Origin of the sequence: Pseudomonas sp. RGM2987, from assembly GCF_022952855.1 — a bacterium.
Taxonomy (GTDB): Bacteria; Pseudomonadota; Gammaproteobacteria; order Pseudomonadales; family Pseudomonadaceae; genus Aquipseudomonas.
Genome location: NZ_JALJDX010000213.1, coordinates 1 through 57,671 on the forward strand (window position 1 = coordinate 1; position 57,671 = coordinate 57,671).

General features: G+C 61.4%; 46 protein-coding genes, 1 pseudogene and 1 riboswitch (1 of these 48 running past the window's edge). Of the genes and pseudogenes, 20 read left to right on the forward strand and 27 right to left on the reverse strand.

What is annotated here, in order from left to right:
* Positions 1-140 precede the first annotated feature (140 nt).
* From RGM2987_RS20150 to ahcY, 4 genes are all read right to left on the reverse strand, one after another.
* Positions 141-2,012, reverse strand: a complete 1,872-nt coding sequence (locus tag RGM2987_RS20150) for a DEAD/DEAH box helicase (RefSeq protein WP_245144586.1) — start codon at positions 2,010-2,012, stop codon at positions 141-143.
* Positions 2,013-2,265: 253 nt separating this feature from the next.
* Complete coding sequence (locus tag RGM2987_RS20155; protein ID WP_245144587.1) at positions 2,266-3,054, reverse strand: transporter substrate-binding domain-containing protein; 789 nt, start codon at positions 3,052-3,054, stop codon at positions 2,266-2,268.
* Between the two features lie 222 nt (positions 3,055-3,276).
* Positions 3,277-4,122 carry a methylenetetrahydrofolate reductase [NAD(P)H] gene (gene metF, locus RGM2987_RS20160; RefSeq protein WP_245144588.1) on the reverse strand — a complete coding sequence of 282 codons (846 nt, stop codon included), beginning with the start codon at positions 4,120-4,122 and terminating at the stop codon, positions 3,277-3,279.
* Positions 4,123-4,280: 158 nt separating this feature from the next.
* Positions 4,281-5,690, reverse strand: a complete 1,410-nt coding sequence (gene ahcY / locus RGM2987_RS20165; protein ID WP_245144589.1) for an adenosylhomocysteinase — start codon at positions 5,688-5,690, stop codon at positions 4,281-4,283.
* A gap of 23 nt (positions 5,691-5,713) precedes the next feature.
* Positions 5,714-5,819: riboswitch (S-adenosyl-L-homocysteine riboswitch) on the reverse strand.
* A gap of 192 nt (positions 5,820-6,011) precedes the next feature.
* On the opposite strand from ahcY, the gene RGM2987_RS20170 reads away from it, so the two are divergent.
* Positions 6,012-6,413 (forward strand): hotdog domain-containing protein, encoded by a 402-nt coding sequence (locus RGM2987_RS20170; protein WP_280640011.1) that lies wholly within the window; start codon positions 6,012-6,014, stop codon positions 6,411-6,413.
* Between the two features lie 322 nt (positions 6,414-6,735).
* Positions 6,736-7,617, forward strand: a complete 882-nt coding sequence (locus tag RGM2987_RS20175; protein WP_245144590.1) for a formate/nitrite transporter family protein — start codon at positions 6,736-6,738, stop codon at positions 7,615-7,617.
* Between the two features lie 26 nt (positions 7,618-7,643).
* On the opposite strand, the gene RGM2987_RS20180 is transcribed toward RGM2987_RS20175, so the two are convergent.
* Both RGM2987_RS20180 and RGM2987_RS20185 read right to left on the reverse strand, forming a co-directional pair.
* Positions 7,644-9,608 (reverse strand): patatin-like phospholipase family protein, encoded by a 1,965-nt coding sequence (locus RGM2987_RS20180; protein WP_245144591.1) that lies wholly within the window; start codon positions 9,606-9,608, stop codon positions 7,644-7,646.
* Positions 9,609-9,853: 245 nt separating this feature from the next.
* The gene (locus RGM2987_RS20185; protein WP_245144592.1) at positions 9,854-11,014 is read right to left on the reverse strand and encodes an MFS transporter; all 1,161 of its coding nucleotides are present in this window, start codon (positions 11,012-11,014) and stop codon (positions 9,854-9,856) included.
* A gap of 333 nt (positions 11,015-11,347) precedes the next feature.
* Between RGM2987_RS20185 and RGM2987_RS20190 the strand changes: the two genes are divergently transcribed.
* On the forward strand, positions 11,348-11,731 hold the full coding sequence (locus RGM2987_RS20190) for an MAPEG family protein (RefSeq protein ID WP_245144593.1): 384 nt from the start codon (positions 11,348-11,350) through the stop codon (positions 11,729-11,731).
* A gap of 166 nt (positions 11,732-11,897) precedes the next feature.
* Here the strand turns inward: RGM2987_RS20190 and RGM2987_RS20195 are convergent, their stop codons facing one another.
* Positions 11,898-13,085 carry an MltA domain-containing protein gene (locus RGM2987_RS20195; RefSeq protein ID WP_245144594.1) on the reverse strand — a complete coding sequence of 396 codons (1,188 nt, stop codon included), beginning with the start codon at positions 13,083-13,085 and terminating at the stop codon, positions 11,898-11,900.
* Positions 13,086-13,212: 127 nt separating this feature from the next.
* Between RGM2987_RS20195 and RGM2987_RS20200 the strand changes: the two genes are divergently transcribed.
* Complete coding sequence (locus RGM2987_RS20200; protein ID WP_245144595.1) at positions 13,213-13,662, forward strand: cytochrome c; 450 nt, start codon at positions 13,213-13,215, stop codon at positions 13,660-13,662.
* 57 nt (positions 13,663-13,719) lie between these two features.
* On the opposite strand, the gene RGM2987_RS20205 is transcribed toward RGM2987_RS20200, so the two are convergent.
* Complete coding sequence (locus tag RGM2987_RS20205; protein ID WP_245144596.1) at positions 13,720-14,115, reverse strand: DUF1090 domain-containing protein; 396 nt, start codon at positions 14,113-14,115, stop codon at positions 13,720-13,722.
* A 90-nt stretch (positions 14,116-14,205) separates the two neighbouring features.
* Positions 14,206-15,879 (reverse strand): NAD-dependent DNA ligase LigB, encoded by a 1,674-nt coding sequence (ligB, locus tag RGM2987_RS20210; protein ID WP_245144597.1) that lies wholly within the window; start codon positions 15,877-15,879, stop codon positions 14,206-14,208.
* Positions 15,880-16,085: 206 nt separating this feature from the next.
* Between ligB and RGM2987_RS20215 the strand changes: the two genes are divergently transcribed.
* A complete protein-coding gene (locus tag RGM2987_RS20215; RefSeq protein ID WP_245144598.1) occupies positions 16,086-16,706 on the forward strand; it encodes a LysE family translocator in 621 nt (206 codons plus the stop codon).
* Between the two features lie 215 nt (positions 16,707-16,921).
* Here RGM2987_RS20215 and metK read toward each other — a convergent pair whose 3' ends face one another.
* Positions 16,922-18,112 carry a methionine adenosyltransferase gene (gene metK, locus RGM2987_RS20220; RefSeq protein WP_245144599.1) on the reverse strand — a complete coding sequence of 397 codons (1,191 nt, stop codon included), beginning with the start codon at positions 18,110-18,112 and terminating at the stop codon, positions 16,922-16,924.
* 19 nt (positions 18,113-18,131) lie between these two features.
* Complete coding sequence (locus RGM2987_RS20225) at positions 18,132-19,127, reverse strand: metalloregulator ArsR/SmtB family transcription factor (protein WP_245144600.1); 996 nt, start codon at positions 19,125-19,127, stop codon at positions 18,132-18,134.
* 271 nt (positions 19,128-19,398) lie between these two features.
* Here RGM2987_RS20225 and tkt point away from each other — a divergent pair, with 271 nt between their 5' ends.
* The 8 genes from tkt to RGM2987_RS20265 all read left to right on the forward strand — a co-directional run bounded on the left by tkt (position 19,399) and on the right by RGM2987_RS20265 (position 27,758).
* Positions 19,399-21,396 (forward strand): transketolase, encoded by a 1,998-nt coding sequence (gene tkt, locus RGM2987_RS20230; RefSeq protein WP_245144601.1) that lies wholly within the window; start codon positions 19,399-19,401, stop codon positions 21,394-21,396.
* Positions 21,397-21,546: 150 nt separating this feature from the next.
* Complete coding sequence (epd, locus tag RGM2987_RS20235) at positions 21,547-22,617, forward strand: erythrose-4-phosphate dehydrogenase (protein WP_245144602.1); 1,071 nt, start codon at positions 21,547-21,549, stop codon at positions 22,615-22,617.
* 24 nt (positions 22,618-22,641) lie between these two features.
* Complete coding sequence (locus RGM2987_RS20240) at positions 22,642-23,805, forward strand: phosphoglycerate kinase (protein WP_245144603.1); 1,164 nt, start codon at positions 22,642-22,644, stop codon at positions 23,803-23,805.
* A 32-nt stretch (positions 23,806-23,837) separates the two neighbouring features.
* Complete coding sequence (locus RGM2987_RS20245) at positions 23,838-24,062, forward strand: hypothetical protein (protein WP_245144604.1); 225 nt, start codon at positions 23,838-23,840, stop codon at positions 24,060-24,062.
* A 57-nt stretch (positions 24,063-24,119) separates the two neighbouring features.
* The gene (locus tag RGM2987_RS20250; RefSeq protein WP_245144605.1) at positions 24,120-24,452 is read left to right on the forward strand and encodes an MliC family protein; all 333 of its coding nucleotides are present in this window, start codon (positions 24,120-24,122) and stop codon (positions 24,450-24,452) included.
* Between the two features lie 266 nt (positions 24,453-24,718).
* A complete protein-coding gene (gene fba, locus RGM2987_RS20255; protein WP_003177554.1) occupies positions 24,719-25,783 on the forward strand; it encodes a class II fructose-bisphosphate aldolase in 1,065 nt (354 codons plus the stop codon).
* A gap of 462 nt (positions 25,784-26,245) precedes the next feature.
* Positions 26,246-26,497 carry a helix-turn-helix transcriptional regulator gene (locus RGM2987_RS20260; RefSeq protein ID WP_245144606.1) on the forward strand — a complete coding sequence of 84 codons (252 nt, stop codon included), beginning with the start codon at positions 26,246-26,248 and terminating at the stop codon, positions 26,495-26,497.
* Positions 26,487-27,758 carry a type II toxin-antitoxin system HipA family toxin gene (locus RGM2987_RS20265; protein ID WP_245144607.1) on the forward strand — a complete coding sequence of 424 codons (1,272 nt, stop codon included), beginning with the start codon at positions 26,487-26,489 and terminating at the stop codon, positions 27,756-27,758. The genes RGM2987_RS20260 and RGM2987_RS20265 overlap by 11 nt, the downstream gene beginning before the upstream one ends.
* Before the next feature lie 91 nt (positions 27,759-27,849).
* Here the strand turns inward: RGM2987_RS20265 and RGM2987_RS20270 are convergent.
* Positions 27,850-28,134: pseudogene (locus RGM2987_RS20270) on the reverse strand (fructose-bisphosphate aldolase).
* Between the two features lie 1,237 nt (positions 28,135-29,371).
* Here RGM2987_RS20270 and RGM2987_RS20275 point away from each other — a divergent pair.
* A complete protein-coding gene (locus RGM2987_RS20275; RefSeq protein ID WP_245144608.1) occupies positions 29,372-30,013 on the forward strand; it encodes a DUF1493 family protein in 642 nt (213 codons plus the stop codon).
* A gap of 111 nt (positions 30,014-30,124) precedes the next feature.
* Here the strand turns inward: RGM2987_RS20275 and RGM2987_RS20280 are convergent, their stop codons facing one another.
* Positions 30,125-30,793: a polysaccharide lyase family 7 protein gene (locus RGM2987_RS20280; protein WP_245144609.1), complete on the reverse strand. Its 669-nt coding sequence runs from the start codon at positions 30,791-30,793 to the stop codon at positions 30,125-30,127.
* A 295-nt stretch (positions 30,794-31,088) separates the two neighbouring features.
* A complete protein-coding gene (locus RGM2987_RS20285; RefSeq protein ID WP_245144610.1) occupies positions 31,089-31,757 on the reverse strand; it encodes a polysaccharide lyase family 7 protein in 669 nt (222 codons plus the stop codon).
* A gap of 324 nt (positions 31,758-32,081) precedes the next feature.
* Between RGM2987_RS20285 and RGM2987_RS20290 the strand changes: the two genes are divergently transcribed.
* The 3 genes from RGM2987_RS20290 to RGM2987_RS20300 are packed head-to-tail and all read left to right on the forward strand — an operon-like array spanning position 32,082 to position 35,051.
* Positions 32,082-34,205: an EAL domain-containing protein gene (locus tag RGM2987_RS20290; RefSeq protein WP_245144611.1), complete on the forward strand. Its 2,124-nt coding sequence runs from the start codon at positions 32,082-32,084 to the stop codon at positions 34,203-34,205.
* Between the two features lie 42 nt (positions 34,206-34,247).
* On the forward strand, positions 34,248-34,751 hold the full coding sequence (locus RGM2987_RS20295; RefSeq protein ID WP_245144612.1) for a M48 family metallopeptidase: 504 nt from the start codon (positions 34,248-34,250) through the stop codon (positions 34,749-34,751).
* Between the two features lie 3 nt (positions 34,752-34,754).
* Positions 34,755-35,051, forward strand: a complete 297-nt coding sequence (locus RGM2987_RS20300) for a winged helix-turn-helix domain-containing protein (RefSeq protein ID WP_245144613.1) — start codon at positions 34,755-34,757, stop codon at positions 35,049-35,051.
* A gap of 125 nt (positions 35,052-35,176) precedes the next feature.
* Here RGM2987_RS20300 and RGM2987_RS20305 read toward each other — a convergent pair whose 3' ends face one another.
* Complete coding sequence (locus RGM2987_RS20305; RefSeq protein ID WP_245144614.1) at positions 35,177-35,629, reverse strand: GNAT family N-acetyltransferase; 453 nt, start codon at positions 35,627-35,629, stop codon at positions 35,177-35,179.
* A 259-nt stretch (positions 35,630-35,888) separates the two neighbouring features.
* Here RGM2987_RS20305 and RGM2987_RS20310 point away from each other — a divergent pair, with 259 nt between their 5' ends.
* The gene (locus tag RGM2987_RS20310; protein ID WP_245144615.1) at positions 35,889-36,626 is read left to right on the forward strand and encodes a transporter substrate-binding domain-containing protein; all 738 of its coding nucleotides are present in this window, start codon (positions 35,889-35,891) and stop codon (positions 36,624-36,626) included.
* Positions 36,627-36,731: 105 nt separating this feature from the next.
* Here the strand turns inward: RGM2987_RS20310 and yccS are convergent, their stop codons facing one another.
* The 12 genes from yccS to RGM2987_RS20370 form a co-directional block, all read right to left on the reverse strand.
* Positions 36,732-38,915, reverse strand: a complete 2,184-nt coding sequence (gene yccS, locus RGM2987_RS20315; protein WP_245144616.1) for a YccS family putative transporter — start codon at positions 38,913-38,915, stop codon at positions 36,732-36,734.
* Positions 38,916-39,149: 234 nt separating this feature from the next.
* Positions 39,150-40,328: an NAD(P)/FAD-dependent oxidoreductase gene (locus RGM2987_RS20320; protein WP_245144617.1), complete on the reverse strand. Its 1,179-nt coding sequence runs from the start codon at positions 40,326-40,328 to the stop codon at positions 39,150-39,152.
* Between the two features lie 194 nt (positions 40,329-40,522).
* The gene (gene dbpA / locus RGM2987_RS20325; protein WP_245144667.1) at positions 40,523-41,860 is read right to left on the reverse strand and encodes an ATP-dependent RNA helicase DbpA; all 1,338 of its coding nucleotides are present in this window, start codon (positions 41,858-41,860) and stop codon (positions 40,523-40,525) included.
* Between the two features lie 344 nt (positions 41,861-42,204).
* A complete protein-coding gene (gene mdtD, locus RGM2987_RS20330) occupies positions 42,205-43,632 on the reverse strand; it encodes a multidrug transporter subunit MdtD (protein WP_245144618.1) in 1,428 nt (475 codons plus the stop codon).
* A gap of 177 nt (positions 43,633-43,809) precedes the next feature.
* On the reverse strand, positions 43,810-45,147 hold the full coding sequence (locus RGM2987_RS20335; RefSeq protein ID WP_245144619.1) for a TldD/PmbA family protein: 1,338 nt from the start codon (positions 45,145-45,147) through the stop codon (positions 43,810-43,812).
* Positions 45,147-46,589, reverse strand: a complete 1,443-nt coding sequence (locus tag RGM2987_RS20340; protein WP_245144620.1) for a TldD/PmbA family protein — start codon at positions 46,587-46,589, stop codon at positions 45,147-45,149. The genes RGM2987_RS20335 and RGM2987_RS20340 overlap by 1 nt, the downstream gene beginning before the upstream one ends.
* A 355-nt stretch (positions 46,590-46,944) precedes the next feature.
* Positions 46,945-48,648, reverse strand: coding sequence for a choline dehydrogenase (gene betA / locus RGM2987_RS20345; protein ID WP_245144621.1), 1,704 nt, complete (start codon positions 48,646-48,648; stop codon positions 46,945-46,947).
* Between the two features lie 213 nt (positions 48,649-48,861).
* Positions 48,862-50,334, reverse strand: coding sequence for a betaine-aldehyde dehydrogenase (gene betB / locus RGM2987_RS20350; protein ID WP_245144622.1), 1,473 nt, complete (start codon positions 50,332-50,334; stop codon positions 48,862-48,864).
* A gap of 80 nt (positions 50,335-50,414) precedes the next feature.
* Positions 50,415-51,035 (reverse strand): transcriptional regulator BetI, encoded by a 621-nt coding sequence (gene betI, locus RGM2987_RS20355; RefSeq protein WP_245144623.1) that lies wholly within the window; start codon positions 51,033-51,035, stop codon positions 50,415-50,417.
* 570 nt (positions 51,036-51,605) lie between these two features.
* Entirely contained in the window at positions 51,606-52,784 is a 1,179-nt protein-coding gene (choV, locus tag RGM2987_RS20360) for a choline ABC transporter ATP-binding protein (RefSeq protein WP_245144624.1), read from the reverse strand.
* A complete protein-coding gene (gene choW / locus RGM2987_RS20365) occupies positions 52,781-53,626 on the reverse strand; it encodes a choline ABC transporter permease subunit (RefSeq protein WP_245144625.1) in 846 nt (281 codons plus the stop codon). The genes choV and choW overlap by 4 nt, the downstream gene beginning before the upstream one ends.
* A gap of 70 nt (positions 53,627-53,696) precedes the next feature.
* On the reverse strand, positions 53,697-54,644 hold the full coding sequence (locus RGM2987_RS20370) for a choline ABC transporter substrate-binding protein (RefSeq protein WP_245144626.1): 948 nt from the start codon (positions 54,642-54,644) through the stop codon (positions 53,697-53,699).
* A 425-nt stretch (positions 54,645-55,069) separates the two neighbouring features.
* Here RGM2987_RS20370 and RGM2987_RS20375 point away from each other — a divergent pair, with 425 nt between their 5' ends.
* Together RGM2987_RS20375 and RGM2987_RS20380 are read left to right on the forward strand one after the other, a co-directional pair.
* Positions 55,070-56,446, forward strand: a complete 1,377-nt coding sequence (locus RGM2987_RS20375; protein WP_245144627.1) for an L-serine ammonia-lyase — start codon at positions 55,070-55,072, stop codon at positions 56,444-56,446.
* A gap of 613 nt (positions 56,447-57,059) precedes the next feature.
* On the forward strand, positions 57,060-57,671 hold the 5' portion of the coding sequence (locus tag RGM2987_RS20380; RefSeq protein ID WP_042731607.1) for a GlxA family transcriptional regulator. Its footprint extends 492 nt past the window's final position; the window shows 612 of its 1,104 coding nt (coding positions 1-612); its start codon is at positions 57,060-57,062; its stop codon lies off the right edge, out of view.

A 57,671-nucleotide genomic window follows, 5' to 3' on the forward strand; every position in this document is an offset into this window, starting at 1 on the left:
ATGCGGTGTGACAGTCGCAGACAATGTTGCCTGACACACCGCATTCGCGAGCAAGCCCGCTCCCACCAGGGATTTGTGGCGATCAAATGAAAATGCCCCTGACCGTGAGATCAGGGGCATTTTTTTGCGGCTTGGAAAACTCAGCGGTTGCGGGTCAGCAGCGCTGGTTTTTCGCCCCGTGGGCGACTTGGCAGTTGGTCCAGCTGCTCAGGCGTCGGGAAGCGATCGGCTTTCGATTCCTTGTGCATGATCTTTGGCTGGTTGCCACGCGGGTTCTGCACGGCGGGTTCCTGGCGAGGCTGGTCATCACCGGCCGGACGACGAGGGCGGTCTTCGCGACGGGCCTGGCCGTCACGCGGCGCGCCGTTGCGTGGGCCGCTGCGCTTGCCCGGAGGGGTGCCAGTGGACGAGCCGTTACTGTTGCGCGGACCGTTCTGGCGCCCCTGTGACTGACCACCGCGCGGAGCACCGGCACCGGCACCGGCACCTGCGCCCTGCGCCGGGGCGCCTGGGCGGCGACCGCGGCCTTGGGCCGGTTTCTGCTGCGGCACATAGTCGACGCGGTTACCGAAGTTATCGACATCGTCGTCCAGGAACTCATCCGGGGCGCGATCGGCTGCGGCGCGTGGGGCTGGACGCTGCTGCTCACGGGCCGGCGTGCCTTCACGGGGCTTTTGCTCGCGAGCCGGGCGTTCGCCACGGCTGTTGCTGGCCGTTTTTTCCTTGCCCTTGTCCTTGCCTTTGTCCTTGCGACCGCCGCCACCGCCGCCGCCATTGGGGCCATCGCCACGCGGGCCACGGGCGTTGCGCGGGTTGCGCACGTCCGGACGCTCACGCACTTCAGGCTTCTCGGCCTCAATGGTGCTGGCATCGAAGCCCATCAGGTTGCCGTCAGGGATCTTCTGCCTGGTCATGCGCTCGATGCTTTTGAGCAGCTTTTCTTCGTCCGGCGCGACCAGCGAGATCGCTTCGCCCGAACGACCGGCCCGACCGGTACGGCCGATACGGTGCACGTAGTCTTCATCGACGTTCGGCAGTTCGAAGTTGACCACGTGTGGCAACTGGTCGATGTCCAGGCCGCGGGCGGCGATGTCAGTGGCAACCAGGATCCGCACTTCGCCGGCCTTGAAGTCGGCCAGGGCCTTGGTGCGCGCGTTCTGGCTCTTGTTGCCGTGGATCGCCACGGCCGGCAGGCCATGCTTGTCCAGGTACTCGGCCAGGCGGTTGGCGCCGTGCTTGGTGCGGGTGAATACCAGCACCTGTTCCCAGGCACCGGTGGTGATCAGGTGCGCCAGCAGGGCGCGCTTGTGGCTGGCCGGCAGGCGGAACACGCGCTGCTCGATGCGCTCGACCGTGGTGTTGGGCGGCGTGACTTCGATGCGTTCCGGGTTGTGCAGCAGCTTGCCGGCCAGGTCGGTGATGTCCTTGGAGAACGTCGCCGAAAACAGCAGGTTCTGGCGTTTGGCAGGCAGGCGGGCGAGGACCTTCTTCACGTCATGGACGAAGCCCATGTCGAGCATGCGGTCGGCTTCGTCCAGCACGAGGATTTCAACATGGGACAAATCGACGCTGCCCTGGCCGGCCAGGTCCAGCAAGCGACCGGGGCAGGCGACCAGCACGTCGACCCCACGGGCCATTGCCTGGACCTGGGGATTCATGCCAACGCCGCCAAAGATGCAGGCGCTGACGAATTTCAGGTCGCGAGCGTAGATCTTGAAGCTCTCGTGGACCTGGGCCGCCAGTTCGCGGGTCGGGGTCAGGACCAGTACGCGCGGTTGGCGCGGGCCATGACGCTGGGATTTGTCCGGGTGACCGTTGGGAAACAACCGCTCCAGGATCGGGAGGGCGAAACCGCCGGTTTTACCAGTACCTGTCTGTGCGGCGACCATCAGGTCGCGACCCTGCAACACGGCGGGAATGGCCCGCTGTTGCACCGGGGTAGGCTCGGTGTAGCCGGCGGCTTCGATGGCGCCGACTAAAGCCTCGGAGAGACCGAGGGAAGCAAAGGACATGAGTAATCCTGTTTTAGTGAGGGCCTGGCCCAATGGGATAGTCTTGCCTGGCGCGAATGACTTCAGTGAAAAAGACGTCATCCCGTCCGGTCCTGCCGGGTCTCAAAGGCTCTTGGGGACACGGCTCGCGCGGGCTGGAAGCTGCGCTGTAGCGGTGTCGGGAGACCGTTTGCAAGACCGGGCGTCCGGGCGTGAGCCTGGCGGGAAGGCGCGAGTATAACAGAGCAAACGCCGTGCGCCGCTTTCCTGCTGCTCAACGGTTTATTTGCGGGACGGCAGGACCGGGGGCTGTGACCTTGGCGACCGGGCCGGCACCATAGCGGGCGCTCAGTTCGGCATAGGCCGGTTCGCGCTTGAAACGCTTGAGTTCGGCGCCGAAACGCTGCACCAACAGATCCATCCCGGCCTTGCGGCGCACCGCCAGGTATTGGCTTTGACGGCTCACCACGACCGGGTTTTCGGTGATCTGGTCGCCCAGTTGCATCTGCTCGAGCACGTATCGGCCGACCCTGCGGTCAGTGATCAGCAGGTCGATCCGGCCCAGTTGCAACTTGCCGAAGTTCGCTTCGTGGGTCGGCGCCGTTTCCCGCTTGAAGTGGCGGGCTTCACTGAAGGCCTGGCTGTAGAGATAGCCGGGCGAGGTGCCGATAGTCAGGCCGCCCAGGTCGTCGAGCGAGCGAAACGGATGGGGGCGGGCATTGGCGTAGAACATCACGAACTCCACGTCCGAGAGCGGTTCGCTGGGGTACAGCAGCATCGCATCGCGCTCGCTGTTCTGGAAAATGTCCAGCGCACCGTCCGCCAGCCCCTGTTCCAGCATCGCCAGGCAACGCTTCCATGGCAGGAACTGCCATTCCACGTCGATGCCCAGGCGCTTGAACACGATAGCCGTGGTTTCGTAGTCCAACCCCAAGGCCTTACCGTTCTCTTCAAAGACGTAGGGCGCCCAGGGTTCGGTGACGATGCGCAACTTTTCGGCCCGGGCAACCATGCTCAGGCACAAGAGAAGAAAGGCGGTCAGTAAGTGGGCAATGACGGGCATGGCCTGAGGTTACGCCCAGAGCCCATCAAATAGCTAGAGCGCTCTGGCCTGTACCTTGGTTGCCTGTTGCAGACCTTTGGCGTGCTGGGTGCAGGCTGGTTCATTGAGCGGCCACGATCGTCCCCGAACGCCATGGCAAAATGAAAAAAGGCCCTGGTTTTCGCCAGGGCCCTTTGTTCGCATCAAGCCATCAAGCCATCAAGCCATCAAGCCATCAAGCCATCAACGCGGCAGCTTGAGGTTGTTCCACACCGCAAGACTCGGCTCGGCCTGGTTGAGGGTATAGAAATGCAGCCCCGGTGCGCCACCTTGCAGCAGGCGTTCACACATCTGCGTGATGACTTCCTCGCCGAAGCTCTGGATGCTGGAGGTGTCGTCGCCATAGGCTTCCAGCTGCTTGCGAATCCAGCGCGGGATTTCTGCGCCGCAGGCGTCGGAAAAGCGCGCCAGCTTGCTGTAGTTGGTGATCGGCATGATCCCCGGGACTACAGGAATGTCGACACCCAGCTTGCGTACGCGCTCGACAAAGTAGAAGTAGCTATCGGCATTGAAGAAGTACTGGGTGATCGCGCTGTTGGCGCCAGCATTGGCCTTGCGGACGAAATTGCGTAGATCATCTTCAAAGTTGCGCGCCTGGGGATGCATCTCCGGGTAAGCCGCTACTTCGATGTGGAAATGCTCGCCGGTTTCTTCACGAATGAAGTCCACCAGGTCGTTGGCATGGCGCAGTTCGCCGCTGGCCATGCCCATGCCGGAGGGCAGGTCACCGCGCAGGGCCACGATCCGCTTGATGCCCGCTGCCTTGTACTGGCTCAGCAGGCTGCGCAGGTCAGCCTTGCTGTCGCCCACGCAGGAAAGGTGCGGGGCGGCGGGGATTTTGACTTCGCTCTCAAGCTGCAAAACGGTGTTGATCGTGCGGTCACGGGTCGAACCGCCGGCCCCATAGGTGCAGGAGAAGAAGTCGGGGTTGTAGCTCGCCAGCTGACGGGCGGTGGCGATCAGTTTTTCATGCCCAGCATCGGTCTTCGTCGGGAAGAACTCGAAGCTGTAGCGACGGTCTTGGGACATGGTCATATCCTTGGAAACTCGTAGGCTTTAAGCCTTGTACATCACAAGGTGGGAGCGGGCTTGCTCGCGAATGCGATGGGCCAGACGACATTAATGTTGAATGAGGCGCCGCATTCGCGAGCAAGCCCGCTCCCACAAGGAGAGCAGGCGGTCGCCGATCAGTAGCGGTAAGCATGCGGCTTGAACGGGCCTTCGACGGTCACGCCGATGTAGTCAGCCTGTTGCTTGGTCAGCTTGGTGACCACGCCGCCGAAACCGCGGACCATTTCCAGGGCCACTTCTTCGTCGAGTTTCTTGGGCAGCACTTCCACGGTCAGGCGCTCGGCTTTCTGGGCCGGCGACAGGTCGGCGTATTTCTGGCCGAACAGGAAGATCTGGGCCAGGACCTGGTTGGCGAACGAACCGTCCATGATGCGGCTCGGGTGGCCGGTGGCGTTGCCCAGGTTTACCAGGCGGCCTTCGGCCAGCAGGATCAGGTAGTCGTCGTTCTGTGGGTCGAAGCTGCCGGCTCCGGTGCGGTGCACCTTGTGGACCTGTGGCTTCACTTCTTCCCATGCCCAGTTCTTGCGCATGAAAGCGGTGTCGATTTCATTGTCGAAGTGGCCAATGTTGCAAACCACGGCGCGCTTCTTCAGGGCCTTGAGCATGTTGGCGTCGCAGACATTGACGTTGCCGGTGGTGGTCACGATCAGGTCGATCTTGCCCAGCAGTGCCTTGTCGATGCTGGCTTCGGTGCCGTCGTTGTTACCGTCGATGAACGGCGAGACCAGCTCGAAACCGTCCATGCAGGCCTGCATGGCGCAGATCGGGTCGACTTCGGAAACCTTGACGATCATGCCTTCCTGGCGCAGGGACTGGGCCGAGCCCTTGCCCACGTCACCGTAGCCGATCACCAGCGCCTGCTTGCCGGACAGCAAGTGGTCGGTGCCGCGCTTGATGGCGTCGTTGAGGCTGTGACGGCAGCCGTACTTGTTGTCGTTCTTGCTCTTGGTCACCGAGTCGTTGACGTTGATCGCCGGGATCTTCAGCTCGCCCTTGGCCAGCATGTCCAGCAGGCGGTGTACGCCGGTGGTGGTCTCTTCGGTCACGCCGTGGACCTTGTCCAGCACGGCCGGGTATTTCTTGTGCAGCAGCTCGGTCAGGTCGCCGCCGTCGTCGAGGATCATGTTGGTGTCCCATGGCTGGCCATCCTTGAGGATGGTCTGCTCCAGGCACCACTCGTACTCTTGCTCGGTCTCGCCTTTCCAGGCGAATACCGGGATACCGGCGGCGGCAATGGCGGCAGCGGCCTGGTCCTGGGTGGAAAAAATGTTGCAGGACGACCAGCGCACTTCGGCACCCAGGGCAACCAGGGTTTCGATCAGCACGGCGGTCTGGATGGTCATGTGGATGCAGCCGAGGATTTTTGCGCCCTTGAGTGGCTGCTCACCGGAATACTTGCGACGCAGACCCATCAGCGCTGGCATTTCGGATTCGGCGATGATGATCTCGCGACGGCCCCAGGCGGCCAGGGACATGTCGGCGACTTTGTAATCGGTAAAATCTGCAGGCGTGATAACAGCGCTCATGAAGAGCCTCCATTCGTAATGTATGCGAATGGGCGCCGTTGTGCGTTTAGTGCCCGTGCAGGTGACCCGTACGAACAACGCCCCATCCGAGCCTGACAGGTCGAGCCTGCTGCAGCGCCCCTCGGACAGGTGGCGGGAACGGTCCAAAGCGAGGACCGGGGTGAAACGGGGGCGATTATAACGGCCTAATCGGATCTTCCAAAAGGGTTTCTGTCGGCAAATCAAAATTGCCGATGATCGTTATAGGGGGCGCGACATAGAGCCGGGCGACCCGGTCTGCCATGATGCGGCTATCCATCGGCCAGACATTGAGGAGTGAACATGAATTTCCACACCCGCAAATGGGTCAAGCCCGAAGACCTCAACCCCAACGGCACGCTGTTCGGTGGCAGCCTGTTGCGTTGGATCGACGAAGAAGCGGCGATCTATGCCATCGTCCAGCTGGGCAACCAGCGCGTTGTCACCAAGTACATCTCGGAGATCAACTTTGTCAGCGCCTCGCGCCAGGGCGACATCATCGAGCTGGGCATCACCGCCACCGAATTTGGCCGCACCTCCATCACCTTGACCTGCGAGGTGCGCAACAAGATCACCCGCAAGAGCATCCTGACCGTGGAAAAAATGGTCTTCGTCAACCTCGGCGAAGACGGGCTGCCTGCGCCCCATGGCCGGACCGAGATCAAGTATGTGAAGGATCAGTTCAAGGACGACATCAGCGAGTAGGATCGGGGGTGCCATCGCAAGCAGGGGCTCCGGACGTGGCGCAAAATGGATGGGCCCCGCAATCCCCTGTGGGAGCGGGCTTGCCCGCGAAAGCAGTGGGTCAGGCAACATATTCGTCAGCTGATACACCGCCTTCGCGAGCAAGCCCGCTCCCACATTTGATTTTGCGGCGCTCATTGAATGCTTGATCGCCGCGAATTCCTTGTAGGAGCGAGCCTGCTCGCGATGAGGCCCAGGGCATGCAACAACATTGCCTCAACCCACTGAACAGCTGCGAACGCCGCGTGTCGTAGATTCATCACGACCTCGCTACGGGCGCTTTATGGACACTGACAAAGACGGCAAGACCCCCGACCTGTCTCCGCAGGAAAAGCACGAAGTCAACCGCAACCAGCCGCCCCGGGCCGCGGTGCTGCATGAAATCATCCGCATCCAGGGTGACCAGGAGCTGGAGCGCAGTATCACCGCGCTCTGGTGGTCGGCCCTGGCAGCGGGATTGACCATGGGCCTTTCGCTGATGGCGATGGGGCTGCTCAACTCCCGGCTGCCGGACCACGAAGGCTTCAAGGTGATCGCTAGTTTCGGCTACTGCGCAGGCTTTCTCGCGGTGATTCTCGCCCGTCAGCAATTATTCACCGAAAACACCCTGACCGCCGTGCTGCCGGTCATGAGCAAACCCACCCTGGGCAATTTCGGCCGCTTGCTGCGGCTATGGAGCGTGGTGTTGGTGGGCAACCTGTGCGGCACCTTGCTGGTGGCCTATGTGATGCTGCACCTGCCGATCTTCGACCAGCGCACCGACCTGGCCTTCTTGGAGATCGGCCGCAAAGTCATGGAGAACGACACCGGCCAGATGTTTGCCAAGGGCATCATTTCCGGCTGGATGATCGCCACGATGGTCTGGATGATCCCGTCCATGGAAAGCGCCAAGATGTGGACCATTATCCTGATCACCTACCTGATGGCACTGGGGGATTTCACCCACATCGTCGTGGGTTCGGCGGAGGTGTCCTACCTGGTGTTCGCCGGGGAGCTGGCCTGGAAGGATTTCTGGCTGGTCTTCGCCGGGCCGACCCTGGCCGGCAACATCGTCGGCGGCAGCTTCATCTTTGCCTTGCTCAGCCACGCACAGATTCGTAGCGAGGAAGGGCCGCCCAAGGCCAGTCGTTCGAGTGAGGATGAGCGGCGTGTTGATTCGCAATAGGCGGGAAGCCGCTTGCAAGCTGCCACTCAGATCGGCGATCGGGTTTTTATCAGCCTTTTTTCCAGTTCATCGATGGTGGTTGAGCTCAACGGAGTCAGGCCGGTGAGGCGTGATTTGTAGTTTGCTATGAGGCGGATGAGCGCCTTGTTGAAGTCCGTTTCGTTCTGCGCCTGCGACAGCTCCCTGAGGGCGCCGGCGATCAGGTCCAGGTTCTTCTGGGGCTGGCCGCCCAGATAACGTGAGGGATAGAGCACATATTCAATGACGTTATCGATACGGGCAGCAAGGTCATGGCGCCGCATCTCCTCAACGGCGCGACTCGTGACCGTGGAAGCGATGTCGGATGCGCCCTCGTCCCAGAGGACTGTCGCCTGCAGGAACTGCATGAAATCCGGGTCGTTGCCGTGATTGAGGCTTTTCGCCAACCACTCCAGTTTGTCAGGTTGGTCCGCAAGGTCATCGAGCGCTGAAACGGCGTGGAGCATTGCCGGGTTTGGCTCAAGCTTGTCGGACATTTGGTTGGCAGCCTTGATCGCCTCCTTCAGGTTCGCCAACGCTTGCCGGGCCTTTTGCCTGAAATGACTCACTTCGGCATAGGTTTCTCTGCCTTCCGGCTCCATTTCCAATTGCGCGAACTGGTCGTTGTTCAACGCCAGCAGGGCGGCTCGCGATGAGGGGAACTGGAAGACCAGTTGTTCGGCGTTGCGTTTGTTCAGATGGTCCACTGTCTTCTTGCGCAACGCTTCCTGGAGCTCGTTTTTGACCTCCTTGCTCATCGGGAAGTTGATTGTCCCGTTGAACGTACCACTGAAATTGCCACTCTTGATCTTCATTGGAACGACAATCGTTTTATCCTTGAGGGGCTTCAGCCGTTCCTCAAGCCGTGCACCGTCCGCTGTAAAAGATCTCCCCAGAATTTTGTCGACCAGGGTCGATAGCCCCGTACCGTGCATTTTCGTTTCACCCGGTTCGGACTCGAATACGAGGATCAACTGTTCCGTGTCCGCGTCCGGAATCGGGCTCATCCTGACAGTGGGGCGGTCGAGACCGTGTATCGGTGTGTTCTGCTTGACGCCGCCGTCGACGAATTTGGTGATTTCATCGATACCGTCGTTGCTACCTTCTTGTCTTCTCAGTTGGAACGGCAGCCCCTGCTGGGTCGGTTTGCTGAATACCACCGGCAGGGCCGCAGAAATGAGCGCCGCCTCGGCAATATCCATTTCGGGGGTAAGCTCCGCACAGAACACCACCCGTTGCGCGCCGTCCTCGTACATGGCAGTGCCGGCGATTTCCAGCGCCTTGATTTGTTTAATCTCCTCGCTCAGCACCTTCAGGTCGCCAAACGTGATGTATTGGTTATTCCGAACGTTGGCGATGGCCCGTTGCGCGTCTTCACAAAGCCCGGTTTGTTGTTCGCAGCAAGCCAAAAGAGCCGCACAAGACTCTTTCCTGATCAGCTCTTTCAGCTTTGTGCCTTCAGAGCCCAGGCGCGGCAGCAAATCACAAAGCAATTGCACGAAGGGGATGGCTTTCATGTTTTTGCCCATCCTTGACCATTCCTGCTGCTCAGCCGCAACGTCGGCCTTTGCGCTATCGAGCAACGAGATAAGGGGGACGTCGTCAGAAATCCTGTCGAAGCCTTCATGGTTCATGCCACTGGCCAGTAAAGCGGCCGAAATGGCCCCGGCTGAGACGCCGCAGATCAGCCGGATAGCTTCCAATACGCCCATGGCTTCGAGTGCGGCGATGGCGCCGGAGTAGGCGGCGCCTTTGACGCCTCCGCCACTCAGGTTCAAACAATGGATTGGCGGGTGATCCATCAGGAGCTTGGCGCTACCGTCGGCATATTCAATGATCGTGATCGACTGTCCTGTTGCGTTGCGTACCAATACGCGCTCATTTTCGGGGGGCGTCGTGCTGGTGATCTCATTCGATGGCTCGGTAGGGTTCGAGCGCTGAGTAATGAAGTGTTGTATCGAAGGTAAAGGCATTCAGGTTCGTTCCTTGGACCCAGGGATAAGGGGGACCGAACTTTAAACAAAACCTGCCGGGATTTTTCCCGATGACTCAATTGGAAAAATAACCGCCGTTTGCCAACGCTTCCCGGCGGATTTCAATCAAAGGGCTCTGGAACGGGGCTTCCAGCAGTCAGGTAAAACAACCTGCGAGTACCGGAATATTTTCCTACTGAACGCGCAGCCCATTCGCTCACGGGTGGGGTGGATTTCTTCGGCCATCAAACAGCCAGCGCTGCCAAGCGTCGCTGCCGGTAGATGTAGAACAACGCCGTCAAGGTCGTCAGGCCGCCGACCAATGCCCCGGTCCACGGCAGGTCCGCCAGATCCGCGCCGCTGGCGACCACCAGGCCGCCGATCCACGCGCCCGCGGCGTTGCCGAGGTTGAATGCGCTCTGGTTCAGGGTCGAGCCGAGGTTCGGCGCCTCAAAGGCCTGGTCGATGATCAGCAATTGCAGGATCGGGCACAGGGCGAAGGCGAAGATGCCCCACAGCACCAGGGTGACCGCCGCTGGAATCACGGATTGACTGGTCTGGCTGAACGCGGCCAGCACCAGCACCACGGCCAGGGTCATGCCCACCAGCGACGGCAACAGGCGCCGGTCGGCCAGGCGTCCGCCGAGGAAACTGCCCGCCGTCAGGCCGACCCCGAACAACAACAGCATGAGCGTGACGCCATGGGGGCTGACGCCGGTGATGTCCTGCAGGATCGGCGCGATGTAGGTGAACACGCTGAACAGGCTGGTGGAGGCCAGCACGCTCATGCCCAGGGCCAGGAGCACTTTGGCCTTGCCCAGGACCTTGAACTCGCTGGCCAGGTTGGCCTTCTCCATGGGAATTTCCCGGGGCAGCCAGACCCATTGGGCGATCGCCGCGATCACACCGATGACCGCTACCGCCCAGAAAGTCGCGCGCCAACCGGCGTATTGGCCCAAGGCTGTGCCCAACGGCACGCCGAGCACGTTCGCCAGGGTCAGACCGGTGAACATCATGGCAATCGCCTGGGCCCGTTTGTTCGGCGCCACCAGCCCGGCCGCCACCACCGAACCGATGCCGAAAAACGCTCCGTGGCACAGCGCGGTAACGACCCGGGCGGCCATCAGCGTGACGTAGTTCGGCGCCAGCGCGCAGAGCACGTTGCCGAGGATGAACATCAAGGTCATGCCCAGCAATGTGGCCTTGCGCGGCATGTTGGCGGTGCCGATGGCGAGGATCGGCGCGCCAAATACCACGCCCAGGGCATAGCCGGTGATCAGCAGCCCAGCCTGGGGAATGCTCACCGCCAGGTCACGGGCGACGTCGGGCAATAGCCCCATGATGACGAATTCAGTCGTGCCGATGCCGAAAGCGGCGACGGCCAAAGCAAGCAAGGCGAGTGGCATGCGCAAGGTCTCTGTCTATAGTCTTGACGCTGATCAGGCATACGCATGCGGGTGCTCCGTTTCAAAGGATACGGGCATCAGCAAGATTGTTGGAATTGGAGTATGCGCAACTGAATGCGGCGTGGTGGCTGGCAGTATAAACAGCTGGCGCTGGATCGCGAATCCATTCATCGTCCTGCCGATGGGTGATTCGGCATGCGTTCTTTGCGAGAACCTTTCGGCCGTACGCGGCTCTTAGCTTGCGGACGGATGCTGCCAGGCATGGGGGTGATGGAGTCCTTGCCCGCGCCATCCAGCCCTATTTCCCCTGAAAACCGAAGAAGGAACTGCGTCATGACGGTTGCCCTGTGGTGTATTTTGATTGCCTTCGTGCTGCCTTATCTGTGCGTCGTCATCGCCAAGGTCGGCGGTAGATTCCGGTTACAGGACAACCACGACCCGCGGGATTTCCTGGAAAGCCTCGATGGTGTCCCCCGGCGTGCCTATGCCGCGCAACTGAACGGCTATGAAATCAACCCGGCCTTCGCCGCCGCAGTCATCGTCGCGCACCTGGCCGGCAACGCTGAGCTTGTGACCATCAATGTGCTGGCGGTGCTGTTCATCACCAGCCGGCTGCTTTACATCATCTGCTACCTGGCGGACTGGGCGATCCTGCGTTCGCTGGTGTGGTTGGTGGGGGTGGGGCTGGTGGCGAGTTTCTTCTTTGTTTCGATCTGAGCCTGGCGGCCAAGTCGTTGGTGCCTGTGCCGGCCTCTTCGTCGGATCGCCTCCCGGAGCAAGCCCGCTCCCACACTGGTCTGCGTTGATCTCGGATTTCGAGTCAACTCCAATTCCATGTGGGAGCGGGCTTGCTCGCGAAAGGGCCCTGTCAGTCGGCGCATCCTTACGGGTTGGCCGTCACCGCATTCGCCACCTGCGGCACTTGCGGCAGCGCCAGGCCTTTGGGCCAGAGCATCCAGATCTGTCCCTGCTGCTTCATGTCTCCGGCCAGTTGCCCCGCGGCCTCGCCGGTGCCCCAGAACAGATCCGCGCGCACTTCACCGGTGATCGCGCCGCCGGTGTCCTGGGCGGCGACGGGTCGGTTCACGGCGCTGCCGTCGGGACGGGTGGTGGACAGCCACAGCAGGCTGCCCAACGGAATCACCTTGCGATCCACCGCCACGCTGTAGCCGGCGGTCAGTGGCACATTCAACGAACCACGCGGGCCTTCGTTGCTGTCGGGATTGCGGTTGAAAAACACGTAGCTGGGGTTGCTGCCCAGCAGCTCCGGAATCCGGTTCGGGTTGGCCCTGGCCCAGGCGCTGATGGTGCCCATGGTCACGTCTTCCTTCGCAAGTTGCCCTTGTTCGACCAGCCAGCGACCGATGGGCCGGTAAGGGTGGCCGTTCTGATCGGCATAGCCAATGCGCAGTTGGCGGCCGTCATCGAGGCGGATGCGTCCCGAGCCCTGGATCTGCAAAAATTGCAGGTTCATCGGATCGGTCAGCCAGGCGATGACCGGTGCTTTCACACCCTTGGTCTCGATGGTGGCGGCATCGTCGTACGGCTTGAGCACCCGGCCTTCGAGCCGGCCGCGCAGGCGCTTGCCCTTGAGCTCCGGATAAATGCTGTCCAGCGACACGATGATCATGTCTTCCGGCACCCCGTACACCGGGACATTCGCAGTGGCGGTACGGGTCAGGCTGCCCGGGTAGACCGGTTCGTAGTAGCCGGTGATCAGGCCGTTGGGGCTGTTGTCCCCCGAGCGCAGCCCATAGACATCCAGATTCTGTTTCAAGAAGGCGCGTACGTCCCGGGCAGTCTGCGGCACATTGGCCGCCGCCGTGCAGGTCAGGCCCCAGTTCGGGTCGGCCTTGAGCCGGGGGCAGGCGCTGCGCCAGGCGCCGAAACCGGCCAGCAGGTCTTCATCGGATACCGCCGGCAGGGCGTCCCATGGCGCGCTGACATAGGTCGCCAGGGCATGGGTCTTGGGCTCTTCGACCTGTTCGCCGCGATTGCAACCGGTCAGTAGCGCGATCAGCGGTAGGGTCAATGCCAGGCCTTTGTGCCAGGTCTTGAAGCGGCTGTTCATGAAGATTTCCTTTGCAGTCGTCCGAGCGCTGTATCCGCAGCCCGAACAACCCTTATTGTTGATAGGGCCATTGGTCTTTGCCAATGACCCGAGGATACTGACCGTCGTTTCCTGTCCCGAGGCCAAGATGTTTGTAAAACGATTTTCTGTGACCGTGCTGGCCTGCCTGATGTTATCCGCCTGTGGCGGCGTCGATCCCAATTCGCCCCTGGGCCAGCGCAAGGCGATTTTCAAACAGATGCTCAAGACCGGTGAAGAGTTGGGCGGCATGCTGCGTGGCCGCGTTCCGTTCGACGGTGCGCGGTTCGCCGAGGGCGCGGTACAACTCGATCAACTGTCCCACGAACCGTGGAAGCATTTTCCCCAAGTGCGCGAGCAGGACCATACCAGCGCCCGGGATGACGTCTGGCAGAAACAGGCGCGTTTCCAGGAACTGGCCCGCCACCTTGAAACCGCCACTGGAGAGCTGGTGGTCGCCAGCCAAATCCAGCCCTACAAAGCCAGCAACCTGGGGCCGGCGGTGCAGAAGGTCGAAGATGCGTGCAGCGCCTGCCATAAGGAATTTCGCGACCATTGATGGGCCGTGAAGGATTGCCGGCTCGGGCAGTGACCGAGGCCGGCGATCCTTCAGCATTTATTTATCCAGTTCATCCACCGCTTCCTGCAGCTCCTTGCGGGAAGTCGCCAGCTTGTCCTTGCGTTTGTTGATCCGCTCGGCGTCGCCTTTCTTCATGGCCTTTTCCAGGTCGGCCTGGCGCCGACTTACCTCATGCTTGGCTTCAAGCACCTTGTTTTCACGTTCTTTGCGCAAGGACGCGTCGGTGCAATGGGTGGTGACCTCGTCCAGCGCAGTCTCCAGGCCCGCTTGCTGATCCTGGTTGCCACGGGACTTGGCCAGCTCGATCTGGTTGATGATGCCCTGGCGCTTGGCTGCGCAGCCGGTGAGCTCCGGGGCTTGCTCGTCCGCCAGCAAAGGCGCGGCCATGGCGCTGCATATGACCAGCAGGGCAACGGGTGACAGGAAATTCATAGCAACTCCGTAGATAAATCGCGAGCGGTCGGCACAGATGCGCTGTTGGAGCACAAATTGGCCCCTCGGGTTCAACCGCGCGGGTGCCGATTAGAACCCGTCGACACCGGCGGTGCGTAACATTTGACTCAAGGCCTGGACCTGAGGGGCGCGAAAAAACGCGCTTAATTGCGCGGCGCGTCCCGGTCCGATGCCAGCTTCGGCTTGCCATTGCTCAGTGCTGCGCTCGGCCAGTGCCTGCCAGGGCCCCTCCAGCCGGGCCTCGCCAACGGGCGGCAGGCCAAGGGCCTTGAGCCATTGGCCGAAGGGGCGCTGGCGGGCGCTGCGCAAACTGGTGAGCAAGCGATTGGCGCTGAGTTCGCCGAAGCCGGTCATGTTAGCAAGCTCGGCGGCATCGAGGGTCATCCAATCCAGCAAACCGTCGAGCCGACCGGCGGCCAGGAGTTTTTCCCAGGTGCCGGGGCCGACATGGGGCAGGGCGAGCCCGTGTTTGCCGCTGAGCCAATTGAGGCGCGCGAGGAATTGGCTCTCGCAGCCCGGTGTCGGTTGCCAACAACTCAGCAGGTGATAATCGGTTGCCACCGGAACGCTGATTTCTTCGCGCACGACACTGCGCAAGACCACGTTTTCGAGTCGCGGAATCGTCAGCCCGGCCAGGCTGATGGCGACCCGGTCGCCGGGACGGATGTCCAGCTCCTCCCAGCGCTTGAGCGAGCTGACGCTCACCCGGCGGATCTGTCGGTCGTCGAGCAGGGTGGGTTCAAGCTCCAGCACCGGCGTGACCCGTCCGGTGCGGCCAATCTTGAAGCGCACCTTGCGAACTTCGGCCAATGCCTGCGCATGCGGGTACTTCCAGGCCACGCTCCAGAACGGCGTCCGGGCCTGCCAGCGGTCGGCGCTCGGGCGGTGGCTTTGGCGCAGGACGATCCCGTCGCTGGCGAACGGCAAGGGTGTGCGATACCAGTGGTTGCGCCAACGCTCGGCGTCGGCCAATGCCTGGACAGGCTCGTTGTAGGCGATGGTGTCAGCGAAGCCCAGGTTACTCAGGGCCATCATCCGGTCGGGCAGGGTGTCCGGCCCTTCGGGCCAGTCCCAGACAAACAGGCCGATGCCTGCTGCTTCCTCGGCGGTCAGATTGCGCCGCGCCATCAAGCCCGCCACCGTCCCCCGAGCATTGAGACTTCCGCTGCTGGCCTGGACATGAGCGCCCAGCCGCCAGTACAACTCGCCCTGGACGAGCAGGTCCAGGGGTTGTTGCAGTTGTTGGGGGATGGCGTCGATTTTTTGCGCATTCAACGTCCAATCGTGTCCCCGGACGCCATTGCCGCGACTGATCGCCTGGTGCAGCAAGCCTTGGCGGTAGATCAGCGTGACGGCCACGCCATCGACTTTGGGCTGGGCCCAGACGTCTTCCCGGCCGCGCAGCCAGGCCTGCGCCGCTTTGGCATCCTTGAGCTTTTCCAGACCGGTATGCACCACCGGGTGCGGCACCTTCCCGCCCGCCGTGCGCAAAGGGCTTGCCGGCATCTCCAGGCCATGGCAACGACGCCATTGGCCCAGTTGCGTGCGGGCCTGATCGTAAAGCTCATCGGCCACCGGCGAATGGCCGCCACGGTGATAGCTGTCGTCCCAGGCGTCGACTTGTCGTTGCAGGGCCGTAATCTCTGCGTGGGCGCGTTCGGTGGGCCAGTCGGGACAGGGCGCTGCAATGACAGGGCTGGCAATGAAGAAAAGACAGGCGAGTACAGGTAATAACGGTGGCATCGAAGCATCCTTGCTCGTGGAGTAACCGCAAGGCTAGTCGCTGCCGCAAACGTTGGGAGGACCGGAGCGTTACCGGGTTTTACCAAGGCTGATGGCGAAGTCGCGGCGGTACAGTCCGGAGCGATTTAGCCGCGCAACTGTCCCTTGAAGCCGTCACTGGCCGGCGCAGAATGGACCCTCGATCCACATTTGCCTGGAATCCTGCGATGGACCTGACGACGCTCGCTGTTTTCATCCCAGCCTGTTTTGCCCTGAACATGGCGCCGGGGCCGAATAACCTGCTGTCCATCAGCAATGCCTCGCGTTATGGCTTCGTCCGGGCGTGCAGTGGCGGCATCGGTCGATTGCTGGCGTTTGCAATCATGATTGCCCTGGCGGCGGTGGGGCTCACGGCGGTATTGCACACTTCGGAACTGTTGTTTCTGGGGATCAAGCTCGTCGGCGCCGGTTATCTGTTTTACCTGGCCGTGCAGTTGTGGCGCGCTCAGCCTGAGGTCGACATCGAAGCCATGGTCGCATCGATGGGGATGGTTAACCTGGCGCGCCAGGAGTTTCTGGTGGCGATCGGCAATCCGAAGGCGATTCTGTTGTTTACCGCGTTTCTGCCGCAGTTCGTTGACCGCGCCGGCACGGTCACCCAGCAGTTCGCGGTGCTCGGCGGACTGTTCCTGGCGTTGGAGTGCATTGCCATCGGGTTGTATTGCTACATGGGGATATATGCGCGGCGGCTGTTTGCACGGCCGAGTGGCAAGCGTTTGTTCAATCGGATGTGTGCGGGGTTGTTGGCGAGTGCGGCTTCGTTTTTGCTGGTGGCGCGCCGATCTTAAGTCCGATAGAAGCCCCTGTGGCGAGGGAGCTTGCTCCCGCTGGGGCGCGAAGCGCCCCCCCCCGATGTAACATTCAGGGATATTGGATCTGCGGCGCGCTCTATTGGGGTTGCTGCGCAACCCAGCGGGAGCAAGCTCCCTCGCCACAGAGTTATGTTTGGCATGAAAAAGCCCCTGGCGACCTGGTCGCCAGGGGCTTTTCTTGACGGCGGGCGTTACAGGCCGGCAGCGGCGCGCAGGGCGTCGGCGCGGTCGGTTTTTTCCCAGGTGAAGGTGGTGAAGGTGTCACCATCGACCGTCTTGGTTTGCGGCGTGCGGCCGAAGTGGCCGTAGGCTGCGGTCTCCTGGTACATCGGGTGCAGCAGGTCGAGCATGGTGGTGATGGCGTATGGACGCAGGTCGAATACTTCACGTACCAGCTTGATGATCTTGTCGTCGCCGATCTTGCCGGTGCCGAAGGTGTTCAGCGAGATCGACGTAGGCTGGGCGACGCCAATGGCGTAGGACACCTGGATCTCGCAACGCTCGGCCAGGCCGGCGGCCACGATGTTCTTGGCGACGTAGCGACCGGCGTAGGCGGCCGAACGGTCGACCTTGGATGGATCCTTGCCGGAGAATGCACCGCCGCCGTGACGGGCCATGCCGCCGTAGCTGTCGACGATGATCTTGCGGCCGGTCAGGCCGCAGTCGCCAACCGGGCCACCGATGATGAAGTTGCCGGTCGGGTTGATGTGGAACTGGGTGTCCTTGGACAGCAGCTCGGCAGGCAGCACATGCTTGACGATCAGTTCCATCACGCCTTCGCGCAGGTCCTTGTAGGACACTTCAGGGTTGTGCTGGGTCGACAGCACGATGGCGTCGATACCCACCACCTTGCCATTTTCGTAACGGCAGGTGACCTGGGACTTGGCGTCCGGACGCAACCATGGCAGCAGGCCGGATTTGCGGGCTTCGGCCTGGCGCTGGACCAACTGATGGGAGAAGGTGATCGGGGCTGGCATCAACACGTCGGTTTCGTTGCTGGCGTAGCCGAACATCAGGCCCTGGTCGCCGGCGCCCTGGTCTTCCGGCTTGCTGCGGTCAACGCCTTGGGCGATGTCTACCGATTGCTTGCCGATGATGTTCATCACGCCGCAGGTAGCGCCGTCGAAGCCGACCTCGGAGCTGTTGTAGCCGATGCCCAGGATCACGTCGCGCACGATCTGTTCCAGATCGACCCAGGCCGAGGTGGTGACTTCACCGGCGATGATCGCCACGCCCGTTTTCACCAGAGTCTCGCACGCCACGCGGGCGAACTTGTCTTCAGCAATGATGGCGTCCAGCACCGCGTCAGAAATCTGGTCGGCGATTTTGTCCGGATGCCCTTCAGACACGGACTCGGAGGTGAAAAGGGAGTATTCGCTCATCTCGATGTTTTCCTACAAGTTACCGTTGGTGTGTGTCGCCAGTCGGCCGCTGGAAGTGGCGAACCTGGATCTGGAAACCATTGCGTAAGCCTACATAGAGGCTTTCCCCGGGCACGAGGCCCGCGGCGGTGGCCCAACGGGCCAGGTCGTCCTGTTCAAACCCCAGCCAGAGATCTCCGCAGGCCTCCCTGGCCCAGCTCTGGTTGTGGCTGCATAACTCCGTCACCAGCAGGCTGCCGCCCGGTTTCAGCAGCTCGGCCATGTGCCTGAGGGCATCGGCCGGCGCGGCGAAATGGTGCAGCACCATATTCAACACGACGCAGTCAGCCTGCAGGTTCACGCCGTCCAAGGCATCGGCCAATTGCAGGCAAACGTTAGGCAGCGTTTCCCGCTCGCAGACCTGGCGCGCCAGTTCGAGCATGGCCAGGCTGTTGTCCAGCGCCGTTACCTGGCTGAAACGCTGCGCCAGCTCCGGCAGGAAAGCACCATCGCCGGGGCCGACTTCGATTGCCGTGGCCGCCGGCTCGAAGCTTAGCTTGTCGAGCAGCGCCACGACGCTTTCGCGGTACTGCGGCAAGCCGGCGATCAGGTCTTGCTGGGCGCGAAACTTCTCCGCAACCCGGGCGAAAAAATCCTGGCTGGCGGCGGCCCGTTGCCGGTGAACCTGGGCGATACGCGCCTGCACGCCGGTCGGCAGCTCCAGCGCATCCACTTCTTCGAGCAGTGCGGCGTGCAGCTTGCCGCCCAACAACTCGGTGTGGGGCAGGGCGCGACGATAGAAGATGGCATTGCCTTCGCGGCGGGTCGCCACCAGGTCGGCCTGGGCCAAAACCTTAAGATGGTGGCTCATGCCGGACTGGCCGATGTCGAAAATCTGCGCCAGTTCCAGCACGCCGAACGAATCGTTGGCCAGGGCGCGCAATACATTCAGGCGCAACGGATCGCCGCCGGCCTTGCAGAGGGCCGCCAGCTCGTCGCAATCGTCATGGCGAATGGAGGGCGCGTGTAGGTTCATAGGGCGGCAGTCTAGAGAGGGGGGCGGATCACCGCAAGGTCAATATCAAAAAGTTTTGATATTGCTGGATAAATGGCACTTCCCATCGTGTGCTTGACTCTACAAGCCATCAGCGGAAAGGTTTCACCTGGCGAATGCACCTTTATCCACCGGAAAAACGCCCAAGGATGACTATCTGTCATTGCCCCAAGGCGGGTGGCTGAGGGAAAATGCTCGCCTTTTTCAGTTTCGTTTTATTCATTCTTGATTCAATTCCCGCAGGAGATCAGCGATGCCCAGCCGTCGTGAGCGAGCCAATGCCATTCGTGCCCTCAGCATGGATGCCGTGCAGAAAGCCAACAGCGGCCACCCCGGTGCCCCGATGGGCATGGCGGATATCGCCGAGGTGCTCTGGCGCGATTACCTCAAGCACAGCCCGAGCAACCCCTCGTTCGCCGACCGTGACCGCTTCGTGTTGTCCAACGGCCACGGCTCGATGTTGATCTATTCGCTGTTGCACCTGACCGGCTACGACCTGTCGATCGATGACTTGAAAAACTTCCGCCAGTTGCACAGCCGCACCCCGGGCCACCCGGAATACGGCTACACCCCGGGCGTGGAAACCACCACCGGTCCACTGGGCCAGGGCCTCGCCAACGCCGTGGGCTTTGCCCTCGCGGAAAAAGTCCTGGCGGCGCAGTTCAACCGTCCAGGCCATGACATCGTCGACCACCACACCTATGTATTCCTGGGTGATGGCTGCATGATGGAAGGCATTTCCCACGAAGTCGCCTCCCTGGCCGGCACCCTGGGCCTGAACAAACTGATCGCCTTCTATGACGACAACGGCATCTCCATCGATGGCGAAGTCGAAGGCTGGTTCACCGACGACACGCCCAAGCGTTTCGAAGCCTACAACTGGCTGGTGATCCGCAACGTCGACGGCCACGATCCGGAAGAGATCAAGACCGCCATCGAGACCGCCCGCAAAAGCGCCCAGCCGACCCTGATCTGCTGCAAGACCACCATCGGTTTCGGCTCGCCGAACAAGCAAGGCAAGGAAGACTGCCACGGCGCGCCACTGGGCGCCGAGGAAATCGCCCTGACCCGTGCGGCCTTGAAGTGGAACCACGGTCCGTTCGAAATCCCGGCCGACATTTACGCCGAATGGGACGCCAAGGAAAAAGGTCGTGCGCTCGAAGCCGACTGGGACCAGCGTTTTGCGGCTTACTCGGCCAAATTCCCTGAGCAGGCCAACGAACTGGTGCGTCGTCTCAGCGGCGAGCTGCCGGCCGATTTCGCTGAAAAAGCCTCGGCGTACATCGCTGAAGTCGCGGCCAAGGGCGAAACCATCGCCAGCCGCAAGGCCAGCCAGAACACCCTGAACGCCTTCGGCCCACTGCTGCCGGAACTGCTGGGCGGCTCGGCCGACCTGGCCGGTTCCAACCTGACCCTGTGGAAAGGTTGCAAGGGCGTGAGTGCCGAAGATGCCAGCGGCAACTACATGTACTACGGCGTTCGCGAGTTCGGCATGAGCGCCATCATGAACGGCGTCGCCCTGCACGGCGGCCTGGTGCCTTACGGCGCTACCTTCCTGATGTTCATGGAATACGCCCGCAACGCCGTGCGCATGTCGGCGCTGATGAAAAAACGCATCCTGTATGTGTTCACCCACGACTCCATTGGCCTGGGCGAAGACGGCCCGACCCACCAGCCGATCGAGCAACTGGCGAGCCTGCGCTGCACGCCGAACCTGGACACCTGGCGCCCATGCGATGCCGTGGAATCGGCGGTGGCCTGGAAGTACGCCATCGAGCGCAACGACGGTCCATCGGCGCTGATCTTCTCCCGTCAGAACCTGCAGCACCAGGACCGCAGCGCCGAGCAGATCGGCGACATCAGCCGTGGCGGCTATGTGCTCAAGGACTGCATCGGCGAGCCTGAACTGATCCTGATCGCCACCGGTTCCGAAGTCGGCCTGGCTGTGCAGGCTTACGACAAGCTGACCGCACAGGGCCGCAACGTGCGCGTGGTTTCCATGCCTTGCACCAGCGTTTTCGACGCCCAGGATGCTGGCTACAAGCAGGCCGTGTTGCCGTTGCAAGTCAGCGCCCGCATCGCTATTGAAGCCGCTCACGCCGACTACTGGTACAAGTACGTGGGCCTGGAAGGCCGCGTGATCGGCATGACCACCTACGGCGAATCGGCGCCTGCGTCGGCGCTGTTCGAGGAGTTCGGCTTTACCCTGGAAAATATCCTGGGTCAGGCTGAAGAACTGTTGGAAGACTGATCCAAAAGTTGCGTCGTCTGGACTGGCGCCTTCGCGAGCAAGCCCGCTCCCACATGGGATTACCTTCTCCTGTGGGAGCGGGCTTGCTCGCGAAAGCGGTAGCTCAGGCAATACTGAGCTGAAGGATTCACCACGGTAATCGAGACCCCAATGCCCCAATCGCGTCCTTACAAAGTTGCACTCAACGGCTACGGCCGGATTGGTCGTTGCGTCCTGCGTGCGTTGTTCGAGCGGGGGGCGAAGGCCGGGTTCGAGATTGTGGCGATCAACGATCTGGCCGACATGGCCAGTATCGAATACCTGACACGCTTCGACTCCACCCACGGCCGGTTCCCTGGTGAAGTGCGGGTCGAGGGTGACTGTCTGCATATTAATGGCGACTGCGTGAAAGTGCTGCGCAGTGCCACTCCCGAGGGCATCGACTGGGCCTCCCTGGGCGTCGATCTGGTGCTCGAATGTTCCGGCGCCTACCACACCCGCGAAGACGGCCAGCGTTTTCTCGCGGCCGGTGCGCCAAGGGTGCTGTTCTCCCAGCCGATGGCCAGCGAAGCGGATGTGGACGCGACCATCGTCTACGGCGTGAACCAGGATTGCCTGACTGGCGAGGAACTGCTGGTGTCCAACGCGTCCTGCACCACCAACTGCGGCGTGCCGCTGTTGCGCCTGCTGGACCAGGCCATTGGCCTGGAGTACGTGTCGATCACCACGATTCACTCGGCGATGAACGACCAGCCGGTGATCGACGCCTATCACCATGAAGACTTGCGCCGTACCCGTTCGGCGTTTCAGTCGGTGATTCCGGTGTCCACTGGTCTGGCGCGTGGCATTGAGCGGCTACTGCCGGAACTTGCCGGGCGAATTCAGGCCAAAGCCGTGCGGGTGCCGACGGTGAACGTGTCCTGCCTCGACATCACGATGCAGACCGTGAGCGATACCGACGCCACCGAGGTCAACCGGATCCTGCGCGAAGCCGCCACCAGCGGCCCGCTCAAAGGCCTTTTGGCCTACACCGAGTTGCCTCATGCCAGTTGTGATTTTAACCATGACCCTCATTCGGCCATTGTCGATGCCAGCCAGACCCGTGTTTCCGGGCCGCGGCTTGTGAACATCCTGGCTTGGTTCGACAACGAATGGGGTTTTGCCAACCGAATGCTGGACGTTGCCGAGCACTACCTGCAAACAGCGGCTGCGCTTTCTGCTTCCAACCAACCTGCTCTCTAAACAGTTATCCAGGAATTGCGACCCATGACCGTGTTGAAGATGTCCGACCTCGATCTGCAAGGTAAGCGCGTACTGATCCGCGAAGACCTCAACGTCCCCGTCAAGGACGGTGTCGTCACCAGCGACGCGCGCATCCTGGCTTCGCTGCCGACCATCAAGCTGGCCCTGGAAAAAGGCGCGGCCGTGATGGTCTGCTCCCACCTGGGTCGTCCGACCGAAGGCGAGTTCTCGGCGCAAAACAGCCTCAAGCCCGTGGCCGACTACCTGAGCAAGGCTCTGGGTCGCGACGTGCCCCTGGTGGCCGACTACCTGGGCGGCGTTGACGTGAAGGCCGGCGACGTCGTGCTGTTCGAAAACGTGCGCTTCAACAAGGGCGAGAAAAAGAACGCGGACGAGCTGGCCCAGCAATATGCCGCCCTGTGCGACGTGTTCGTGATGGACGCTTTCGGCACCGCCCACCGCGCCGAGGGTTCGACCCATGGCGTGGCGAAGTTCGCCAAGGTCGCCGCTGCCGGCCCGCTGCTGGCTGCCGAACTGGACGCGCTGGGCAAGGCCCTGGGTTCTCCGGCCCAGCCGATGGCCGCGATCGTTGCCGGCTCCAAGGTGTCCACCAAGCTCGACGTGCTCAACAGCCTGAGCCAGGTCTGTAATCAACTGATCGTCGGTGGCGGCATCGCCAACACCTTCCTTGCCGCGGCCGGCCACCCGGTGGGCAAGTCCCTGTACGAGCCGGATCTGTTGGACACCGCCCGTGAAATCGCCGCCAAGGTCAGCGTGCCGTTGCCGGTGGACGTGGTGGTCGCCAAGGAATTCGCCGAAAGCGCCACCGCCACCGTCAAGGCCATTGCCGACGTGGCCGAAGACGACATGATCCTGGACATTGGCCCGCAAACTGCAGCCAACTTCGCCCAACTGTTGAAATCTTCCCAGACTATCCTGTGGAACGGGCCGGTGGGTGTGTTCGAGTTCGACCAGTTCGGCAACGGCACCAAGGTACTGGCCCAGGCCATTGCTGACAGTGCTGCGTTTTCCATCGCTGGCGGCGGCGACACCCTGGCGGCCATCGACAAATATGGCGTGGCCGGGCAGATCTCCTACATTTCTACCGGTGGCGGCGCGTTCCTCGAATTCGTCGAGGGCAAGGTCCTGCCGGCCGTGGAAATCCTGGAAAGCCGGGCCAAGGCCTGAGGCTTCTGTTGACCAGGCAAGGGAGTGTTCTGATGGTCAAGACGTTTACGTTGCTGTTGGTGGCGGCGATGGTGGCGGGCTGTTCAAGCAGTCCACCGCCCACGGCCCCGGAAACCGGGACGCCGACGCCCGAGGAAGGCTGTTACCAGGCCGACTGGCAGGCCGAGACCAACCCGGTGCTGAACAAGCGTTCGGGGCCGGACGGCCTGGACAAATACGAGACGCAAACCCCGGCCAAGGAACATGGTTGTCCTTGACGGGTCTGACTCTTTAACTCAGGGCGGGCGGCGTGTGCCGTTCGTCGAGGAACACGGATGAAAGGCTTGGTCGCCGTTGCGGCGTTGGCATTGCTGGGCGGCTGTGCCCAGCTGGACTTTTTGCATTCGTCCGCACCTGTTGAAGGCTGGACGAGCTGGACGTGTGACAGCGAGGCCAAGGTGCTCTGGCGCTACACCGATGCCGCCCGCAAGGAAGTTGACGTGCGCCTGGGCGGTGCCGATCAGGTCTATCACCTGAAACAGGAGCCGGGCGCATCGGGTGCGCTGTACAGCGACGACATGCTGGCGCTGCACGTCCAGGGTGAGGAAGGCCTGGTGTATTGGGTCGCCACCAATGACTTGATTGGGCGTGGTTGCAAGGCGCAGTAACAGACACACCACGGAATTAATGTGGAAGCAGATCCAATGTGGGAGCGGGCTTGCTCGCGAATGCGCTGGGTCAACTTGCATTTTCGCCGGATGTGAAACCGCATTCGCGAGCAAGCCCGCTCCCACAGGGATCCGCGCAAGATGTAAGAGATCAGCAACACCGAATTCGCAGCCAGGGCCAACCCCCGACCTGCAATGACTTGAATAGCCGCCGCCGCTCCGGCAGGCTGGCACGATTAACGACCCTCGACCGGGAGAGATACACAATGGCACTTATCAGCATGCGTCAAATGCTGGACCACGCAGCCGAGTTCGGCTACGGCGTCCCAGCCTTTAACGTCAACAACCTTGAGCAGATGCGCGCCATCATGGAAGCCGCTGACAAGACTGACTCTCCGGTGATCGTCCAGGCGTCGGCCGGTGCCCGCAAGTACGCCGGTGCGCCGTTCCTGCGTCACCTGATCCTGGCGGCGATCGAAGAATTCCCGCACATCCCGGTGTGCATGCATCAGGACCACGGCACCAGCCCGGACGTCTGCCAGCGCTCGATCCAACTGGGCTTCAGCTCGGTCATGATGGACGGCTCCCTGGGCGAAGACGGCAAGACCCCGACCGACTACGAATACAACGTGCGCGTCACCCAGCAAACCGTCGCCATGGCCCACGCCTGCGGCGTTTCGGTGGAAGGCGAGCTGGGTTGCCTGGGTTCGTTGGAAACCGGCATGGCCGGTGAAGAAGACGGCATCGGCGCCGAAGGCGTGCTGGATCACAGCCAGATGCTGACCGACCCGGAAGAAGCCGCGGACTTCGTCAAGAAGACCCAGGTCGACGCCCTGGCCATCGCCATCGGCACCAGCCACGGCGCCTACAAGTTCACCAAGCCGCCTACCGGCGACGTGCTGGCGATCGACCGCATCAAGGAAATCCACAAGCGCATCCCCAATACCCACCTGGTGATGCACGGCTCCTCCTCGGTGCCGCAGGAGTGGCTGGCGATCATCAACCAGTACGGTGGCGACATCAAGGAAACCTACGGCGTGCCGGTCGAGGAAATCGTCGAAGGCATCAAGTACGGCGTGCGCAAGGTCAACATCGACACCGACCTGCGCCTGGCTTCCACCGGTGCCATGCGCCGCCTGATGGCGACCAACCCGAGCGAGTTCGACCCGCGTAAGTTCTTTGGCGCCACCGTGACCGCGATGCGTGATGTGTGCATTGCGCGTTATGAGGCATTTGGGACTGCGGGTAATGCTTCCAAGATCAAGCCGATCTCGCTGGAAGCAATGTATCAGCGGTATTTGAAGGGTGAGTTGAACGCTAAGGTCAACTGAGTCTGCTGCTTTGAGAAAACCCGCATTTTTTGCGGGTTTTTTTATGGGCGGGGGTGTGGGTACCAGGACCTACCTGTGGGAGCAAAGCTTGCTCGCGAGGGCGGCCTGACAGCCGACTGGCTCCCTGCGGATGACCTCAATCCAGTGTGGGAGCGGGCTTGCCCGCGAAAGATCTCAACCATACGACGGATCTTGCGGATGAACGCCAATTTCAGATGCGCCGACAAGACAGGGATGAGCGGGAGCATGGTGGGCACTTTCTGCGAACACAGAATTCAAAAGCCGAGCAAGCAGAACGAAATTGATCTTTCCCTCCCAATTTCCGTTTCCCTGCCCCAGATATCAACTCAAATTTACCGCCTGTGATGGCGGTGTTTTCTTGCGTGATGCCAAAAGTTGAAATGTCCGCTATAAAGGACATAGTGAGCCTGTTCTGTCTATAAGTCCGTTATGGTGGACATTATGTTAATCCTCAACCCTTCAGCCCTTGGTGAGAGAGTCCGGACGCTACGGCGTGGAAAGGGCTATAGCCAGCAGCAGTTGGCCGAAAAGGCTAATTGTAACCGCAAAACGATCATCGACCTTGAGGCAGGTGCAAATGTGGCGGTATACACCTTGTTTCGGGTCGTCACAGCGCTGGGGATGGCACTGGAGGTTGTCGACAAGCGAATTGATCTCAGATCCCTCGCGGATTTGGTAGAGCATGATGAGTAAGGTCAAGCTGCTCAATGTCATGACACCGCAAGGCTACAGCGGCGACCTATCCAAGGGGTCGCAGTTCTCGTTTGCTTACGCGAGCGCCGAGGCATCACGGGAGGTTTCTCTGGTCATGCCTTATGATCCTACCCCTTCAGTCAGCAACGTCCTTCATCCAATATTTGATATGAACGTACCTGAAGGATTTCTGGCGGACCAAATCAAGCGCCGAATGGCCCGGCATATTCAGGTCGACGATATGCGCCTGCTATCGGTAATAGGCGGCAACCAGATTGGGCGGCTAAGTTATATCAATCCTACGCAGGCCTCGACGCCCGTTCGTGCTCAAGTCGGTCTGCGAGACATCCTGTCGGCGGACGTTTCACACAGTGTCTTTGATTTTCTGGTCGACACCTATTTCGAGTCCGGCATTTCGGGCGTACAGCCTAAGGTGTTGGTGCCCGATTTGGACAAGCTGACGGGGGACCGAAAGACCATGCTCAGCTCCGATCTGATCGTCAAGTCCGGCGCAGAGGAGTACGTCCACCTGGCGCAAAACGAGTTCCTATGCCTGGAAGTTGCTCGACTGGCAGGGTTGGAAACGCCACCCTTCTGGCTCTCGGAAAACGGTGAGTTGTTTGTAATGGAGCGGTTTGATCTGACCCCTTCGGGTCGGCTGGGTTTTGAAGACATGGCGGTACTTCTCGGTCTGCACAAGGACCCTCATGACAACTACAAGTACTCGCAGAGCTACGAGACTCTTGCAGCAGTTGTGGGACAAGTGTGCCGTCATGCCGAACCGGTCCGTGAACTGGAACGGTTTTTTTCTTCGGTGTGTCTCTCGGTCATGGTGCGTAATGGTGATGCTCATCTGAAGAACTTCGGAGTTATCTATACGCATCCTGATGCACTGGAAACGGTGCGCTTGGCCCCGGTTTTTGATGTCACCACAACCACGGTTTATGAGCACTACAACCCCAAGTCTGGCCGCTCGCTGGTGGATAGAACGCTGGCAATCAAGATGAACAAGGTGAAAACCTACCCTGATCGAAAGCAACTGATCGAGTTCGGTCGCAAGCATTGTAGAGTGGATAAACCTGCCTTGATTATCGAGCGAATCGCCGATGCCATGAGCCAGGCGCTGGCGATCAATGGAGCGCGTATCCACGGCGAGTTATTGAAAAGCATGCAGGTGGAGTGGGATTGCGGTCGGATCGCAGCACTGCATGACCCTGTTTCGTCTCGGTTCAGGGGGACGTCTTGGCAGGAACGTAAGTAGGATGTGAGCTTGTTCTAGATAGCGCCGTTTCAGCCAACTTCCATGTCACTGAACCGGCGCATCGCGAGCAGGCTCGCTCCCACAGGGGGCTTTACTCTTCTTGGAGTCCGCGTTGCTCGATCACTCCGAAGACATCCGCGACGTCCTGCACCATGATTCGGGCGATATTGGTGATGGTATTGATGTCGTTCGCACTTGAGTCGCGCTACGTCATGCAGGCCATGAGGGTCAGGTAGTCGAGGGTGGCGTGCAGGCGTTCGCTGGCGCAGGCGTGGAGTTCGGGGAGTGGGGCTGTGCGGTCGATGAAGAGGATGGGATGGGTGGTGGCGATTGGAGTTAACGGCGTGAAGCGGCTGGATGATTGATTCGTTGTCATAAGGTTTGATTCCTAAAGAAAAAGAAATGCCACCTTTTTGCTGCGAAACAAACGGGTGGCAGCTACACGCGGGTTCGCAGACCAGGAGGAATCAAACCCGGCAGACCCGAAAGTCTCCCGCGCGCAACCGCCATAAAATGAACGCGGGCATTTTGCCTGAATATTCATTCGACGGTGTATTCCTCTGTATTGGGCTGCGAAACCCCGTCACCGACCGAAGCCAGCGACGGCCCTAACTATAGAGCGGATTCAGAGCGGATTTTTGACCCAACAACCGAGCTGTAGGACGCCCGTAACCTCCGTGGCGAGGGAGCTTGCTCCCGCTCGGGGGCGCAGCCCCCGTAAACATTGGGCATAGGGTGAGTCTGACGAAAAGAAGGGGCCGCTTCGCAGCCCAGCGGGAGCAAGCTCCCTCGCCACGGTGTGTGTTTTCCTACGAGATTTTCAGAAGGGCAGGTGCGCAGTATTTGCTGAAGAAATGGCAAATGCTGTGGTTGATCGGGTGCAACCGGTAGAGATTGGTCGGCTGTCAGGCCGTCTTCGCGGGCAAGCCCGCTCCCACATTTGGATCGGGTTAAACCCGCAAGAACAGGTCGGCCGTTAGGCCGCCTCGCTTTTGCTTTTGCTTTTGCTTTTGATCTTGGGCGCCCCATTAACCACAAGGGCCGAACGCAGGCATTGCATAGTGGGCAACCCGGCATGGATGCCGGGTTAGCCGCGCAGGGCCATGGATGGCCCATCGCGGCGGGCCCACGGAGCAATGCCGGAGTGAGGGAACACCGAGCCTAGGCGAGGTGCCCAGTGGTGGGGCACAGCCTTTTTTGCTTACTTTTTTTGGCGTTTGAAAAAAAGTGAGCCGCCGTCAGGGCGGAACCCTAAGTCGCCGTTACCGCAGCAATGGATATGCACCCGGTCAAAAAACACACAACCCGTCAGGCCGCCATCGCGAGCAGGCTCGCTCCCACATGGAGCTGTATTCCTCTTCGAGTCTGCGTCGTTCAGTCACTCGAAGGTAGTAAAAATTACTCTTGAATGTAGTCCGTTTCCGAAAAGACTTTTCAATCTAACCAAAGCCCGGGCTGGAGCGCTGCGCTTGGGGCAGACTCCGTTTCGTATCCATTGACTGGTAGCGAAGCCGTGATCGAGGAAAAGACCCAATACGCTGGTCACTACGGGCTCACTTTCTCCGTAACGCGATTGAGCATGATGCTTCACAAAATGGTTCTGGAGCATCCTGATGGATAGCCTCCTCGCCCCCCTGCTACCGGGGCTTCTGGTGCTTATCGTCTACCTTCTGCTTGCCGCCAGAATAAAGTCATGTACGCGTAGGAAGTGGTGTGGCCTGCTTCTTTCCTCCATCGGTCTGCTTGTTCTGATTCATAGCCCATCCTGGCTCCAGGATTTGCACACTTACCCCTTTGCATCGGGCGTCATCCTGATGGGCTGGCTGCTGTTCCTGGACCGAAACGAATACCGTCGAGCCCGATCAAACACCCCCGCTCATCCGCTTTGGACGGCTCCCACGAGCAACCTGGCGCCGAACTTTCCCACTGATGCGTTGATGCATCAACTCCTGCAATTGCTGCACGAGGAGATAGGCCTCTCCAAGCACCAGACGCTTCGACTCGATACGGCCATCAATCTCGACTTCAAGTGCGAGGATCGCGAGGTCAGACACTTCATTCAGGTGTTTCGACAGGAGTTCTCTGTGCATTCAGGGGATTTCAAAGCCCGCCGCTATGTCTGTTCGCCATTAACCGAGATCCTGGTCAAATGCCGGCTGCTCAAGTGCCGCCAGAAAATCCCCCTGACCATTGGCATGCTCTACCAGGCGCTAAAAAACCGGCGTTGGAATACCCGGACGCTGGAAGCTCTATAGAAATGGTTCGGAAAGTCGGTGCACGAAAGATGTGCACGATCCGACACTCGTCCCAGCGGCACTCCAGCAGGGGCATGTAACCTCGCGGGAGCTGCCGCAGACGGCGATCTATCAAGTGTTGTGATCAATATCCAACTTACTGAACGTCACTTTCCCGCCTTCGCTGGTATAGCCGGAATTGTCCTGCACATACACCCCGGCCTTGAAATACAACGGCTTGACCCGCCAGGTGGAGCTGATGGTGGTGTACCAACTACGACCCGCCGCAGTGATGCCAAGATCACCAGTACGATCCAGATGAATACGGTAGGAAAACGCCTGGGAAATCTTCACTCCACTGGCAACTGTGATGACACGGGCCTTGCTGTCATCGGGACGCATGCGGACCTTGGCAACGATGTCGCCGAGGTTGTTGGCATCCTTGTACTGGTACTCCAGCTTCACCATGGGTTTGTTGCTGTCTTTGGTATGGATCTGACCAATGACGACTTTGCCGCTGCTGGGCACTTGGTTGACGGTCAGGGTGGCATTCAGAAAGTTGTCGGCTTCGGGGTACAACCAATTGCGCAAGGTGCCGTCTTTGTAGGTTTCCCGCAGTTCGCTGCGCGGGTAGATCGCGTTTTCAGTCTTTGAGCCGGTGACGGGTGCCCAGAAACGCACCGTGCTGCCATCGGGGCTGAAGTATTTGTCTTTGAATCCATCCACCAATCGCGGGGTTTCGATGGTTTTTGGTGGGCTCCCTTCAGGGATGCTCAAGTTCCAGGTGGCAAGATCGACCATGTTCGGATCCTTTTTCACGAGTAAAAAAACTGCAAGACCCAATCGGAGGCTCTATTCCAGGCATTTCAAGGCGCCTTCATAGCGCGGGAATCGAACGTTTCACGTGTTCGTCCGGCGGATGGTTGGCGTCAACTGTCCGTCAGAGTGGTCTTTGCGGCTTTTGTGCCCGAGATGAGTGACCGCTGGTCGGGTATTTATTTTCCCAATGGAACGATGGCCATATGAAACCTGTCGCTTTTGCCGGGTCCGGCCAACGGCAAGCGGCAATCCCTGCCGCTACGCGCGTTGAAAGCGGTCAAATCTTGTGCAGGATTTCCAACTGGCTGAACGTCACCTTTCCGCCTTCCGTGGTGTAGCCGGTGTTGTCCTGCACGTAGACACCAGCCTTGAAGTACAGCGGCTTGTCCTTCCAGGACGGATCAATGGTGGTGCGCCAGTTGAAGCCCGCTGCACTGATACCCAGCGCACCCTTGGGGCTGAGGTGGATCATGTAGGTAAAGTTACGATCAAGCTTTACACCGGTGGCCACGATAATGACCTGACCTTCTTCGTCATCGGGACGCATGCGCACCTTGGCGACGATGTTGCCGGTGCTCGTTTTGGTCTTGTACTGATACTCCAGTTTCACCATCGGGCTGGTGCTGTCCTTGGTGTGAATCTGACCAATAACGATCTTGCCAGTGCTCGGCACCTGGTTGACGGCCAGGGTGGCCCGCAGTTGATTATCGGCTGCCGAGTAGAGCCAGTTGCGCAGCGTGCCGTTGCTGTAGGTTTCACGCAGTTCGCTGCGCGGGTAGATCGCGTTGGCGGTCTTGCTGCCTGTGACGGGCGACCAGAAAAACAGCGTGCCGGTATCGGCGTGGAAGTATTCGTTCTTGAAGCCTTGGGCCAGTCGTGGGGTTTCAATGGTCACCGCCGGGCTGCCTTCAGGGATGCTCAGGTTCCAGGTAGAGAGATCGATCATGTTCGTGTCCTGCGTAACTGTGTAAAAAATATGCGTGGCTAGGCGAAGGCTCTAACCCGCACTTCTGGGGGCGACCTGACACACCGGAGTAAGCTTTTTGTCGTGTTGTTTCGGCGGTGAATTGACGTCAATTGATCGTCACTGGAAGGCATTGCAGTTTCTGTGCCCGAATGGGGTGACCGTTAGTCGGCTATTTCGGGCTTTATCTGGATGATGGCGCGATGACACCTACTGCTTTTCAAAATCACCGTCTAGAGTGAGATCACAAGTATTTGTCAGCTTTGCTACGTAAAAAACGGCGTGGCGCCCGATAAGAGAAGCAGCATGGAATGCGCGCAACCACCGCTTGGCGAAGATAGCTCCGTACTTTTGATCGTTGATGATTACCCTGAAAACCTGCTCAGCATGCGCGCGTTATTGCAGCGGCCGGACTGGCAGGTGATGACCGCGTCCTCGGGATTCGAAGCGCTCGATCTGCTGCTTGCACACGAGATCGACCTGGTTCTGCTGGACGTGCAGATGCCTGACATGGATGGTTTCGAAGTGGCGCGCCTGATGCGCGGCAGCCAGCGCACCCGGCTCACGCCGATCATTTTCCTGACTGCCAACGAGCAATCCCAGGATGCAGTGATCAAGGGCTACGCCACGGGCGCCGTGGATTATCTGTTCAAGCCCTTCGATCCGCAGATCCTCAAGCCCAAGGTCCAGGCGTTGCTGGAGCACCAGCGCAATCGCCGGGCGTTGCAGCGCTTGAGCCAGGATCTGGAAGCGGCCAGGGCCTTCAATGCCTCGGTGCTGGACAATGCCGCCGAAGGGATCCTGGTGGTGGATGAGGACGGTCTTATCCGTTTCGCCAACCCGTCTACCTGCCGTTTGCTCAATGCCACCGCCGATCAGTTGCAGGGCTCGCCGCTGCTGGATTTCATGCAGAAGCCGCATATTCCCGAGTGGGCGGGTTCCGAGTTCCTTGGCGCCTATGGCCGTGGCGAAATCTTGCGCTTGCATGACGCAGTCCTGCGTACTGCACCCGGCCAGCAGGTGTCGGTGGCCTTGTCATGTGCGCCGCTGCCGGCGGAGCAGAAGGCGATGGTGGTGACCCTGCAGGACATGTCGGTGGTGCGTCACCTGCACCAGCAACTCGAGTACCAGGCCGTCACGGACCCACTGACCGGTCTGCTCAACCGCCGGGGCTTCTACCAGACCGCAGAAAACCTGCTGATGCGCAGCGAGCGGCTGGAAAGCAACTGGGTGCTGCTGTACCTGGACCTCGACGGCTTCAAGCGGGTCAACGACTCCCTGGGCCACGACGCCGGCGACCGGGTGCTGCGCTGGGTCTCGGAACAGTTGAAAGCCTGCCTGCGTCCGTTCGATATCCTGGCGCGGCTGGGCGGTGATGAATTCACGGCGCTGCTGGACCTGGAGTTTCCCGAGCAGGCGGCCAAGATTGCCGAAAAGCTGATCGAGCGCGTGGCGATCTGTCAGCAGATCGAAGGCATGGACGTGGCGCTCGGAGCCAGCATCGGTATTGCCACCTATCCCGATTGCGGCGCCAATCTCGACGGTCTGTTGCGAGCGTCCGACATCGCCATGTACGAAGCCAAGCGTGCCGGCCGCCAGCAGTATCGTTTCTACGATCACGAAATGAACGGTCGAGCCCGTTCACGCCTGATGCTCGAAGAAAGCGTGCGCTCGGCCATCGAGAACCGCGACTTCAACATGGTCTATCAGCCGCAGGTCAGTATCGCCGACGGGCGGATCCGCGGGTTCGAGGCGTTGTTGCGTTGGCAGCACCCCAGCGTGGGCGACGTGCCGCCGGGCCTGTTCCTGCCACTGCTGGAAGAGGCTCGGTTGATCAGTCGGCTGGGCAGTTGGATTTATCATCGCAGCGCGGCCCAGCGCAAAGTCTGGGAGCGGATATTCGCCGATGACCTGGTGCTGGGGGTGAGCCTGAGCAGCACCCAGTTCGGCATGCCTAACCTGGTCACCGAGTTACGCCAGGTGCTGGAGCGCCATGCGTTGAAACCCCTGCAGCTGGAGGTCGAGGTGACTGAGGATGCGTTGATGCGCAACCCCGACGAAACCCAGAAACAGCTGCGGCTGTTGCGTCAGCTCGGCGTACGAGTGGCCCTGGATGATTTCGGTTCGGGGCCGTGTTCGTTGGCGCATCTGCGTGACCTTGAGCTCGATACCCTCAAGCTCGACCGGCACCTGATCGCTCGCCTGCCGGCCTCGCCCCGGGACGCCGCGCTGGCGGCCTCGGTGATTGACCTGTGCAAGCAGTTGGGCCTGAGGGTGATTGCCGAAGGGGTGGAAACCTTCGAGCAGTACCAGTGGCTGCAAGCCCACGGCTGCGAATATGTGCAGGGCTTCCTCGTCGCCCGTCCATTGATGGCCGAAGACACTGATGCCTTTGCCCAACCGTTTGACTGGAGCACGGTGCAGGCCTGAATTTCGCTACACTGGCGGCCTCTCGTAACCGTGTTGCCGCCAATGACCGCGCTCAAATACCTCCAGGCCTACCCCGCCACCCTGCAAGCCCAGGTGCAGCAGTTGATTGCCCGGGATCGGCTGGGCGAGTACCTGCACCAGCGCTATCCCGAGCGGCATTCGATCCAGAGCGACAAGGCCCTGTACGCTTATGCGCTGGAACTCAAGCAGCAGTATCTGCGTAACGCACCGGCCATCGATAAGGTGCTGTTCGACAACCGCCTGGACCTGACGCACCGCGCCCTCGGCCTGCACACCGCTGTTTCCCGCGTGCAGGGCGGCAAGCTCAAGGCCAAGAAGGAAATTCGCATCGCCGCGCTGTTCAAGGACGCGGCGCCCGAATTCTTGAACATGATCGTCGTCCACGAACTGGCGCACTTCAAGGAGTCGGATCACAACAAGGCCTTCTACCAACTCTGCGAGCACATGCTGCCCGGGTATCACCAGCTGGAATTCGACCTACGGGTGTACCTGACCTGGCGGGACTTGCAATCACACAAGGAATGACGAATGGACGTCAGCAAGACCAAGACCAGCTTCTATCGGCGCCTGTATGTGGCTTACCTGATCGACAGCGGCATTGCCAGCAATGTCCCTGCGCTCACCGAGGTCACCGGCATGCCACGACGCACCGCCCAGGACACCGTCGCGGCCCTCGCGGACCTGGACATCGTCTGTGAGTTCGAGCAAGAGCCTGGCGCCCGCAACCATGCCGGGCGGTATCGGATTCGTGATTGGGGGGCGATTGACCGGAGTTGGATCGAGGGGAATCTGCAGCGGATCAAGGCGGTGCTTGAGTATCCCTGATTTTTTGCGGCGCCTGGGCAGGCGCTTTCGCGAGCAAGCCCGCTCCCACAGTAGATCTTCGGTGAACACAAAATTGTGAGCCATGCGAAGGACCTGTGGGAGCGGGCTTGCTCGCGAAGAGGACGTCAGGGACGATGCATGCCTATATGCGCAATCCCATCCTCCAGATACTCCACCCCCACCACCTCGAACCCATAACGCCCGTAGTACCCCTGCAAATGCGCCTGGGCCGATAGCGAGATGGAAGTCCCGGGCCAGTGCTTCTCGGCCTGCTTGAGGCCTTGCTCCATCAGCGTATGTCCCAGGCCTTGGCCCCGCGCTTGCGGCGCGATGATCACGCGGCCGATGACCACGTCGCTGTTTTGCGAATGCGGGTCGAGCAGGCGCAGGTAGGCCACCAGGCGATCGCCCTGCCAAGCCATCAGGTGGCAGGTGTCGCCTTCCAGGTCCAGGCCGTCGACGTCCGGGTAGGCGCAGTTCTGCTCGACGACGAACACTTCGGCGCGCAATTTGAGAATGGCGTACAGCTGTTCCTTACTCAGGTCACTGTGATGTCTACAGACCCAGTCGATGTCCATTTTTTGAATTTCCTGAATGATCCGATGCCGATATTAAGCGGGCTTTCATTGGAAGTCTCTTTCTCGAACGGCTGGAAAATCTGTGACAAAGGCCAAAATGCCATCATTCCCAGGTCGCGGTGTTGTCTTCTTTATGTAATCTTCGGTGCAGCGCTGCGTAGCGGTCTCAGTGAGCTAATGTTAGGTCGGATGTCCAAGGACATCCCGTAAGTGTCGGCTAAAAACAAACCGGGCTTTGAACCCGTCAAGGATGTTTGGCATGCCGCGATTGCATCGAGCTCTTGCTTTGGTTGGGTTGCTGTTGCTGAGTCACCAGGCCTGTGCGCAGACGTTGCGCCTGGTCGCCGATGGTTGGCCGCCCTTCACTGACTCGACATTGGTCAATGGCGGCCTGGCGACCGATATCGTCAGCACGGCCCTGGCCCGGGCCGGCTACGCCACTGAATTCGAACAGGTGCCCTGGGCCCGGGCGATGCTCGGTATCAGCGAAGGCCGCTATGATGTGCTGGTCAATGCCTGGTACGCCGAGGACCGCACCCAGATTGGCCGGTTCTCTGCCGAATACCTGCTCAATCGCGTGCGCTTCATCAAGCGCAAGGAAGAGCCGATCGAGTTCGATAACCTGCAGCAATTGCATGCCTACCCCATCGCCGTGGTGCGCGGTTACGCCTACTCCAAGGATTTCGACGAAGACCCGCAGATGCAGAAGGTCCCGGTACACAGCTTCGCCATGGCCGTGCGCATGCTGGCCGCCGAGCGGGTCAAGCTGACCCTGGAAGATGAATACGTCGCTCGCTATTACCTGGCCCGGGAATCAGCCAAGGTGCGCAACGCCGTGGAGTTCCTGCCCAAGCCGTTGAGTGAAAACAGCCTGCACATTCTGGTCAGCCTGAAAAACCCGGAGCATGAGCAGATCGTGGCGGGGTTTGATAAAGCGATTGCGGCGATGAAGGCCGATGGGAGCTATGCGCGGTTGTTGGAGCTGCATGGGATGTAGGGCCTGTGCGGGCCCTATCGCGAGCAGGCTCGCTCCCACAGTTGAAATGCGTACTCCTGTGGGAGCGGGCTTGCTCGCGAAGAGGCCGGCCCTGCAACCCCGACCTCAAGCCTCAGGCACATCCTTGATCAAATGCGCCGCCAGGGTCCGCAACGGGCCGAGCTGACGGCAGATCAACGCCAGTTGGGTTTGCACCAGTCGCTGGCCTTCGTCGATTTCATCGGGCATCTGTTCGAGTTCATTAGCCAGGGCTTCCTCTTCGTCACTCTGGATCGCAATCGCGGTCTTGCTCGCCAGGCCCTGGGCGATTTCATCGATGCTGGTCGCCAGTTTCACCCCCGCGCCCTCGATCAACTGTTCACGCACCTCGGTCGGCAGTTCGGTGCCCCGATGCGCCCCCAGGCCCGACAGGTAGCTGAGCAGCGTGTGGGACAGCACCAGGAAGCGGAAGCCTACGTCGGCTTCCTTACGGAAATGCCCAGGCTCCATCAGCATGTTCGCAAGCGTGGTGGACAGCGCGGCGTCGGCGTTGTGGGCGTTGCGTCGGGCCAGGCGATAGGCCAGGTCGTCGCTTTTGCCGGCGGCGTATTGCTGCATTATCTGGCGCAGGTAAGTGCTGTTGCAGGTCAGCGTGTTCGCCAACACCTTGTTCAGCCGGCGACCCTGCCAGTCCGGCAGGAACAGGAACACCGCCAGCCCCGCGATCAGGCTGCCGAGCAAGGTGTCGAACAGCCGTGGCAGCAGCAGCCCATAGCCGTCGCCCACCTGGTTGAAGCAGAACAGCACCATGATGGTGATCGCGGCGGTCGCCAGGGTGTAGCGGGTCGTACGGTTGGTAAAGAACACCACCCCGGCGAGGATCGCGAAGCACGATTGCACCAAGGGGTTGGGGAACAGATCGAACAGCGCCCAGGCCACCGTCAGGCCGATGGCGGTACCGATGATCCGTTGGCCGAGCTTGCGTCGGGTCGCGCCGTAGTTGGGCTGGCAGACGAATAGCGTGGTGAGGATGATCCAGTAGCCCTGGGACGGGTGGATCATGTGCACCACGGCGTAGCCGACGCTCAAGGCCAGGGGCAGGCGCAGGGCATGGCGGAACAGCAGCGAGGTGGGCGTGAGTTGCGTGCGCAGGCGCAGCCAGACGTCCTTCAGGTTGCGCGGCGAGCGATCCAGCAGGCTGCTGTCGGTGGCGTCGGCCAGGGCGTCAGGGTTGCTGGCGTCGCTGAGCAGGCGGTCCATGGTCGCCAGGTTCACCGACAGCGCCCGCAATGAACGCAACAAGCCGCGCCAGGCCGGGTTGCTCTGGATGCGCAAGTGTTCGAGGGACGCGTGCAGGTCGTTGAGGGCTTCGGCGAAGCTGTCGTCGTAGACGAACGGCTGGCGCAGTTGGATCGACTCGGCCAGCGCCTGGCAGGCCTTGCCTTGCTGGCGCAGCAGGCGCTGGCAACGGAACAGCACGTCGCTATGGAAGAATGCCTCGGCCAGGGCGTTATAAGGATAGTGCGAGGAACTGGCGCGTTCGTGGATGTCCTGGGCCAGGAAATACAACTTCAGGTAGCGGCTGACTTTCGACCCGGGCCGGCCATTGCCCACGCGGTGCAGGATGATTTCCTTGGCGGTGTTGAGCGCGGCGACCACCCGGCCGTTCTGCTGGGCCAGTTCCAGGCGCCGCGCTTCGATGTCCAGCTGGCGGATCGGTTCGAGCAGCGACGATTTGAGTTTCAGATAGCGCCCCAGTTCGCGAAACAGCCGCGCCAGGCTTTGCTGCACCGGTTGGTTGGAAAACAATGCTTGCCACAGCACCGAGAGCAGCCCGTACCACGCCGCACCGGCCACCAGCAGCAAGGGCTCATGCCAGAAGTCGCTGACGGCGCCGCCGCGCTGGTCCACGCCGATCACGGTATAGACCGAGAGAATCAGGGTCGCCGAGGCAATCGCGCCGTAGCGTTCACCCAGGGCGCCGAGCATGGTCAGGCCGAAGGCGGCCAGGGCCAGGGCGACGATGAACAATACGGGATAGGGGAACAGCAGCTCCACCGACAGTGCCGCGACGGTGAAACACACGAGGGTCACGGCCAGCGCAGTGAGGCGGCCTTGCCAGCTGTCGTCGGTCTCGGCCAGGGCACTGGCAATGATCCCCAGGAACAACGGGATCAGCAGCGCCATCTCGTCCAGGTACCAACACAGGCCCATGCTGCCGGTCAGGGCGATGAACACCCGCACGCTATAACTGAACTTATCCAACGCCCAAAGGCGACGCAGAGACTGGCTAAACGAGGTCGATGACATGAAGTGCACGGGCCTGACGGGCAATGACGCTAAATTGAGGCAGTAATGACGCCGACGCAATGGGGGCGATCACATCTGGCAGCAAAAAGTGTTGCGCCACTCCGCCACCAATCCCCTGTGGGAGCGGGCTTGATCGCGAATACGCTGTGTCAGCAGCATCGAATTGACTGACTCACCGCATTCGTCGGATCGCCGCCCGGAGCAAGCCCGCTCCCACATTTGATGTGTGTTGTGTCAGACGTATTGCGCGGCGGCATAACCCGACGCCCAGGCCCACTGGAAGTTGAACCCGCCCAGGTGCCCGGTGACGTCCAGCACTTCACCGATGAAGTACAGGCCAGGGCTTTTCAGCGACTCCATGGTCTTGGACGAGACTTCCCGGGTGTCGACGCCGCCCAGGGTGACTTCGGCGGTGCGGTAGCCCTCGGTGCCGGCCGGGACGAGGTTCCAGCTCGCCAGCTTCTCGGCGATGTCCGCCAGCTCGGCGTGGGTATATTGCTTCATCGGCTTGGAGACGAACCACGTGTCGGCCAACAGGTTGGCCATCTTCTTGGTGAACAGCTCCCCCAGCAGGGTTTTCAGTTCACTGTTGGGGCGTTCGGCTTGTTGCTGTTGCAGCCATTGCGGCACGTCGTGATCGGGCAGCAGGTTGATCTGCACCGTATCCCCGGGTTCCCAGAACGACGAAATCTGCAGGATCGCCGGGCCGCTCAGACCGCGGTGGGTAAACAGGATGTTCTCGCGAAAACTCTGCTCGTTGCAGCTCACCAGGCAGTCCACCGACGTGCCGGAGAGTTCGGTGCACAACGCCTTGAGCTGATCGGTGATGGTGAACGGCACCAGCCCCGCGCGGGTAGGCAGCAACTGATGACCGAACTGCTTGGCCACCTGATAGCCGAAACCGGTTGCCCCGAGGGTCGGGATCGACAGCCCGCCGGTGGCGATCACCAGCGATTGACAAGTGACGGCCCCAAGGGTGGTTTGCAGCAGATAGCCGCTGTCGGTCTTTTCGATCTGGTTGATCGAGGTGTCCAGGTGCAGGTTGACGCCGGCCTGCTCGCATTCGTCCAGAAGCATGCCGAGGATGTCGCTGGATTTGTTATCGCAGAACAACTGGCCGAGTTTTTTCTCGTGATACGCAACGCCGTGCTTGGCCACCAGGGCGATGAAATCCCATTGGGTATAGCGGGCCAGGGCCGATTTGCAGAAGTGCGGGTTTTGCGAAAGGAAATTGCCAGGCTCGGTGTACATATTGGTGAAATTGCAGCGCCCACCGCCGGACATGAGGATTTTCTTGCCGGCCTTGTTGGCGTGGTCCAGCAACATCACCTGCCGCCCGCGCCCGGCGGCGGTCAGCGCACACATCAACCCCGCGGCGCCAGCGCCAATGATCACGACTTCGGTAGAGCGCAAAACGGTGTCCTCTGAATGTCTGGGGCCTGTCAGAAATTTGCTCTTGTGGCGAGGGAGCTTGCTCCCGCTCGAGCGCGAAGCGGTCGCAAAGCCAACGAACACGAACTGTCTGAAACACCACATTCATGGCTTTCAGGGCTGCTGCGCACCCCAGCGGGAGCAAGCTCCCTCGCCACAGGGTGAATCAATAACAATCAGAGGATCCGCACCCGCAACGAGCGGCCCTTGATCTTGCCGTCGTTCAGGCGTTGCAGCGCCTGCTTGGCGATGCCGCGTTCCACGGCCACGTAGGCCTGGAAGTCGAAGATCGCGATCTTGCCGACCTGGGCGCCGGGGATACCGGCCTCGCCGGTCAGGGCGCCGAGTATGTCGCCGGGGCGGACCTTGTCCTTGCGCCCGGCGGCGATGCACAGGGTGCTCATGGCCGGCAGCAACGGGCCGCCGCCCTGGGGCTTGAGGTTATCCAGCTGGTCCCAGTTCAACGGCGCCTTCTGCAATTGCTCGATGGCCTGGGCGCGGTGGGCTTCGGACGGCGCCACCAGGCTGATGGCGATGCCTTTTTCCCCGGCGCGGCCGGTGCGGCCGACGCGATGGATGTGGATTTCCGAATCCCGGGCCAGCTCGACGTTGATCACCATGTCCAGCGCATCGATGTCCAGGCCACGGGCCGCGACGTCGGTGGCCACCAGCACCGAGGTGCTGCGGTTGGCGAACATCGCAAGCACCTGGTCACGGTCGCGCTGTTCCAGGTCGCCATGCAGGCCGACGGCAGAGATGCCTTTGGATGTCAGGTGATCGACGGTTTCCTGGACCTGCTGCTTGGTGAAGCAGAAGGCTACGCAGGAGGCCGGACGGAAATGCGCGAGCACCTTGACCACGGCGTCCATGCGTTCCTCGGGGGAGATCTCGTAGAAGCGCTGCTCGATCTGCGCGTCGGAGTGGAACGCCTCGGCCTTCACTTGCTGCGGGTCGCGCATGAACTTGGAGGACAGTTGCTTGATGCCCACCGGGTAAGTGGCGGAGAACAGGAGCGTCTGGCGGCGTTCCGGGGTCTGCTGGATGATGTCTTCGATGGCGTCGTAGAAGCCCATGTCGAGCATGCGGTCGGCTTCGTCGAGGATCAGCGTGTTGAGCCCGTCGAGCACCAGCGAGCCCTTGCGCAGGTGCTGCTGGATGCGTCCCGGCGTGCCGACGATGATGTGGGCGCCGTGTTCCAGGGAGGCGATCTGCGGACCGAACGACACGCCGCCGCACAGGGTCAGGACCTTGATGTTGTCTTCGGCGCGGGCCAGGCGACGGATTTCCTTGGCGACCTGGTCGGCCAGCTCGCGGGTCGGGCACATCACCAGCGCCTGGCAGCCGAAGAAGCGCGGGTTGATCGGGTTCAGCAGGCCAATGCCGAACGCGGCGGTCTTGCCGCTGCCGGTCTTGGCCTGGGCGATCAGGTCCATGCCCTTGAGAATCACCGGCAAGCTTTGCGCCTGGATCGGCGTCATCTGGGCATAACCGAGTGATTCGAGGTTAGCCAGCATGGCGGCGGACAGCGGCAAAGTATTAAAAGCGGTGGCGATGGTGGTCACGGTACGGGCCTGCAAAACAAAATGTCGCGCAGTGTAGCAGCCTCGTGCCACTTTCTTCGAAAGTTCTGGACGAGCAGTGGTGTCCGGGGGCTCTCTGCCCGTTTCAGGAGCACGCCGGCTTCTGTGGCGAGGGAGCTTGCTCCCGCTGGGTCGCGAAGCGACCCCAAACCGGCCAACGCGGTGTACCTGAATCAGCGGAGAGCGCAAATAACGACTGCTTCGCAGCCGAGCGGGAGCAAGCTCCCTCGCCACGGGTGTTCATCCTGTCCCGGACTAAACAGGGTTATCAGATGGTCTCAGTGCTCGATATGCTCATCGTGACGTTTCTGCCGCCGCCCATCCTGTTTGGACAGTTGGGAAAAAATCGTCGCCGCCAGCATCGCCATGATGCCCACCGTCACGAAGGTCAGCTGAAAGGCCCCCAGCACAGTGTCGACCCCGTCATTGCCCACCTGGCTCGTAAAACCGCCAAGCAGGGCGCCGGCACAGGCCACGCCGAGGCTCAGGGACAGTTGCGCCACCACTGAAAGCAGGCTGTTGCCGCTGCTGGCGCTGGCATCGTCGAGGTCGATCAGGGTCACGGTGTTCATCGCCGTGAATTGCAGCGAGTTGATCGCCCCCAGCACCGCCAGTTGCGCCAGCAGCAACCAGTACGGCGTCTGCTCGCTGACCAGGCCCATGCTCGCCAGCATGATGCCCAGGGCCAGGGTGTTGCCGGTCAGGACGATGCGATAGCCGAGGCGTTCGATCAGCGGCCGGGCGACCGACTTGGCGACCATCGCCGCAGCCGCCAGCGGCAGCATGCTCATCCCGGCCTGGGACGGTGAGTAACCCAGGGCCACTTGCAGCAGCAGCGGCACCAGGAACGGCAGGGCGCCGCTGCCCAGGCGCGCGAACAGGTTGCCGAGGATCCCCACGGCGAAGGTCCGGGTCTTGAACAGCGACGGCGGGAACAGCGCGTTCTCGACGTGCCCGGCCCGCAGCCAGTAAGCCGCCAGGCAGGCCATGCCGCCGAACAGCAGCAACATCACCCGCAGGTGCGGCAAGTGCAGTTCACCCAGGCCTTCCATGGCGATGGTGATCAACACCATCGCCGCGCCGAACAGCACAAAGCCCAGCCCGTCGAACCGCGTGCGTTCGCTGCCGCGCAGGTCGGGGATGAATTTCCACACCGCATAGCAACCGATCACGCCCACCGGCAGGTTGATCAGGAAGATCCAGTGCCAGGTCAGGTACTCGACCATCCAGCCGCCCATGGTCGGGCCGATCAACGGACCGAGCAGGCCGGGAATGGTGATGAAACCCATGATCCGCACCAGCTCCGAGCGCGGGTAGGCCCGCAGCACCACCAGCCGGCCCACCGGCAGCATCAGCGCACCGCCCAGGCCCTGGATGACCCGCGCACCGACCAGCATGGTCAGCGAACTCGACAAGGCGCACAGCAGCGAGCCGAAACTGAACAACAGGATCGCGCCGAAGAAAATCTTCTTGGTGCCGAAGCGGTCGGCAACCCAGCCCGACGCCGGAATCAGCAGGGCCACGGTGAGCATGTAGGCGATGATCACCCCTTGCATGCGCAGCGGGTTTTCCGCCAGGTCAGTGGCCATGGCCGGCAGTGCAGTGTTGAGGATGGTGCCGTCCAGGGACTGCATGAAGAACGCGATCGCCACCACCCAGGGGAGCCAGCGGGCGGTGACGGCGTCGAGCGGTGCGCGGTTGGGCATGGGACCTCTTGTATGCGTATTGATCGGGCGGTGATGTTTTTGTGGCGAGGGAGCTTGCTCCCGCTCGGCTGCGAAGCAGTCGTAAGCCGGCGGCGGATCATTCAGACTCACCGCGCTGGCGGATTTTAGGGCCGCTTCGCAGCCCAGCGGGAGCAAGCTCCCTCGCCACAGGAGGTGTTACAGCGTCAACGTCAACCGCTTCACCAGCGCTCCCGGTAGCAGCATCGAGGCCGTGGCCCGTTGGCTGTAGGTGCTGGCCGAGAGCAGAAGTTCCCGCTCCCGGGTCAGGCCTTCGAGCTGCGAGCCGAGCAGGCTGTAGACGCTGTCGTCGAAACGCATGGTGCTGACCGGCGCGACGATCTGGCCGTTCTCGACCCAGAACGTGGCGAAGCGGGTCATGCCGGTCAGGCGTGCGGCGGGTTGGTCCGAGTAGTTCAGGTACCAGAGGTTGCTGATGTACAGCCCGGTGTCGAGTTGTTCAAGGATGTATTTCTGCTCCAGTTGCCCGCCCTGCATGTCCAGCGCCGTGGGGTATTCGTAGCTGCTCGCACCGTTGGCGGCGAGGCCGTATTCGGCGGCGCTGCGGGAGTTGACCAATTGCGCATTGGCCATGCCCTTGGCGATCAGCCCCAGGTCATCGCGGGGATAACCTTCGTCGGAAAACGCCGGGCTCAAGGAGCCGCTGACCTGCTCTGTCAGCCACACGTTGGGGCTGAAGTGGGCTTCGCCTGCGTAGAACTTCTGCAAGGGGCTCTGCTTGCTGGCGATCGCCCGGGCGGAGAATCCGCCCCAACTGAGCATGCCCATGATCTCTTCCAGCGCGGCCGGCGCCAGGTAGGCGCGGTACTCGCCGGGCGGCAAGGTACGCAACGGTCGACCCAAGAATTCCAGTTGCTGGCGGGCCTGCTCGAAGCGCCGGGCGAAGCCTTCGCTGCTCCACTGGTGGCCGGCGTAGCTGGCTTTCACCGCCTGGCCGTTTTCATGGAACAGGCTGAAGTCGAAGTTGAAGCTGTTGGCCTGATGCCAGCCGAACGCCCCGGACGAGCTGGCAAAACCCCGGCTGATGGGGCCGGCGGCGTAGAAACCGACCAGGTCCAGGCCCTCGGCGGCGCGGGTGATCTCGGCGACGGCTTGCTCGGTTTCCGGCAATGGATGTGCCTGCACGTTGTTGCTCTGCCAATGATTATGGTTGAGCAGCAGGTACGGATCGCGGGGCAGCAGCGGCAAGGTTTCGCGCAGCTGTTGCAGGCCATCGGCGAGACGTTGCAGGTCGGTTGCGGGCTCGCCGGACAAGGTGATCTGCAGGTCGGCGTGGCGGCCGTCGTCGATCAATTTGAAACTGACATTGGCCTGTTGCACCTGTCCGGCCTGGCGCACCTTGGCGTGATTGAAGCGTACGAAGGCCGAGGATTCGGCGGCGTAGCCGAGGGTGAATTGTTCGGATTGGCGTAGCGCGTTGCGCAACCAGTCGACCAGGCTCTTGAACGCCTCGGCCTGATTATTGAAAGTGCTCATCAGGCGTCTCCCCCAAACACATCAACGTTGCTGAACACACAGGCCGGCGACGCATGGCCGACGCGGATGACCTGGTTCGGTTCGCCTTTGCCGCAATTCGGCGTGCCCAGGACCTGCGAGGTGCTGGCATCGCCGACCGCGCGCAGGCTCTTCCAGAACTGCGCGGAAATGCCCCGGTAGTTGGGGTTCTTCACCACGCCCTTGAGCTCGCCGTTTTCAATCAACTGGCCCCATTCGCAGCCGAACTGGAATTTGTTGCGGGCATCGTCGATCGACCAGGAGCGGTTGGTGCGCATCAGCACGCCATGCTCGATGCCTTGGATCAGTTGCGCCAGGGTCTGGTCGCCGGGCTCGATGTTCAGGTTCGCCATGCGGTCGATGGGCGGGCGGTTCCAGCCGCAGGCGCGACTGTTGGCGACGCCGCTGAGGCCGGCACGGAATTGCGACAGCGCACCGCCCAATGGACGCAGCAGCAGGCCTTCGCGGATCAGGAACTGTTTGCTGGCGGCGGTGCCGTCATCGTCATGGCTGTAGCTTGCCAGCTCCTCGGGAATGTCCGGGTCGAAGGTCACGTTCAACAGGCTGGAGCCGTATTGCAGGTGACCAAAATCGGCGGTCTTGACGAAGCTGGTGCCGGCGTAGTTGCGCTCGTCCCCCAGGATGCGGTCCAGCTCCAGCGGATGGCCGATGGATTCGTGGATCTGCAACATCATCTGGTCGGGCATCAGCAGCAAGTCCCGAGGGCCTTGTGGGGTGTTGGGCGCCATCAACAGTTGCAGGGCCTGGTCGGCGATCTTCGGCCCGGCGCCGATCAGGCCGCAGCGCTGGATCACGTCGAAGCCGCCTTGCTGGCCGAAGTTCTCGCGGCCCAGGGTGCGGGTCTGGCTGTCGTGACCGTCGAACGCGGTGACGTCCAGGGCCGGGTAGATGAAGCGCTGGGCCTGGCGCAGTTCGGCGCCGGCGCTGTTGAGGTAAATCTGCTCGACCTGGGTCAGGCCGATACTCACTTGCCAATTCACCAGGCGCTCGTCTGCCGGCACGGCGGCCGATTCGTCGCCGAGCAGTTGGTAGCAATCGCCCAGGGCCGGGAAAGCCTGGTCGAAAAACGGTGAAAAGTAGTCGGCGCGGTCGCTGGACACCGGCTGCTCGCGCAGGTCGAGCAAGGCGTGGGGCTTGAGCCGGCGGGCTTGTTGCTCGGCGCGGTCCAGCGCGGCTTGCAGGCCGGCCTGGGACAGGTCGTTGGTGGAGGCATAGGCCTCGACACCGTTGACCCGCGCGGTGAGCATCGCGCCTTCGTCACGGTTCAGGCTGGGCGGCTCGGCGACATTCTTGCGCACCGACAAATGCTGGCCGGATTCGCGCACGTAACGCAGGGAAAAAAACTCAGCGCCCGTGCGCAAGGCAGCAAAGCGCTGCTTGAGCTGGGGGGAGAAGTCGAACATGGAACCTCCTTGTCTGGAGTGGCGGTGCAGCGAGGTGCGGCGCAGTGACGCGGCGGCTCTAGAGTAGGCCTGGGCGGGGAGAGGGATCAAGGGATTGTGGATGTCAGGGGGGACGCTATCGCGAGCAGGCTCGCTCCCACACTGGGGCCTGAGTGGTCACAAGATTTGTGTCCGCCGGGGGTCCTGTGGGAGCGGGCTTGCTCGCGAAGGCGGTGTGACAGTCGATGGAGATGTTGGATATGCCGGCCTCTTCGCGAGCAAGCCCGCTCCCACAGTTTGATCGGTGTCGGACACAAAATCTGCATCCGCCGGGGATCCTCTGTGGGAGCGAGCCTGCTCGCGATGGCGGTAGCCGTTACTGCGCGGTAGGCCCGACTTCGCGCAGTGGCTTGCCGCGTACCGGCGCGTCGCCGGCCACGTAGTACGGCGCGGTGCTGCGGGGCAGGGGCTGGCGGCCGCGGATCTTGTCGGCGATTTTCTCGGCGATCATGATCGTTGGCGCGTTCAGGTTACCGGTGGTGATGATCGGCATGATCGAGGCATCCACCACGCGCAGACCTTGCATGCCATGCACGCGGCCTTCTGCGTCGACCACTGCCATGTCGTCGGTGCCCATCTTGCACGAGCAGGAGGGGTGGAACGCAGTTTCGGCGTGTTCGCGGATGAACTGGTCCAGTTGCGCGTCGGTCTGCACCTCGATGCCCGGACTGATCTCGCGGCCACGGAACGGGTCGAGCGCCGGCTGTTGCATGATCTCGCGGGTCAGGCGGATGCCATCGCGAAACTCCTGCCAGTCCTGCTCGGTGGCCATGTAGTTGAACAGGATGCTCGGGTGCTGGCGCGGGTCCTTGGACCTGGCCTGGATCCGGCCACGGCTGGGTGAACGCATGGAACCCATGTGCGCCTGGAAGCCATGTTCCTTCACACCGTTGCTGCCGTTGTAGTTAATTGCCACCGGCAGGAAGTGGTACTGGATGTTCGGCCAATCGAACTCCGGGCGGGTGCGGATGAAGCCGCCGGCCTCGAACTGGTTGCTGGCGCCGATGCCGGTGCCGTTGAACAGCCACTCGGCACCGATGGCCGGCTGGTTGTACCAGAGCAGCGACGGGTACAGCGAAACCGGTTGGGTGCAGGCGTATTGCAGATACAGTTCGAGGTGATCCTGCAGATTCTCACCGACGCCCGGCAGGTCATGGACCACCGGAATGTCGAGGCTCTTGAGCAATGGCGCCGGGCCGACGCCGGAGCGTTGCAGGATCTGCGGCGAAGCGATGGCGCCGGAGCACAGCAGTACTTCCTTGCGGGCGCGGGCTTCGACCCGCTCTTCAGCGGCGCCCACCAGGTAACGCACGCCTACCGCGCGCTTGCCTTCGAACAGGATCTTGTCGGTCAGGGCATGGGTGATGATGGTCAGGGTCGAGCGCTTCTTGGCGACGTCCAGATAACCACGGGCGGTACTGGCGCGACGGCCGTTCGGCGTCACGGTGCGGTCCATCGGGCCGAAGCCTTCCTGCTGGTAGCCGTTGAGGTCCTCGGTACGCGGATAACCGGCCTGCACGCCGGCCTCGACCATCGCATGGAATAGCGGGTTGTTACCGGGCTTGGGCGTGGTCACGCTGACCGGACCTTCGCCGCCGTGGTAGTCGTTGGGGCCGATGTCACGGGTTTCCGCCTTGCGAAAGTACGGCAGGCAGTCCAGGTAGCTCCAGTCTTCCAGGCCCGGTAGCTTGGCCCAGTTGTCGTAATCCAGGGCGTTGCCGCGGATGTAGCACATGCCGTTGATCAACGAAGAGCCGCCCAGGCCCTTGCCGCGACCGCATTCCATGCGGCGGCCGTTCATATGCGGCTCGGGGTCGGTTTCATAGGCCCAGTTATAGCGTCGGCCTTGCAGCGGGAACGCCAGGGCGGCCGGCATTTGCGTGCGAAAATCCAGGCGATAGTCCGGACCGCCGGCTTCGAGCAGCAGGACGGTGACGCCTTCGTCTTCGGTCAGACGGGCCGCCAGGGTGTTACCGGCCGAGCCGGCACCGATGATGATGTAATCGAATTCTTGGGACATGAAATGCACCCTCTTTTGATTGGGTTCAGGTCGCGGTCGGCGAGTGCCACCTTCCCTGTGGCGAGGGGATTTATCCCCGTTCGGCTGCGCAGCAGTCGCAACTCAAGCGACCGGGTTCTGTCTGGATAGCGATGAGCCCTGAAGCGAGGGGCCGCTTCGCAGCCCGGCGGGAGCAAGCTCCCTCGCCACAAAAGCCCCTGGCTCCGGGTCAGATCAGAACACCGAGGCGTAATCGCCCAGCTCGACCTGTACCGATTTGATGCGTGTGAAGTTGTTCAGCGAGCTGATCCCGTTCTCGCGGCCCACGCCCGATTGCTTGTAGCCACCGACCGGCATCTTCGCGTCGGACTCGCCCCAGGCGTTGATCCAGCAGATACCGGCTTCCAGTTGATGGATGATGCGGTGGGCGCGGTTCAGGTCGCGGGTCACGACGCCGGCGGCCAGGCCGAAGTCGGTGTCGTTGGCGCGGCGGATGACTTCTTCCTCGGTGTCATAGCTGAGGATGCTCATCACCGGACCGAAGATTTCTTCACGCACGATAGTCATCTCGTCAGTGCAATCGGTGAACACAGTCGGCGCAACGAACGCACCCTTGGCGAACTCGCCGTCGGTCAGGCGCGCGCCGCCGCACAGCAGGCGCGCGCCCTCGGCCTTGCCTTTCTCGATGTAGCCCAACACGCTTTCCATGTGGGCGAAGCTCACCAGCGGGCCGAAGTTGGTGTTCTCGTCCTCCGGATTGCCGATGCGGATGCGCGCCACGCGTTCGGCGATCTTGGCTTCGAGCGCGGCCTTGAGGTGTCTGGGCACGAACACGCGGGTGCCGTTGGTGCAGACCTGACCGGAGCTGTAGAAGTTGGCCATCATCGCAGTGTCGGCGGCGCGGTCCAGGTCGGCGTCGTCGCAGATGATCAACGGCGACTTGCCGCCCAATTCCATGGTCACGTCCTTGAGCGAAGAGCTCGAGGCGCTGGCCATGACTTTCTTGCCGGTGTCGGTGCCGCCGGTGAAGGAGACTTTCTCGATGCGTGGGTGCTCGGTCAGCCAGGTGCCGACTTCACGGCCGCTGCCGGTCAGCACGTTGAACACGCCCGCCGGGACGCCGGCTTCGGTGTAGATCTCGGCCAGCTTCAGGGTGGTCAGCGAGGTGACTTCGCTCGGCTTGAAGATCATCGCGTTACCGGCGGCCAGGGCCGGTGCGGATTTCCACAGGGCGATCTGGATCGGGTAGTTCCACGCGCCGATGCCGGCCACCACGCCCAGGGGCTCGCGGCGAGTGTAGACAAACGAGGTGTCGCGCAGCGGGATTTGCTCGCCTTCGATGGCGGGCACCAGGCCGGCGTAGTATTCGAGCACGTCGGCGCCGGTGACGATGTCGACGTAGCGGGTTTCGGAGTAGGCCTTGCCGGTGTCCAGCGTCTCCAGGGCGGCCAGTTCATCGTTGCGCTCGCGCAGAATGTCCACGGCGCGGCGCAGGATGCGCGAGCGCTGCATGGCGGTCATGGCCGCCCAGACTTTCTGGCCTTTTTCGGCGCTGATCACGGCGCGCTCGACGTCTTCCTTGGTGGCACGCTGCACCAGGGCGAGAACCTCACCGTTGGCAGGGTTGATGGCTTCGAAAGTGGCGTCGCCGCTGGCATCGCTGTACGCGCCATCGATGTAGAGTTTTTGCAGTTCGAAACGGGCCATAAAGTCCTCGCAAGTGCATGAGTGGTTGGCTGCGCCACCGGACGTGTCCACTACAGCTGACTACGCGGGTCGGTGACGGTTCAGGAGCCGAGCGGTTCTGTGTGCTCTGGCGCTCCTGCCTTGGCCAATTGGAAATCCATGTATTCGTAAGCGATCCGGTGTGCCTGGGCGGTGTCGAACGCGTCTCCCGACAGCGCCCCGCGCAGCCACAAACCGTCAATCAGAGCGGCCAGGCCCCGTGCCGCGCTACGCGCCTCATCGGCGGGCAATACGCGGCGGAACTGGCAACACAAGTTGGAATACAGACGGTGATCGTTGATCCGCTGCAACCTGTGCAATGACGAGTGATGCATGCTGGTGGCCCAGAAGGCCAGCCAGGTTTTCATTGCCGGGCCGTTGACCTGGCTGGCGTCGAAGTTGCCTTCGATGATCACCTGGAGGTGCGCCCGCGGGCTGCTGTCCTCCAGCGCCTGGCGGCGCGCGGTGACGTTCTCGCTCAGGACAGTCATCAGGTACTGGGCCGTGGCCGCGATCAGGCCATTCTTGTCCTGAAAGTAGTGACTGATGATGCCGTTCGAGACACCGGCCAAACGGGCGATCAGCGCAATGCTGGCGTCCCCCATGCCGACCTGATCGACCGCTTGCAGCGTGGCTTCGATCAATTGCTGGCGGCGTATGGGTTGCATACCGACCTTGGGCATCTAGCGCATCTCCTTAGGCCAACCGGCAGGCGAGTTCGTCTGTCGATGCGTGGGCCAGTCTATTTTGTTTTGATTGAACGTTCAATCAACAAAAGAATAAGCTCTGCGACAATTCGTCGCGATTTGCAGAAATTTCCTACGCGTAAATGGCGCAGAAACCGGACATCCAACGGCCCCGGCCCCAGGCTTCACAGGGGGCGAGGGCTTGTCGGATGTCTTTATAACACCCGCCGGTCGGCTGCCTACTGATCGATTGGTCGGGTAGCAGGAGCAGGCGGCGCTGGAGACCCGTGATTGGCAGCGGTTTCGTGAGCGGCTGATGCAGCCGGATCAACAGCAGTAGACACTGTTGGGGCAAGGAAGCTTGTGTGGCGAGGGAGCTTGCTCCCGCTGGGCTGCGTAGCAGCCCCCGGGTTTCTTCAGAGGGACCAAGTGAGCCGAGTTTGCGACTGTTGCGCAGCCGAGCGGGAGCAAGCTCCCTCGCCACGGTCGGTATTCCAGGGCTCCTTGTCTGAAACCCGCATAAACAAAAACGCCGCGATCTCTCGCGGCGTTTTTGTTTGTGCTGGCTCAGCCCAGGTTCTTGCCGAGCAGCGCGTGGTACAGCTCGCTGTCGCCGAGGATCCCGACGACTTTCTGGTTGTCGTGGAGCACCAGTTTGTTGCCGGTCTGGTAGCGGATCTGCAAGGCGTCGCGCATGCCGATGTTGGAGTCCACCAGGGTCGGGCGACGGCCCAGCTCTTCGACAGCTTGGCCTGGCGCCCAGTTTTGCAGGTCCAGTACCGCACCGTTCTGCCGGGCGCCCTTGATGGTGTTGCCTTCGGCCAGGTCGAGCCAGGAGTCGCCGCCCGGGTCCAGGCACACCGAACCGTTGATGCGCTTGCAGTTGTCCAGGGTGCGCATCAGGCTGCGACCGCAGAGTACGTTGAGCGGGTTGGTATGGGCGACGAAGGTACGCACATAGTCGTCCGCCGGGTTCAGCACGATCTCTTCCGGCTTGCTGTACTGGATGATCTTGCCGTCCTTCATGATCGCGATCCGGCTGCCCAGTTTCAGGGCTTCGTCCAGGTCATGGCTGACGAACACGATGGTCTTTTGCAGTTTGCGTTGCAGTTCCAGCAATTCGTCCTGCAAACCCTGGCGGATCAAAGGGTCGAGGGCCGAGAACGGTTCGTCCATCAACAGGATGTCGGCGTCCATCGCCAGGGCGCGGGCCAGGCCGACCCGCTGCTGCATACCGCCGGACAACTCGTCGGGTTTCTTGTTGCGCCACTGGGTCAGGCCCACCAGCTCGAGTTTTTCATCCACCAGCTTGCGCCGTTCCTTCTCGGGACGGCCCTGCATTTCCAGGCCGAAGCTGATGTTCTCGCGCACGGTCAGCCAAGGCATCAGGGCGAACTTCTGGAACACCATGGCGATGCGCTTGGTGCGCATCATCTTCAGTTCAGCAGGGGAGCAAGAGGCGATGTCGATCTGCCGCCCTTCGTGCTCGACGAACAACTTGCCACGACTGACGGTGTTCAAGCCGTTGATGCAGCGCAGCAGGCTGGATTTGCCTGAGCCGGAAAGGCCCATCAGGACGCAGATCTCACCCTTCTCGACGGACAGGCTGGCTTTCTCCACGCCAACGATCAGGCCGGTCTGCTGCAGGATCTCGGGGCGTGAAAGACCCTTGTCCAGCAGGTCCAGCGCGGCCTTGGGGCGGTTGGAGAAAATAACATCGACGTCTTCGAAACGAATGATGCTCATGCGTCACCCCCTACTTTAGCGTCGGGTTGTTTGCAGATTCGGTCGAGCATGATCGCCAGCAATACGATCGCCAGGCCAGCTTCGAAGCCCAGGGCGATATCGGCGGTGTTCAGTGCGTTGACCACGGGTTTGCCCAGGCCATCGGCACCCACCAGCGCGGCGATCACCACCATCGACAACGACAGCATGATGCACTGGGTGACACCGGCCGCGATGCTCGGCATCGCATGGGGCAGTTCGATACGCGAGAGGAGCTGGCGACGGGAGCAGCCGAAGGCTTTGCCGGCGTCGAGCAATTCTTCCGGAACGTCGCAGATACCCAGGTAAGTCAGGCGGATGGGCGCGGCAATCGCGAACACCACCGTGGAGATCAGGCCCGGGACTACGCCCAGCCCGAACAGGGTCAGGGTAGGAATGAGGTAGACGAAGGTCGGTACGGTCTGCATCAGATCGAGCACCGGCCGCATCAGGGTGTAGAACATCGGCTTGTGCGCGGCAACAATGCCCAGCGGCACGCCAATCAGTACGCAGACCAGAGTGGCGAACATCACCTGGGCGAGGGTTTCCATGGTTTCCTGCCAGTAACCCAGGTTGAGGATCAGCAGGAAAGACGCGATGACGAATACGGTCAGGCCCCATTTACGCTGGATGAAATGCGCCAGCAGGGCGATGAGGCCAATCAGGGCCAGGGGATTGAACCAGGTCAGCGCAAACGTCACGCCGTGAATCATCGTTTCCAGGAACAGCGCGATGGCGTCGAAGGTGCTGGCGCCGTTTTGCGTCAACCATTCAACGAAGCCGGCGATGTACTGGCCTAAGGGTATTTTCTGATCAATGAGCATGGTAGTGAACGTCCGCATGCAAGGGATTAACAGCCCGGGCGAGCGAGCCCGCCCGGCCTAACATAAGCAGTTACTTCGCGAGCTTGGCTTTCACGGCCTCCAGGCCAGGTTTACCGTCAATGGTGGTCACGCCAGCGAGCCAGGTATCGAGCACCTGTGGGTTCTTTTGCAGCCAGGCCTTGGCGGCGGCTTCAGGCTTCATCTTGTCGTCGAGGACGTTGCCCATCAGCGAGCTTTCCATGTCGACGGTGAACTCAAGATTCTTCAGCAGTTGGCCAACGTTGCTGCATTCCTGGCTGTAGCCCTTGCGGGTGTTGGTCGCCACGGTGGCAGCGCCGAAGTCCGGACCGAAGAAGTCGTCGCCACCGGTCAGGTACTGGATCTTGAAGCGAGTGTTCATCGGGTGTGGCGCCCAGCCCAGGAACACCACATCGGTGCCGCGTTTCGAGGCACGATCGACCTGAGAAAGCATGCCCGCTTCACTCGACTCGACGACTTTAAAGCCTGCGTCCTTCAGACCGAAGGCGTTCTTGTCGATCATGCTCTGGATCAGGCGGTTGCCATCGTTACCTGGCTCGATGCCGTAGATCTTGCCGTCCAGTTCTTTCTTGAATTTGGGGATGTCGGCGAAGTCATGCAGGCCTTTGTCATAGAGACCTTGAGGTACGGCGAGGGTGTACTTGGCACCCTTGAGGTTGGTGCGCACGGTTTCCACGGTGCCGGCATCACGATAAGCCTTGATGTCGTTTTCCATGGTCGGCATCCAGTTGCCGAGGAACACGTCCATGTTCTTGCCATCGGCCAGGGACTTGTAGGTCACCGGCACGGAAATCATCGTGGTCTTGGTCTTGTAGCCCAACGCATCGAGTACCACGCTGGTGGTGGCGGTTGTCACGGTGATGTCGGTCCAGCCGACGTCAGAGAAGTTGACGGTGCTGCATTGCGGGGGTTCTGCAGCGTTGGCCAGCATCGGAAGACTCAGCATGGCGGCCAACAACAATGGCTTGGAACCTTTCATGGGTAGACTCCTGGTGTTTTATCGGCAGTGTCCGGGCAGGACAACCGCGCGCTTATTGGTATTGCGGTTGGTGGCGCGTGGGCACTCTCTGACACGCGGCCTTGCAAACGAGCCGTAACTGATCATGTACCAGTGCAAATCTGACGCCTACAGGGATAGTCGTATCCAGTACAGGGAGGGTCGCATCCAGTGTCGGTGACGTCGTTTACAGATTTTTTCCGCTCTGCGCAGGCTTCTGACCCCTGGAAAAACGCCGCAAAACCGGGGCAAAAGCCCCACGGCGTTGGCGGGCATGATTGCGTCGGTGTCAGACGTCGGACACCAGGGTAAAAGCCGGATGATGCGGCCATCCCGGCGTTGAGCGTAGCAGCTCCGTCAGCGGGCGCTTCCGCGCCCGCATGTGCCCGTTCTGGAGGTTCTAGGCAATGGCAATCAGCGTATTCGACCTGTTTAAAATCGGTATCGGCCCGTCCAGCTCTCACACCGTGGGGCCGATGCGCGCGGCAGCGCTGTTCGTCGAAGCGCTACGGGCCAAGGCCTTGCTGCACGATGTGCGTCGGGTCGAGGTGCAGCTGTACGGCTCATTGTCGGCCACCGGCATTGGCCACGGCAGCGACAACGCGGTGATCATGGGGTTGATGGGGGAGTGGCCGGATGCGATCGACCCGTCGCAGATCGGCCCGCGCATCGCCTTGTTGCGCGAAACCCAGACGCTGCTGCTGGACGGTCGCCTGCCGGTGCCGTTCATATGGTCCCAGGACATGCGCCTGATCGATGAAAACCTGCCGTTCCACCCCAACGCGATGACGCTGGTGGCCGAAGGCGACAGCGGCGAGTTGCACCGTGACACCTATTATTCAGTCGGCGGCGGTTTCGTCGTCGATCAGGCCCAGGCCAGCAGCGGTGTCGTCGACCTGGATTCCACCGAGCTGCCCTACGATTTTTCCAGCGCTGAAGAACTGCTCCAACTGTGCCGCACCCATAACCTGCGAGTGGCCGAATTGATGATGGCCAACGAGAAGGTCTGGCGTTCGGAAGAGGAGATCCGCAGCGGCCTGATGAAACTCTGGCGGGCCATGCAGGATTGCGTCGAGCATGGCCTCAAGCACGAGGGCATCCTGCCTGGCGGTCTGAATGTGCGGCGGCGCGCGGCCAAGTTGCACCGCAGCCTGCAAGAGCTGAACAAACCCAATGTCATCGGCTCGACCCTCAGCGCCATGGAGTGGGTCAACCTGTTCGCCCTGGCGGTCAACGAGGAAAACGCCGCTGGCGGGCGCATGGTCACGGCGCCGACCAATGGCGCGGCGGGGATCATTCCGGCGGTGTTGCATTACTTCATGAAATTCAGCGAAGCAGTAACCGATGCCAACGTGGTGGACTACTTCCTCGGTGCGGCGGCGGTCGGGATCCTGTGCAAGAAGAATGCGTCGATCTCCGGTGCCGAAGTCGGTTGCCAGGGCGAAGTCGGTTCGGCCTGCGCCATGGCGGCGGCGGGCCTGGCTGAAATCCTTGGCGCCACGCCGGAGCAACTGTGCAACGCAGCGGAAATCGGCCTGGAGCACAACCTCGGCCTGACCTGCGACCCGGTGGGCGGCCTGGTGCAGGTGCCGTGCATCGAGCGCAACGCGATTGCCGCGGTGAAAGCCATCAATGCCGCACAAATGGCCCTGCGCGGTGACGGCCAGCACTTTATCTCCCTGGACCGGGTAATCCGGACCATGCGCGATACCGGTGCCGACATGCATGACAAATATAAGGAGACCTCGCGCGGCGGGTTGGCGGTGAGTGCAGTGGAGTGCTGACAACACCCGGCACCTGCCCTGTTTGGACTGGGGACATGGTGCCCCTGTGGCGGGGGAGCTTGCTCCCGCTGGGGTGCGAAGCGCCCCCAAAATTGCAGAAGTATCCCGAGGGCCTGTTTGCGCTCGCTTCGCGGTCGAGCGGGAGCAAGCTCCCTCGCCACAGGAAGGCTTGTCGCCGGTCCTGATAGTGATCCGCAAATCGCTCGTAAATTGAGCAGCAAGACGAAAATACGCCACCTTTTAGCGCGTCGCTAACAGACAAGACGCCAGCTGTCGGGACCGCCGCTGAACGGCGCTCGACCGTCCGTCACCCGCACTGTGGTGATACCGGTTGCGCAAGCGGCGCAGCCCAGTTCCCACAAGTGCTACCGAACTGCTCACAGCCCGCTGTGACAGCCGCCAGCCGCCACGAATAGTGCCGATAAACCGTACCGGATCCGCGCCTTGTCTAGAGGGGGTGCGATGTCGTTTTCAGGATTTATTGAATACGCATTCAATTTTAGGCACGGCAATTGCTCTATCCCGAAAAAGCCCATCTCTCACAAGAGAACGATGGCCATAACAAGAGCCTCCGCCTGAGGCCATCACCCGCTTTGTGTGAGGAGATACCGCGATGACGACGTCCAACTCCGGGGCCCAACCCCAGAACCGTGCGCCTCAATCCATCGGCTTTTTGCTGCTGGACAATTTCACGCTGATTTCCCTGGCGTCCGCGGTAGAACCGCTGCGCATGGCCAACCAGTTGTCCGGTCGCGAGTTGTATCGCTGGACCACCCTCACTGTCGATGGCGGCCAGGTCTGGGCCAGTGACGGTCTGCAGATCACCCCGGACGCCTCCATGCACAAAGCGCCGCCCCTGGACACGGTCATCGTCTGTGGCGGCATCGGCATCCAGCGCACCGTTACCCGCGAGCACGTGTCATGGCTGCAAGGCCAGGCCCGTCAGTCCCGGCGCCTTGGCGCGGTTTGCACCGGCAGTTGGGCCCTGGCGTGCGCCGGCCTGCTGGACGGCTTCGATTGCAGCGTGCATTGGGAATGCCTGGCGGCGATGCAGGAAGCTTTCCCACGGGTGTCGATGAGCACCCGGCTGTTCACCCTCGATCGCAACCGTTTCACCAGCTCCGGCGGCACCGCGCCGCTGGACATGATGCTGCACCTGATCAGCCGTGATCACGGTCGCGAACTGTCGGCGGCCATTTCCGAAATGTTTGTCTATGAGCGTATC

Coding starts and splice junctions, on each gene's coding strand:
- mdtD (WP_245144618.1), bottom strand. CDS start 43,632: ATGCCCAACCGCGCACCGCTCGACGCCGTCACCGCCCGCTGGCTCCCC.
- RGM2987_RS20205 (WP_245144596.1), bottom strand. CDS start 14,115: ATGAATTTCCTGTCACCCGTTGCCCTGCTGGTCATATGCAGCGCCATG.
- RGM2987_RS20150 (WP_245144586.1), bottom strand. CDS start 2,012: ATGTCCTTTGCTTCCCTCGGTCTCTCCGAGGCTTTAGTCGGCGCCATC.
- RGM2987_RS20155 (WP_245144587.1), bottom strand. CDS start 3,054: ATGCCCGTCATTGCCCACTTACTGACCGCCTTTCTTCTCTTGTGCCTG.
- RGM2987_RS20335 (WP_245144619.1), bottom strand. CDS start 45,147: ATGAGCACTTTCAATAATCAGGCCGAGGCGTTCAAGAGCCTGGTCGAC.
- RGM2987_RS20185 (WP_245144592.1), bottom strand. CDS start 11,014: ATGCCACTCGCCTTGCTTGCTTTGGCCGTCGCCGCTTTCGGCATCGGC.
- betB (WP_245144622.1), bottom strand. CDS start 50,334: ATGGCCCGTTTCGAACTGCAAAAACTCTACATCGATGGCGCGTACAGC.
- RGM2987_RS20295 (WP_245144612.1), top strand. CDS start 34,248: ATGACCGCGCTCAAATACCTCCAGGCCTACCCCGCCACCCTGCAAGCC.
- RGM2987_RS20285 (WP_245144610.1), bottom strand. CDS start 31,757: ATGATCGATCTCTCTACCTGGAACCTGAGCATCCCTGAAGGCAGCCCG.
- ahcY (WP_245144589.1), bottom strand. CDS start 5,690: ATGAGCGCTGTTATCACGCCTGCAGATTTTACCGATTACAAAGTCGCC.
- RGM2987_RS20310 (WP_245144615.1), top strand. CDS start 35,889: ATGCCGCGATTGCATCGAGCTCTTGCTTTGGTTGGGTTGCTGTTGCTG.
- RGM2987_RS20200 (WP_245144595.1), top strand. CDS start 13,213: ATGTTTGTAAAACGATTTTCTGTGACCGTGCTGGCCTGCCTGATGTTA.
- tkt (WP_245144601.1), top strand. CDS start 19,399: ATGCCCAGCCGTCGTGAGCGAGCCAATGCCATTCGTGCCCTCAGCATG.
- choV (WP_245144624.1), bottom strand. CDS start 52,784: ATGAGCATCATTCGTTTCGAAGACGTCGATGTTATTTTCTCCAACCGC.
- RGM2987_RS20375 (WP_245144627.1), top strand. CDS start 55,070: ATGGCAATCAGCGTATTCGACCTGTTTAAAATCGGTATCGGCCCGTCC.
- dbpA (WP_245144667.1), bottom strand. CDS start 41,860: ATGCTGGCTAACCTCGAATCACTCGGTTATGCCCAGATGACGCCGATC.
- RGM2987_RS20300 (WP_245144613.1), top strand. CDS start 34,755: ATGGACGTCAGCAAGACCAAGACCAGCTTCTATCGGCGCCTGTATGTG.
- RGM2987_RS20290 (WP_245144611.1), top strand. CDS start 32,082: ATGGAATGCGCGCAACCACCGCTTGGCGAAGATAGCTCCGTACTTTTG.
- fba (WP_003177554.1), top strand. CDS start 24,719: ATGGCACTTATCAGCATGCGTCAAATGCTGGACCACGCAGCCGAGTTC.
- betA (WP_245144621.1), bottom strand. CDS start 48,648: ATGTCCCAAGAATTCGATTACATCATCATCGGTGCCGGCTCGGCCGGT.
- RGM2987_RS20265 (WP_245144607.1), top strand. CDS start 26,487: ATGATGAGTAAGGTCAAGCTGCTCAATGTCATGACACCGCAAGGCTAC.
- epd (WP_245144602.1), top strand. CDS start 21,547: ATGCCCCAATCGCGTCCTTACAAAGTTGCACTCAACGGCTACGGCCGG.
- RGM2987_RS20175 (WP_245144590.1), top strand. CDS start 6,736: ATGGACACTGACAAAGACGGCAAGACCCCCGACCTGTCTCCGCAGGAA.
- RGM2987_RS20275 (WP_245144608.1), top strand. CDS start 29,372: ATGGATAGCCTCCTCGCCCCCCTGCTACCGGGGCTTCTGGTGCTTATC.
- RGM2987_RS20225 (WP_245144600.1), bottom strand. CDS start 19,127: ATGAACCTACACGCGCCCTCCATTCGCCATGACGATTGCGACGAGCTG.
- RGM2987_RS20340 (WP_245144620.1), bottom strand. CDS start 46,589: ATGTTCGACTTCTCCCCCCAGCTCAAGCAGCGCTTTGCTGCCTTGCGC.
- RGM2987_RS20370 (WP_245144626.1), bottom strand. CDS start 54,644: ATGAAAGGTTCCAAGCCATTGTTGTTGGCCGCCATGCTGAGTCTTCCG.
- RGM2987_RS20250 (WP_245144605.1), top strand. CDS start 24,120: ATGAAAGGCTTGGTCGCCGTTGCGGCGTTGGCATTGCTGGGCGGCTGT.
- RGM2987_RS20170 (WP_280640011.1), top strand. CDS start 6,012: ATGAATTTCCACACCCGCAAATGGGTCAAGCCCGAAGACCTCAACCCC.
- RGM2987_RS20195 (WP_245144594.1), bottom strand. CDS start 13,085: ATGAACAGCCGCTTCAAGACCTGGCACAAAGGCCTGGCATTGACCCTA.
- RGM2987_RS20190 (WP_245144593.1), top strand. CDS start 11,348: ATGACGGTTGCCCTGTGGTGTATTTTGATTGCCTTCGTGCTGCCTTAT.
- ligB (WP_245144597.1), bottom strand. CDS start 15,879: ATGCCACCGTTATTACCTGTACTCGCCTGTCTTTTCTTCATTGCCAGC.
- RGM2987_RS20180 (WP_245144591.1), bottom strand. CDS start 9,608: ATGCCTTTACCTTCGATACAACACTTCATTACTCAGCGCTCGAACCCT.
- RGM2987_RS20240 (WP_245144603.1), top strand. CDS start 22,642: ATGACCGTGTTGAAGATGTCCGACCTCGATCTGCAAGGTAAGCGCGTA.
- metF (WP_245144588.1), bottom strand. CDS start 4,122: ATGTCCCAAGACCGTCGCTACAGCTTCGAGTTCTTCCCGACGAAGACC.
- RGM2987_RS20215 (WP_245144598.1), top strand. CDS start 16,086: ATGGACCTGACGACGCTCGCTGTTTTCATCCCAGCCTGTTTTGCCCTG.
- choW (WP_245144625.1), bottom strand. CDS start 53,626: ATGCTCATTGATCAGAAAATACCCTTAGGCCAGTACATCGCCGGCTTC.
- RGM2987_RS20305 (WP_245144614.1), bottom strand. CDS start 35,629: ATGGACATCGACTGGGTCTGTAGACATCACAGTGACCTGAGTAAGGAA.
- RGM2987_RS20245 (WP_245144604.1), top strand. CDS start 23,838: ATGGTCAAGACGTTTACGTTGCTGTTGGTGGCGGCGATGGTGGCGGGC.
- metK (WP_245144599.1), bottom strand. CDS start 18,112: ATGAGCGAATACTCCCTTTTCACCTCCGAGTCCGTGTCTGAAGGGCAT.
- yccS (WP_245144616.1), bottom strand. CDS start 38,915: ATGTCATCGACCTCGTTTAGCCAGTCTCTGCGTCGCCTTTGGGCGTTG.
- RGM2987_RS20260 (WP_245144606.1), top strand. CDS start 26,246: ATGTTAATCCTCAACCCTTCAGCCCTTGGTGAGAGAGTCCGGACGCTA.
- RGM2987_RS20280 (WP_245144609.1), bottom strand. CDS start 30,793: ATGGTCGATCTTGCCACCTGGAACTTGAGCATCCCTGAAGGGAGCCCA.
- betI (WP_245144623.1), bottom strand. CDS start 51,035: ATGCCCAAGGTCGGTATGCAACCCATACGCCGCCAGCAATTGATCGAA.